At 35.6% G+C, this 40,524-nt stretch carries 41 protein-coding genes and 1 tRNA gene (1 of these 42 running past the window's edge); 17 read left to right on the top strand and 25 right to left on the bottom strand.

Annotated elements, in window-relative coordinates; all coding sequences use genetic code 11:
• Positions 1–118: 118 nt before the first annotated feature.
• Positions 119–442, bottom strand: a complete 324-nt coding sequence (locus QWY78_RS04435) for a helix-turn-helix domain-containing protein (RefSeq protein WP_290216993.1) — start codon at positions 440–442, stop codon at positions 119–121.
• Entirely contained in the window at positions 442–792 is a 351-nt protein-coding gene (locus QWY78_RS04430; protein ID WP_290216992.1) for a type II toxin-antitoxin system RelE/ParE family toxin, read from the bottom strand. The genes QWY78_RS04435 and QWY78_RS04430 overlap by 1 nt, the downstream gene beginning before the upstream one ends.
• Positions 793–1,126: 334 nt before the next feature.
• Here QWY78_RS04430 and QWY78_RS04425 point away from each other — a divergent pair, with 334 nt between their 5' ends.
• A complete protein-coding gene (locus QWY78_RS04425) occupies positions 1,127–1,315 on the top strand; it encodes a hypothetical protein (protein WP_290216989.1) in 189 nt (62 codons plus the stop codon).
• 55 nt (positions 1,316–1,370) lie between these two features.
• Here the strand turns inward: QWY78_RS04425 and QWY78_RS04420 are convergent, their stop codons facing one another.
• From QWY78_RS04420 to QWY78_RS04405, 4 genes are all read right to left on the bottom strand, one after another.
• Positions 1,371–2,441 carry a response regulator gene (locus QWY78_RS04420; protein ID WP_290216987.1) on the bottom strand — a complete coding sequence of 357 codons (1,071 nt, stop codon included), beginning with the start codon at positions 2,439–2,441 and terminating at the stop codon, positions 1,371–1,373.
• A 5-nt stretch (positions 2,442–2,446) separates the two neighbouring features.
• The gene (locus tag QWY78_RS04415; RefSeq protein WP_290216985.1) at positions 2,447–3,994 is read right to left on the bottom strand and encodes a sensor histidine kinase; all 1,548 of its coding nucleotides are present in this window, start codon (positions 3,992–3,994) and stop codon (positions 2,447–2,449) included.
• Positions 3,995–4,147: 153 nt separating this feature from the next.
• Positions 4,148–5,029, bottom strand: coding sequence for an SDR family oxidoreductase (locus QWY78_RS04410; RefSeq protein WP_290216984.1), 882 nt, complete (start codon positions 5,027–5,029; stop codon positions 4,148–4,150).
• Positions 5,030–5,183: 154 nt separating this feature from the next.
• A complete protein-coding gene (locus tag QWY78_RS04405; protein WP_290216981.1) occupies positions 5,184–6,527 on the bottom strand; it encodes a dihydroorotase in 1,344 nt (447 codons plus the stop codon).
• A gap of 150 nt (positions 6,528–6,677) precedes the next feature.
• On the opposite strand from QWY78_RS04405, the gene QWY78_RS04400 reads away from it, so the two are divergent.
• The 9 genes from QWY78_RS04400 to ribA all read left to right on the top strand — a co-directional run bounded on the left by QWY78_RS04400 (position 6,678) and on the right by ribA (position 14,038).
• Positions 6,678–8,129 (top strand): lipopolysaccharide biosynthesis protein, encoded by a 1,452-nt coding sequence (locus tag QWY78_RS04400; RefSeq protein WP_290216979.1) that lies wholly within the window; start codon positions 6,678–6,680, stop codon positions 8,127–8,129.
• A gap of 1 nt (position 8,130) precedes the next feature.
• A complete protein-coding gene (dut, locus tag QWY78_RS04395) occupies positions 8,131–8,565 on the top strand; it encodes a dUTP diphosphatase (protein WP_290216977.1) in 435 nt (144 codons plus the stop codon).
• A gap of 48 nt (positions 8,566–8,613) precedes the next feature.
• On the top strand, positions 8,614–9,642 hold the full coding sequence (locus QWY78_RS04390; RefSeq protein ID WP_290216975.1) for a sugar phosphate nucleotidyltransferase: 1,029 nt from the start codon (positions 8,614–8,616) through the stop codon (positions 9,640–9,642).
• Positions 9,643–9,738: 96 nt separating this feature from the next.
• Positions 9,739–10,533: a lipoprotein insertase outer membrane protein LolB1 gene (lolB1, locus tag QWY78_RS04385; RefSeq protein WP_290216973.1), complete on the top strand. Its 795-nt coding sequence runs from the start codon at positions 9,739–9,741 to the stop codon at positions 10,531–10,533.
• Entirely contained in the window at positions 10,530–12,113 is a 1,584-nt protein-coding gene (locus QWY78_RS04380) for a murein hydrolase activator EnvC family protein (protein WP_290216971.1), read from the top strand. The genes lolB1 and QWY78_RS04380 overlap by 4 nt, the downstream gene beginning before the upstream one ends.
• Positions 12,114–12,146: 33 nt before the next feature.
• Positions 12,147–12,353, top strand: coding sequence for a Sec-independent protein translocase subunit TatA/TatB (locus QWY78_RS04375; RefSeq protein ID WP_290216969.1), 207 nt, complete (start codon positions 12,147–12,149; stop codon positions 12,351–12,353).
• Positions 12,354–12,364: 11 nt separating this feature from the next.
• On the top strand, positions 12,365–12,979 hold the full coding sequence (locus QWY78_RS04370; RefSeq protein WP_290216967.1) for a DUF4254 domain-containing protein: 615 nt from the start codon (positions 12,365–12,367) through the stop codon (positions 12,977–12,979).
• A complete protein-coding gene (locus tag QWY78_RS04365; protein ID WP_290216965.1) occupies positions 12,972–13,424 on the top strand; it encodes a hypothetical protein in 453 nt (150 codons plus the stop codon). Before QWY78_RS04370 ends, QWY78_RS04365 begins: the two co-directional genes overlap by 8 nt.
• A gap of 11 nt (positions 13,425–13,435) precedes the next feature.
• Positions 13,436–14,038 carry a GTP cyclohydrolase II gene (gene ribA, locus QWY78_RS04360; protein ID WP_290216963.1) on the top strand — a complete coding sequence of 201 codons (603 nt, stop codon included), beginning with the start codon at positions 13,436–13,438 and terminating at the stop codon, positions 14,036–14,038.
• On the opposite strand, the gene deoD is transcribed toward ribA, so the two are convergent.
• Positions 14,035–14,745 carry a purine-nucleoside phosphorylase gene (gene deoD, locus QWY78_RS04355; RefSeq protein WP_290216962.1) on the bottom strand — a complete coding sequence of 237 codons (711 nt, stop codon included), beginning with the start codon at positions 14,743–14,745 and terminating at the stop codon, positions 14,035–14,037. The two genes, ribA and deoD, sit on opposite strands and share 4 nt — an antisense overlap.
• 146 nt (positions 14,746–14,891) lie before the next feature.
• Positions 14,892–15,410, bottom strand: a complete 519-nt coding sequence (locus QWY78_RS04350) for a hypothetical protein (RefSeq protein ID WP_290216959.1) — start codon at positions 15,408–15,410, stop codon at positions 14,892–14,894.
• A gap of 111 nt (positions 15,411–15,521) precedes the next feature.
• Between QWY78_RS04350 and QWY78_RS04345 the strand changes: the two genes are divergently transcribed.
• The 5 genes from QWY78_RS04345 (at position 15,522) to QWY78_RS04325 (ending at position 22,257) form a co-directional block, all read left to right on the top strand.
• On the top strand, positions 15,522–17,261 hold the full coding sequence (locus QWY78_RS04345; RefSeq protein ID WP_290216958.1) for a glycoside hydrolase family 3 protein: 1,740 nt from the start codon (positions 15,522–15,524) through the stop codon (positions 17,259–17,261).
• A gap of 15 nt (positions 17,262–17,276) precedes the next feature.
• Positions 17,277–17,963: a hypothetical protein gene (locus QWY78_RS04340; RefSeq protein ID WP_290216956.1), complete on the top strand. Its 687-nt coding sequence runs from the start codon at positions 17,277–17,279 to the stop codon at positions 17,961–17,963.
• Between the two features lie 53 nt (positions 17,964–18,016).
• The gene (gene bshA, locus QWY78_RS04335) at positions 18,017–19,150 is read left to right on the top strand and encodes an N-acetyl-alpha-D-glucosaminyl L-malate synthase BshA (RefSeq protein WP_290216955.1); all 1,134 of its coding nucleotides are present in this window, start codon (positions 18,017–18,019) and stop codon (positions 19,148–19,150) included.
• A 60-nt stretch (positions 19,151–19,210) separates the two neighbouring features.
• Positions 19,211–20,473, top strand: coding sequence for a DUF2851 family protein (locus QWY78_RS04330; RefSeq protein WP_290216953.1), 1,263 nt, complete (start codon positions 19,211–19,213; stop codon positions 20,471–20,473).
• 95 nt (positions 20,474–20,568) lie between these two features.
• Positions 20,569–22,257 (top strand): putative transporter, encoded by a 1,689-nt coding sequence (locus tag QWY78_RS04325; protein ID WP_290216951.1) that lies wholly within the window; start codon positions 20,569–20,571, stop codon positions 22,255–22,257.
• Positions 22,258–22,399: 142 nt separating this feature from the next.
• Here the strand turns inward: QWY78_RS04325 and yajC are convergent, their stop codons facing one another.
• Genes yajC through nusB form a run of 3 tightly spaced genes read right to left on the bottom strand, consistent with a single transcriptional unit; the run spans position 22,400 to position 24,132 of the window.
• On the bottom strand, positions 22,400–22,726 hold the full coding sequence (yajC, locus tag QWY78_RS04320) for a preprotein translocase subunit YajC (RefSeq protein ID WP_290216950.1): 327 nt from the start codon (positions 22,724–22,726) through the stop codon (positions 22,400–22,402).
• Positions 22,727–22,745: 19 nt separating this feature from the next.
• Complete coding sequence (locus QWY78_RS04315) at positions 22,746–23,225, bottom strand: DUF1573 domain-containing protein (protein ID WP_290216948.1); 480 nt, start codon at positions 23,223–23,225, stop codon at positions 22,746–22,748.
• A 1-nt stretch (position 23,226) separates the two neighbouring features.
• Complete coding sequence (nusB, locus tag QWY78_RS04310; RefSeq protein ID WP_290216946.1) at positions 23,227–24,132, bottom strand: transcription antitermination factor NusB; 906 nt, start codon at positions 24,130–24,132, stop codon at positions 23,227–23,229.
• Between the two features lie 199 nt (positions 24,133–24,331).
• Between nusB and QWY78_RS04305 the strand changes: the two genes are divergently transcribed.
• Positions 24,332–25,993 (top strand): ABC transporter ATP-binding protein, encoded by a 1,662-nt coding sequence (locus QWY78_RS04305; protein WP_290216944.1) that lies wholly within the window; start codon positions 24,332–24,334, stop codon positions 25,991–25,993.
• A 113-nt stretch (positions 25,994–26,106) separates the two neighbouring features.
• Positions 26,107–26,442 carry a DUF3276 family protein gene (locus tag QWY78_RS04300; protein ID WP_290216942.1) on the top strand — a complete coding sequence of 112 codons (336 nt, stop codon included), beginning with the start codon at positions 26,107–26,109 and terminating at the stop codon, positions 26,440–26,442.
• A gap of 129 nt (positions 26,443–26,571) precedes the next feature.
• Here the strand turns inward: QWY78_RS04300 and QWY78_RS04295 are convergent.
• The 14 genes from QWY78_RS04295 to QWY78_RS04230 form a co-directional block, all read right to left on the bottom strand.
• Positions 26,572–26,645: transfer RNA gene (locus QWY78_RS04295), tRNA-His, on the bottom strand.
• 35 nt (positions 26,646–26,680) lie between these two features.
• A complete protein-coding gene (gene bshB1 / locus QWY78_RS04290) occupies positions 26,681–27,400 on the bottom strand; it encodes a bacillithiol biosynthesis deacetylase BshB1 (protein WP_290216940.1) in 720 nt (239 codons plus the stop codon).
• 11 nt (positions 27,401–27,411) lie between these two features.
• Complete coding sequence (locus tag QWY78_RS04285) at positions 27,412–28,089, bottom strand: hypothetical protein (protein WP_290216938.1); 678 nt, start codon at positions 28,087–28,089, stop codon at positions 27,412–27,414.
• Positions 28,086–28,955, bottom strand: coding sequence for a dTDP-4-dehydrorhamnose reductase (rfbD, locus tag QWY78_RS04280; RefSeq protein ID WP_290216935.1), 870 nt, complete (start codon positions 28,953–28,955; stop codon positions 28,086–28,088). Before rfbD ends, QWY78_RS04285 begins: the two co-directional genes overlap by 4 nt.
• Positions 28,955–29,440 carry an acyl-CoA thioesterase gene (locus QWY78_RS04275; protein ID WP_290216933.1) on the bottom strand — a complete coding sequence of 162 codons (486 nt, stop codon included), beginning with the start codon at positions 29,438–29,440 and terminating at the stop codon, positions 28,955–28,957. Before QWY78_RS04275 ends, rfbD begins: the two co-directional genes overlap by 1 nt.
• 62 nt (positions 29,441–29,502) lie before the next feature.
• Positions 29,503–30,000: an OmpH/Skp family outer membrane protein gene (locus tag QWY78_RS04270; RefSeq protein ID WP_290216931.1), complete on the bottom strand. Its 498-nt coding sequence runs from the start codon at positions 29,998–30,000 to the stop codon at positions 29,503–29,505.
• A 13-nt stretch (positions 30,001–30,013) separates the two neighbouring features.
• Positions 30,014–30,676, bottom strand: coding sequence for an OmpH/Skp family outer membrane protein (locus QWY78_RS04265; RefSeq protein ID WP_290216930.1), 663 nt, complete (start codon positions 30,674–30,676; stop codon positions 30,014–30,016).
• A gap of 11 nt (positions 30,677–30,687) precedes the next feature.
• The gene (locus QWY78_RS04260) at positions 30,688–33,225 is read right to left on the bottom strand and encodes a BamA/OMP85 family outer membrane protein (RefSeq protein ID WP_290216928.1); all 2,538 of its coding nucleotides are present in this window, start codon (positions 33,223–33,225) and stop codon (positions 30,688–30,690) included.
• Between the two features lie 28 nt (positions 33,226–33,253).
• Entirely contained in the window at positions 33,254–34,006 is a 753-nt protein-coding gene (uppS, locus tag QWY78_RS04255; protein WP_290216926.1) for an undecaprenyl pyrophosphate synthase, read from the bottom strand.
• Positions 34,007–34,010: 4 nt separating this feature from the next.
• A complete protein-coding gene (porG, locus tag QWY78_RS04250; RefSeq protein WP_290216924.1) occupies positions 34,011–34,928 on the bottom strand; it encodes a type IX secretion system protein PorG in 918 nt (305 codons plus the stop codon).
• A gap of 149 nt (positions 34,929–35,077) precedes the next feature.
• The gene (locus QWY78_RS04245; protein WP_290216921.1) at positions 35,078–37,567 is read right to left on the bottom strand and encodes an exopolysaccharide transport family protein; all 2,490 of its coding nucleotides are present in this window, start codon (positions 37,565–37,567) and stop codon (positions 35,078–35,080) included.
• Between the two features lies 1 nt (position 37,568).
• On the bottom strand, positions 37,569–38,417 hold the full coding sequence (locus tag QWY78_RS04240) for a polysaccharide biosynthesis/export family protein (protein WP_290216919.1): 849 nt from the start codon (positions 38,415–38,417) through the stop codon (positions 37,569–37,571).
• A gap of 35 nt (positions 38,418–38,452) precedes the next feature.
• Positions 38,453–39,574 (bottom strand): glycosyltransferase family 4 protein, encoded by a 1,122-nt coding sequence (locus QWY78_RS04235; protein ID WP_290216917.1) that lies wholly within the window; start codon positions 39,572–39,574, stop codon positions 38,453–38,455.
• Positions 39,575–39,579: 5 nt separating this feature from the next.
• A protein-coding gene (locus tag QWY78_RS04230) for an EpsG family protein (protein ID WP_290216915.1) crosses the window boundary here: on the bottom strand, positions 39,580–40,524 show its 3' portion. Its footprint extends 186 nt past the window's final position; only the last 945 of its 1,131 coding nucleotides appear in the window; its start codon lies off the right edge, out of view — the gene reads right to left on this strand; it ends in the stop codon at positions 39,580–39,582.

The raw sequence follows: 40,524 nt of genomic DNA, 5'->3' as shown, positions 1-40,524 counted from the left end.
TTAAAAATAGTAAAAAAGTTATTTCCGAAAAATTTTTTTGAGCTTTAAGGGCTCAAAATTTTTCAGAATAACTTTTCAACTTACACAGTTAGTGGGACACTACCTATTTTAGATTTTTTTAATATGCTATTTTTCGGTTATTTAATTCTACATTAAAATTCACCTTCGCACCCAAAGCATCAAAAACTTTCAAAATAGTTTCAAATCTTGCATTTTTAACGCTGTTTTCTATTTTTGAGATTTGGGCTTTTTGCACACCAACAAGTTCTCCTAATTGTTCTTGAGTCAAATTACGTTCTTGTCTTGCTTGCTTAATGGCTTGTCCCAATAAGTCTGTTCTTAATTCATTTTCAAAAGCATCTCGTCTTTCAGTTCCTTCTTTCCCAATGTGTTTATCGATCATTGTGTCCAGAGAAACCGTTTTAAATTTATTTGTTGCCATTATTTTCTATTTTTTGATTTATTTTCTAAAAATTGCTTTCTTATTTCTTCTGCCTTTTTTATTTCTTTTGATGGTGTTTTCTGGGTTTTTTTCAGAATTCCGTGTGTTGCAACAACCAACGTTTCTTTGTCTTCAGTTTTGTCCCAAAATGAAAAAAGTCGGTATGCTTTACGATTATATAAAGTCCTAAACTCCCAAATGAAGTCATTTAGTTTTTTAAAAAGTTCATTGTCATTTACAAATTGCGCTTTTTTGAGGTTGTAATATATTTTCTCTCTCGTTTTATCGTCAAGATTGTCCAAAAAATCAACTGCGTCTGGCAATATTTCAATGTCAAAGTTTCGCTTCATTCACAATTTTTATCAAAGATATAGATTTCCCGATTGGGAAACAAATAGATTTTGTTATTTCTTTTAAAGTTCTCAATTTTTAGAATTATTTTAAAAATTTTATTAAGAAAAACTATCAACCAATGACCTGCGTCATTTTAAACATCAGAACTTCTACCTAACTTTGACAATAGAAAAATTAACCTAAATAAATATCATATTATGAAATCGCCATTAAAAAGTTTACAAACAATTGAAAAATCATCGATTCCGATGGAAATACAATTATTAAGAGATAAACACTGATGAAGTTAGGCGATTGCATATGACTTTTGAAAATAATAAATAAATAGATATGAAAAATTGTAATGAAAAATGTACAAAAAAATGTACAGTATCACTTCTTGCAGGATTAACCGTTGCTGCAGTTATCGGAATCTTTTTTGCAACTTGTAAAAAATGCAAAAACGGAAAAGGTAAAAAATGCAAAACGAAAAATTCTGGAAAAAAATCTAAAAATTCTGATCTTGCAGCCACGTTGTAAATAGGAATTTCTTAAAATAAAAGACAAAAGCATTAGAGAATTTTGTGAGGTAAAATTACCCAAAAAGCACAATATTTTCTAATGCTTCTTTTTCTTCAATCATAATTCTTCTGGTACTATCAAAACTGATCAATCCTTCTTCTTTAAACTGCGTCAACATTCGGATCGCGGTTTCTGTAGCGGTTCCAATCAATCCTGCAAAATCTTCTCTCGTGATGCTGATTCCATCATTTTCTGCATTGTTCAAAATCCCTTTGTGATGAATGTCCATCAATGCTTTCGCAGTGCGTTGTCTCACCGTAGAATAGGCAACATTCATCATTTGATCTTGCATTTCTACCAAATCATTAGAAATTAAACTCACAAATTTATTCGCAACTTCTCGGTTGGAATTAATGAGCGTGATGAATGCCATTTTCGGGATTTCATACAACGTTGCATCTTCAATTACCGCCGCAGATTCTATATAAGTTCCGTTGTCGGAAAGCAAAGATAATTGACCAACAAATTGTCCAGCGTGCCATAATCCGGTGACAAATTCTTTTCCTTTTTCGGTAGATTTAAAGGTTTTTACCACGCCACTTTCTATGAAATACAAAGAATTTGCGGTATTTCCTTCGCTGAAAACGAAATCTTTTTTGTTGTATTCTAGCAATGCATAATCTTTGGACAAATGCTCCAAATCCAGATATTGAGCGGCTTCTTCCATAAAACGCGAAACGCCGTCCATCGTTTGTGAAAATTCGTGTTTCAGGAAATCGTATTTTGTTAAGCGACTTTCTATGGCATCCAACAATTCTTTTTCGGTAAATGGCTTGGTCAAATAATCGTCTGCTCCCAAATTCATCCCTTTCCGGAAATCTACTTTTTCGGTTTTTGCGGTTAGAAAAATGAAAGGAATTATGGAGGTTTCTGTGCTTTTATTCAGTTCTTCCAAAACTTGATAACCGTCTAATTCTGGCATCATAATATCGCAAATGATGAAATCTGGAAGCATTTTTCTAGCCATTTCTACACCAATTTTCCCATTTTCTGCGGTGCATAATTCGTAACCCGCCAATTCTAAAATGTCTGCGGTATTTTCTCGCACATCTTGATTGTCTTCTATTATTAAAATTTTTTTCATGATTTTTAATCCATTGGAAGTTCTACCCAAAAAGTGGTGCCTTCGTTTTCTATACTTTCAAAAGTTACGGTTCCACCCATCAAATCGGTGTATTGTTTTACGATATTCAAACCTAATCCTGTTCCTTCAATATTCGCAGCGTTTTTGGTACGGAAAAATCGATCAAATAAATATTTTTGATCATCTACAGGAATTCCTATTCCGTAATCGCTGATTTGAAGCAATACATTTTCGTTCTTTTTCCCTATTTTAAAATCGATTATTGAAGATTCCGAAGAATATTTTGAGGCATTTGACAACAAATTATTGAGGATATGATTTAATAATTTCGCATCCATATTCACAAAAATTTCTTGAAAAGAACTATTGAAATTGATGGATTGTTCCTTTTTTAAATTGATGTTATTTTCTTTGATTAATAATTTTACATAAGCAATCAAATCAAACCGTTCTTTTATTGCCGCTACTTTTCCTTCATCCAATTTGCCCAAAGACAAAAAGTCATTTAAAATAATGGTAAGATTTTGCACATTTCTTTCAATTTGCGCCAAATATTTCTCTCTTTTTTCTTTTTCGTCTGCTCCATTTCTCTTGCCAATCAAAATTGCAGAAGTAAGAATGGCGCTCAATGGTGTTCTAAATTCATGCGATGCCACCGAGATAAACCTGGATTTCAAATCATTTAATTCTTGTTCCTTTTTTAAAGCATTCTGAATACTAAACTCCACTTCTTTTTGCTTTGAAATATCATTATAAACAGCTACCACACTATTTATTTGTTGTTGAGTATCGCGTAACGGAGCGGTGTTTACGGCGAAATATCGGTCTTTATATATTACTTCAAAAGAAAGATGATCGCCTGAAAGTGTTCGGTTGATTTTCTTTACAATTCTGGCTTTTCTTTCCTCGCTAAAAAAAGTTGATTTATTCAGAATAGTTCCTTCTTTTAAAACCATATTTAAGCCCAGCTGGCTGATGGCATCTCCTTCTGCAAACAAAACTTCAGTTTCTTTATTCAGAACTAAAATAAATCCGTTGGGAAAATTTCTAGCAATTTGCGAAGAAATGTTTTTACTTGTAATCGCTTCACGTTCAGCAAGTTTTGTAATTAAAATTTGATCATTGACCAATTTTTCTAAATTCAATTGAGTTTTTCGAAGCGCTTCGTTTTCTATTTTTACATCTTCCAATTCTTCAGTAGCTGCATACCTATTTTTGAAGAAGTACACATACAACTCTGTTTCCTCGAAACTAATTTTCTTCGATTTTACTTTGAGACGAATGAAGGCACCATATTTATTGATTCCGGTAAATTCTTCTTCTGGATCAAGTTTAAAGGCAATTGTATCCTTTTTAGAAAAATTTGGAAGTTCTTCCTTAATAAGGTTTTGAATTTTTTTTTCCTTTAATTCTCCTTTTTCATATTTTAATAATTCTTCAAAAGCAGCATTGAAGAAGTGGATTTCACCAATTGAATCCACCATCAAAACAGCATCAGAACATTCTGCGAAGATTTCGTTTACGAGGAGATTTTGGTTTATCGCTGGTTTCATTTATACGGAAGGAAATTAATTTATCGTTTATTTTACAACGCTAAATTTAATCAATAAAAAATTGAAAGTTTTCATGCGATGAAAATATGGTCTGGAAAGACAAAAAAGCTCAATATGTAGAAAAATATTGAGCTTTTGTATTTAAATTAAAAATTAATTAGACTTTTTCGCTTTAATCATCGACTCCAGCATATCCCACATTTCCTGCGGAATTTCTTCGAGCATATTAAATTCTCCGGCTCCTTGTAACCATTCACCACCGTCAATCGTTACTACTTCTCCATTCATATAAGCAGAATATTCTGAAACCAAATAGGCCGCAAGATTTGCCAATTCTTGATGTTCACCGACTCTTCTCAAGGGAACTTTTTTACGCATATCGAATTTTTCAGCCAAATCTCCAGGTAAAAGTCTTTCCCACGCTCCTTTTGTAGGAAATGGGCCCGGTGCAATTGCGTTGAAACGAATATTGTATTTCGCCCATTCTACCGCTAAACTTCGCGTCATTGCAAGAACGCCAGCTTTCGCGCAAGCAGACGGAACAACATAGGCAGAACCAGTCCATGCATAAGTAGTCACTATATTCAGAACCGTTCCGGGAACTTTATTATCAATCCAATATTTTCCGATGGAAAGCGTGCAATTTTTTGTTCCTTTTAAAACAATATCTAAAATAGAATCAAATGCGGAATGCGTCAATCTTTCGGTGGGTGAGATAAAATTGCCGGCAGCATTGTTTAAAAGAATATCGATTTGTCCGAATTCTTTTACCGCCGCATCTTTCATTGCCTCTACTTCTTCCCAGTTTCTTACATCACACGCAACGCACAAAACTTTTCCTCCTGTTTCCTCTTCAAGTTCTTTTGCTGTTTGCTGCAGTTTTTCCAGATTTCGCGAAGTAATGACCACTTTAGCTCCTAACTGGAGAAAATATTTGGTCATGGCTTTTCCGAGTCCACTCCCACCGCCAGTCACAACGGCTACTTTATTTTTTAATGCATCTTCTTTGAGCATCGGTTGCATGTACATGTTCATTTTTTAATCTTTTTGTAAATTTAAGTGAAATAGCTGGATGAAAGTTACGAAAAGTTATGCTTGGAATAAAAATAAGAGAAGGCGCGAGCGAAGCGAGCGCCAATAATTCTGCATATCAAATGTAGACAGGATTTAAGGTTAATAGCGATCTTCGTTACTCTTTATTACGGTCAAAAAGTAAACGCTCGCCACGTTTCTCAGTTGAAAAATTTCCATTTTCAAAAGCGAGAAATCCATTTACAAAAGTATGCGTGATTTTCGAATGAAATACTGTTCCTTCCAGCGGACTCCAACCACACTTGTACAAAATATTAGCCTTGGAAACCGTGTAACTCTCATTTAAATCAACCAAGACCAAATCAGCTTTATACCCTTCTTTGATGAATCCACGCTTTTCAATTTGAAAAAGAATCGCAGGATTATGACACATTTTTTCCACAATTTTTTCTAAAGAAATTTTATTATTCCTAAAGCTTTCGAGCATCACATTCAAAGAGTGTTGAACCAAGGGACCGCCAGATGGCGCTTGCAAATATTTCTGTGATTTCTCCGCTAAAGTATGTGGTGCGTGATCGGTAGCAATCACATCAATCCGGTTATCTAAAACTGCTTTCCAAAGACCATCTTTATCTTTTTGCGTTTTTACCGCAGGATTCCATTTAATGAAATTGCCTTTGAATTCATAATCGTCATTGGTAAAAGTGAGATGATGAACACAAACCTCAGCGGTGATTTTTTTATCCTTTAAAGGAATGTCGTTCCTAAATAGTTCCGTTTCTTTCGCTGTAGAAATATGGAAAATATGCAATCTCGCTCCAGTTTTTTCAGCAAGTTCAACTGCTTTTGAGGAAGAAATAAAACAAGCTTCCTCACTTCTGATTAGATGATGTAGATCCACCGGAATATCATCACCATACTTTTCTTTTGCTAATTCGGTGTTTTTTCTAATGGTCGCCTCGTCTTCACAATGTACTGCAATAAGCATTTTTGTACTGCTAAAAATCTTTTCTAAAGTTTCGGGATCGTCTACCAACATATTCCCCGTAGATGAACCTAAAAACAATTTGATCCCTGCCACATTTCTTGGATTGGTTTTCAAAACCTCTTCCAAATTATCATTTGTACCGCCCATCATAAAGGAATAATTAGCAAATGATTTCTCGGCGGCAATGCTATACTTCTCTTCCAACAATTCCTGGGTTACCGCATTCGGAACGGTGTTGGGTTGCTCCATGAAACTTGTTACTCCGCCTGCAACTGCTGCCTTGGATTCAGTTTCGATATCGCCTTTCCAGGTTAGACCCGGTTCACGAAAATGCACCTGATCGTCGATAATTCCAGGGAGAAGATGTTTCCCAGAAGCATCGATAATTTGATCTACATCTTCCTCAGAAATATTTTTTTCAATTTTAGAAATCACATCATTTTCGATGAGTAAATCACTTTCAAAAATTTGATTTTCATTAATGATGGTTGCATTTTTTATTAGTATTTTCATTTAGAAAGAGATTGAGAATTGATAGACAATAGCTTGTGGTAGCGTTTTTTTTATATAGAAACCATTTAGACAAATTTAAACAAAAATTTCACCATTTTATAATCACCTATCTCAAATCTAAATATTTATCTTTGTGAAAATTTCTACACTTTGTATAAAAAATTATTGGGGCAAACGGCTATTTACGGATTAAGTACGGTGGTCATTCGGTTATTCCCTTTTATAATAAGTCCGTTTGTTACCAACGCCTTCGGGCCAGAATCACTGGCTCCGTTTATCGACTTTTATTCGGTTGCCGGTATTATCATCGTTTTACTTTCACACGGAATGGAAACCACCTTTTTCCGCTTTGCAGAAAAGGAAGAAAACAGCGGAAAATTAATTTCAACGGCGACGTTAAGCGTTTTAGCGGCGTCTATTTTGTTCATGATTTTTAGTTTTATTTTTCGACAAGATTTAGCCATTGCGTTCAAAACTCCCAATGAAATCAACCTTCTCACGATGATGCTTTTTGTTTTAGGGCTAGATGGGCTTTCAACAATGCCTTTTGTTATTTTAAGAAAAACAGGAAGGCCGAAAAAATTTGCGATTATCAAAATCATTAATGGAATTATTAATTTTCTTTTAGTTTTATTTTTCATCGTGATTTTACCACGATTAGGAGGCCGTGGATTTTTGAGCCTTGAATACAATAAAGAGTTTGGAATCGGATACGTCTTTGTAGCAAACTTGGTTGCCAGTGCAGTAACATTTATATTGCTAGCTGAAGAAATAAAATCAGTGAGAATTTCTTCTTTCGACTGGAATCTCTGGAAAAAAATGATGGCATATTCTTGGCCAATTACGATTGCTGGGCTTGCTGGAGTCATTAATGAAACCATGGATCGACAATTTCTTAAATACCTTCTTCCTGAGGGAACAAATATGCGACAAATGGCAATTTATGGGGCAGTTTGCAAGATTGTCACCTTCCTTACTCTTTTCCGACAAGCCTATCTTTTAGGAATTGAACCCTTCTTTTTTTCGCATGCTAAAAACGAAAATTCTGGTCAATCTTATGCGAAATTGATGGACATGTTCGTCATTGTGAATTGTATTATTTTATTAGCTTTATGTGTTAATTTAAATTGGTTGGCCGAACTTTATCTCTCAAACCCAGCTTACAACGAAGGTATTCCGATTGTCCCGATTGTTTTAATCGCAGCCGTTTTTTTGGGAATTTATTTGAATATGTCGGTTTGGTATAAACTTTCTGATAAAACCATTTTCGGCGCGTATATCTCAGTTCTCGGAGCTGCCGTAACCATTGCAGTTAATATTTATTTTATTCCAACTTATGGATATTGGGCATCGACTTGGGGAACTTTTTTAAGCTATTTCTCAATGATGACCGTCTCCTATTTCTTGGGGCAATATTTTTATCCGGTTCCTTATCACATGAAGAAAATTATTGGTTATTTGAGTTTAAGCATTCTGTTTTCGGTCGTTTCCTACTACGTGCTTGATGGTAATTTACTCGTTGGAAACTCATTATTATTACTATTTTTAGCCATTGTTATTTACTTTGAAAAAGATACTTTAAGAAAAATAAGAAAAGCCTGACATGAACATTAAAATTATCAACAAATCACAACATCCGTTACCAAAATACCAAACCGAACTTTCGGCGGGAATGGACTTGTATGCAAATTTGGAAGAAAGCATCACTTTAAAATCTTTAGAAAGAAAATTAATTCCGACTGGATTATTTTTAGAGCTTTCAGAAGGTTTTGAAGCACAAATTCGACCAAGAAGTGGACTTGCTATAAAAAACGGAATTACCGTTTTAAATGCACCCGGAACCATCGATGCAGATTACCGTGGCGAAATTGGGGTAATTTTAGTAAATTTGTCCTCCGAGAATTTTGTCATTAAAAACGGCGATCGAATTGCACAAATGGTGATTGCAAAATATGAAAAAGCAGATTGGCAAAAAGTGAGTTCTCTCAATGAAACAGATCGTGGTGAAGGCGGTTTCGGAAGTACTTCTAAAAAATAAACAGAAATAATTTGGTGAATTTTCACCAAGAAAAATTGTAGAAAAACTATGAAAATTATTGTTCCCATGGCCGGTCGCGGCTCTAGATTAAGACCACATACTTTAACCGTTCCAAAACCACTAATTCCGATTGCAGGAAAGCCAATTGTACAACGCCTCGTGGAAGATATTACCAAAGTTGCAGGCGAGAAAATCGACGAGATTGCTTTTATCATCGGGGATTTCGGCTCAGAAGTAGAAGCTTCCTTAATTCAGATTGCAGAAAGTTTAGGTGCGAAAGGAACCGTTTACACCCAAGATGAACCACTTGGAACTGCACATGCGATTAAATGCGCAGAACAGTCGATGCAGGGAAATGTGGTGGTGGCTTTTGCTGATACCTTATTTAAGGCAGATTTTTTATTAGATAAAAATTCAGATGGTGTGATTTGGGTAAAAAAAGTAGAAGACCCTTCTGCATTTGGTGTGGTAAAATTAGATGATTACGGCTTCATTACCGATTTCGTAGAAAAACCAACCACATTCGTTTCAGATTTGGCCATTATTGGAATCTACTATTTCAATTCTGCCGAAAAATTGATGGATGAAATCAATTACATCATGCAGAATGATATTAAATCAGGTGGAGAATATCAATTAACGACTGCTTTAGAAAATCTTCGTCAGAAAGGCGCAAAATTCTCCCTCGGAAAAGTTGATGATTGGATGGATTGCGGAAATAAAAATGCGACCGTAGATACGAACGGAAAAGTTTTGGAATACGAACGAGAAAATGTTTCCCAATTCCCTGCATCGGCAAAAATTGAAAATTGCATGATTATACCACCGTGTTTTATTGGCGAAAATGTTGAAATATCAAATTCAAAAATCGGACCCAGAGTATCCATTGGAAACAACACAAAAATCATCAATTCTAATATCGATAATTCCTTAATCCAGGAAAATACAACCATTAACCACGGAAACTTAAGCAACTCAATGATTGGGAATTCCGCACAATATTATGGTGTTGCCCGCGAAATCTCGTTAGGTGATTTTTCTGTTTTAGATTTTCTTTCTAAAGATGCAAATCATTAAACTGCAATAGTAAAAATTCTAAATACCACACAAAACAATTGGTGGGGTTTGGCGTTAATATTGTAAACTTTTCTATAAAGTTTAAACAAGAAGCACATGAAAAATTATATTTTGGTACCGGTTTTAATGATAATGTTGATTTCTTGTAAATCAAAAACAGCGATTGAAAACCCAATCAGTACCAATACTCCGGTAGCCTCAACCGCAGTTTTTTTTAATGCCATTAACAAAGAAGCAGATTTTCAGCACCTAAAAATCAATTCAAAAATCACAGCTGAAACCGGTAAATTTATTCCACCTCTGGATGCAACAATCTATATTGAAAAAAACCAAAAAGTCTGGATCAATATGACCGCCATATTTTTAAACGTTGGACGAGGAATTGCAACCCCAGAAGGAATCAAAGGGTATGAAAAATTAAACAAAACCTATATTGAATCTGATTTTACGTACCTAAATTCACTACTAAATGTTGATTTTATCGATTTTAATGCCTTTCAAAATTTGCTCTTAGGAAAAACATTTATTCCTGTCAACAACAAAGATTTCAAACTTACTAAAAATGCACAAGGTTATGTTTTAACTTCGGTGAAAAATTTGAGTTTTCAGAGCAATGGAGACGTTTCAGAATATTCTGCAACACTTTCCTATAATGACCAAATGGATTTGGAAAATGTAGCATTAAAAAAAATAGATGCACCTGATGAACTGGAAGTTTCCTATGCAAACTGGGAAAAATTCGAAAATACGGCCCTACCAAAAAATGTTAAAATAATGATAAAAGGGTCAAAAAACAGCCAAATTATACTGGAAAACACGAAATTTGACAGTTCTAAAATGGAAGCACCTTACACTGTTCCCAATAATTATACGAAAACTGAAATTAAATGATTAAACGATTTAGCTTTTTAATAGGGATTTTTCTATTCAGCTTTTTTTCTGCGCAGAAAAAGGAACAACTACAAAAGCAGAATGCGGAACTGAAAAAACAAATTTCGGCAATCAATACAAATTTGGCAAAAACCCAACAGCAGTCTAAACTGTCTGTTGCTTACCTCAATGAAGTTGAAAAGAAAATTGTCCTTCGCGAGAAAGTTTATAATAACACTCAAAAAGAAAAGCGGTTTATAGAAGATGAAATCTATTTGCGACAATTGGAAATTAATCGTCAAAATAGAGAGCTTGCGGTTTTGCGAAAAAATTACGCAGAAGTATTAGTAAAAGCTTATAAAAATAAAGGATCACAGAATAAAGTAACCTTCATTTTATCCGCAAAAAATTTGGGCGAAGCGCTCAGAAGAATTCAATATTTAAAGGATTACTCCAATTATCAAGATAAAAAAGCGGCAGAAATTTCAACAGCTGCGAAAGTTCTTCAAGAAAATATTTCTTTAAAGCAGAAATCGGTAAAGGATAAAGAAATGATTCTCTCTAATCAACAAAAAGATCTCTTGACCATTGAAGCAGAGAAGAAAACAAAGCAAATGCTTTTAGAAGAATTTAAGAAAAATGAAGTTCAACTTACAGGAGAACTTAAACAAAAACAAGCAGAATCTAAAAAATTAGAAGGTCAGATTCGATCGATTATTGCAGAGGAAATTAGACTTGCCAAAGCAAAAGACGAGGAAAGGAAAAAAGAAGAAGCCGAGAAAATTCGCTTGGCAAAAATAGCAGCAGATAAAGAAAAGGCAAAAATTGAAGCAGAAAACAAAGCACGAATTGAAGCCTTGACTTTAGAAAAAAAGAAGGCTGATGATGAAGCCAGAAGACTAAAAGAAATATCTGACCGAAAAGCAGCGGAAGAGACTGAGAAAGCTAAACTAGCAGCAACCGCAGACGCAAAAAAGACAGAAGATTCTAAAAAAGCAGCGGAAGCTGAAAAAGCGGAAGCGCGAAGAATCGCAGCAGCAAAAGACGCAGCAATAGCAGCATCCAATGCTAAAGCAGCTGCTGATCGAGCCGCCGAAGCCAAAGCCGCCGAAGCGACAATGGTGAAGAAAAATAACGACGAAAAGAAAGCAGCAGAAACCAAAGCAATGACGAATTTTGGCGTCTCGACTGCCGTGGGCAACAATTTTGCGGCAAACCGTGGAAAAATGGGCATGCCCGCTTACGGTACAATAACCCACAGATTTGGACGACAGCCTCACCCTGTTTTCAAAAACATTGTGGAAGAAAATAACGGCGTAAAAATTGCTGTTCCTAAAGGTACGGTTGCAAAATGTATAGCGCCTGGAACAGTTTCTCGTGTAATCGCATCGGCAGATGGTTCTAAAACTGTGATTGTAAAACATGGAGATTATTTCACCATCTATGCAAATCTTTCCAGCACAATGGTTTCCGCTAATCAGCAAGTTTCAGCAGGAACCTCAATGGGTGTAATTGGAGCAGATTTCGATGGCAGTTATACTTTGGATTTTCAGATTTGGAATGGCAGTAATCCCGTCGATCCACTAGGTTGGGTGAATTAAAAAAATAATATAACTTTGTATAAAATTTAGAAGATGAATACACTTACAATACTCGCTCTATCTTGGCAACATTTATTAATCGTTGGAATCATTATTTTGGTATTCTTCGGTGGTAGAAAAATTCCGGAAATGATGAGAGGTCTAGGCTCTGGAATTAAAGAATTTAAAGATGCTGTGAAGGAAGATGACCCGAAAAGACCCGAAGAGCCTAAAAGCGATTCTAACTCTACTACTCCTTAAAAAAGACTGCGATGAATTTTACTGAAACAGCCTGGATGGTTTTTAACCAGTCAATTGATGCGTATCACATTAATGATAATGTTGAAACCCAGGTAAAGAATCCATATCCATCCGATAGTTTGGAACATCTTTTGTATGCTAAGAACTGGATTGACACCGTTCAATGGCACTTGGAAGACATTATTCGTGATGAAAACATTGACCCAATTGAAGCTTTAAGATTGAAAAGAACAATAGATGCTTCTAATCAGAAAAGAACTGATTTGGTGGAATTTATAGACAGTTGGTTTCTGCAAAAATACAAGGATGTTTCGCCCAATAAGGATGCAAAGATTAATTCGGAAACGCCTGCGTGGGCTGTAGACCGCTTATCGATTTTGGCATTGAAAGTCTATCATATGACACTTGAAGCTCACCGAGAGTCGGCAAGTGATGAACACAGAAAAAATTGTTCCGCAAAGTTAGATACTTTGTTGGAGCAGCAAAAAGATCTTTCTGAAGCAATTGATCAATTGCTTTTTGGTATAGAGAACGGTGAAATTAAGATGAAGGTATATAAACAAATGAAAATGTACAATGATGAAAGTCTTAATCCGATCCTATATCAAAATGTGAAAAATGCGTAAACTGAACTTCGGCTCCCTTCTATTCCTACTCATCTTATCTTGTTCTGTTGAGAAAATAAATCTTTCTCCCATTGCAGAATTGAGTAACAGTAGTGAAAAGGATAGCTATAGTAACAGAAAGAATTTAATCGTTTATTCCTCAGAAATTTCAAATTTAATTACCTCCTTTCCAAAATTTAGAAATGATGCCGTAAATCTGGAAGTAACCAATCTCAAATATCATCTCAAGGATTATATTGGTGCAATGGATGCTTACAATATTAATGGTCTTAATAATGCACAAAGAAATTTTGAAAAATCTTACAAAAAACTTCAGAAGCTTCGCAAGTATTTGAATGATGACGAAGATCAAGTGCTTAATAGATACTTGGTGAGAATTAAAACCAATATCACTTTTCTTGAAAGCAACATTTCAAAAGATTCCTTAGCAAAGCCCTCCAAATAGCAAATTATTACATGTTAAAAATTCAAGCAGAATCAAACGTTCCGACCAAATACGGAGAGTTTCGCATGATTGCATTTTCTGAATCCGAAAGTGATTGGATGCCTCATATGGCAATCATTGCTAAAGACACTGATTTTTCACAACCTATTAATGTGCGATTTCATTCAGAATGTATTACCGGGGAGGTATTTCATTCCCAAAAATGTGAATGTGGTCAGCAATTAGACGCAGCAATGAATTTCATCCACGAAAACGGCGGAATTATCGTTTACTTACGACAGGAAGGAAGAAATATTGGAATCATCAATAAATTAAAAGCGTACGCCTTACAAGAAAAAGGTTTTGATACTGTGGAAGCCAATCTGAAATTAGGACTTCCCGCTGATGACCGAAACTTTGATGTAGCAATCGAAATTTTAAATATTCTGAATGTTCTGTCCGTTAATCTCTTAACCAATAATCCACAGAAATTACAATTTGTAACAGAAAGTAACATTCGTCTGAACAAAAGAATTCCTTTGCAAATGGACTCTACAAAGGAAAGTGAAGGTTATTTAAAAACTAAAAAAGACTATTTCGGTCATCTGCTGGATGACGAAAACACCTTACACTAATTCATCTTAATCGCTGTTTCTAGAGCCAGCTCAATCATTGGCGCTAAAGCTGTTTCACGCTGATCCGCAGAAATTTGATCTCCTGTAGGAATCACATCTGAAACGGTAAGAATTGTAGCGGCATTTTTTCCTAAATACTGGGCATTTGCAAAAAGAGCAAAAGCTTCCATTTCTACAGCTGAGCAATTGTATTTTTTGGCAATTGCAGGAATACCAGGGGTTTTTCGATAGAAAATATCACTGGTATGAATATTCGTTGCACGTACATCTAAAGACATTTCATTTGCACAATCATTGATTAATCCGAACGCTTTTCCTTGATGTGAAAGCAAATCTTGCTCAATTTCCCAGGCAAACTTAGCGTAGGTTGATTCGCTTGCCGCATACTCCACATTCAATAAATCATACACTTTTAAATCGGTTGAATAGGCACCACAAGTTCCAATTCTAATGATAGTGTCTACCTCAAATTCGGTAAAAAGCTCGTAAGAATAAATTCCAATACTGGGAATTCCCATTCCACTGGCTCCCACAGAAACCTCTTTGCCTTCATAAAGTCCGGTAAAATACAATACATTTCTGGTTTTACTTACAAGCTTAACCTCTGTTAAAAAATTATCTGCAATGTATTTTGCCCTTAATGGGTCACCAGGTTGTAAAACAGTTTTCGCAATTTCTCCTTTTTTTGCTGCAATATGAACACTCATTATTTTATATTTTTAATTAATTATTCAATTTATAAAGTTACTAAAATATGATTGACTAAAAAACTTAAACTCTCAACTAAAACCTGATAAAAAACAGAATAACCATCGCAAAAGCAATGGTTATTGGTTTCTAAAGTGAATAAAAATTAAAAATTCTTAACCTTCGAATCATCAATGTTAAAGTATCGTATAACACTGTTATAATCACGATAATCTACGTTTGCATTTTTCCCACCTGCAGACGCTGGCACCAGTACCACCCTGAAAGTTTGATTATTTAGAAACTGCGGAGTCGTAGCAATGTCATAATTTCCATTAGCGTAAATCATAATATCATTTCTACTGTAATCAAAATCGTAATCTAATTCATCTCCGTCCATCAAATAAAGTGTTCTGGGAATTGCCTGCCATACGGTTGAACCATCGGAGGTCGCACCTGATTTTCTATAAATTAGAACAACATCTGTACTTACGAGGGGTTTTGTAAAACTTCTGCTAATAAAATATCCATCGGTTGTATTATAAGAAAAATTAACATTGTTAATATCTAAAACCTTTGAATAGGTATCATTATCTTGAACGATTACATCATCGTTTCTGCTATCGCAACTAACCGCTACAAGACTAAAGATGGCCACTAGGATTAAGGTAAAGTATTTTTTCATTTTGATTTTTTTAAAAGATTAATTAACTTTTAGAAGTCAATTAGTATGCCAACATAAAATACTTTTAAAAATTAAAAATTGTATTTTTGTTCACTCCTATTTTATTACAGAATGAAAAACACCATTTATAAAATTTCCTTTATTTTACTTTTCTGCATATTCCTTACCAGCAATGTAAAGGCACAGTATCAACCCCGTAACATTTCTTCTGCTGAGATTAATAAAGCAAATGAATGGGTAGATAAAACGTATCTGTCACTTTCGCAGGACGAAAAACTGGGACAACTTTTTATTGTGGCGCTTTATACCAATAAAGACGAAGCCCACATCAACAATGTTAGAAAAATAGTAAATGATGAAAAAATCGGTGGTTTAATTCTAATGCAGGATGATGCGGAACGAGAAATAAACTTGGTAAATGAGTTTCAGCAAAAATCCAAAATTCCTTTAATGATCGGAATGGATGCAGAATGGGGAGTGTTCCAAAGAATTGCGGCAGCACACAAATTTCCGTGGGCAATGACCCTGGGGGCGATTCAGGATAAAACTTTAATTACCGAAATGGCCGCAAAAATTGCCGAAGACTGCAAGCGAATGGGCATTAACTGGGATTTTGCACCTGTTGTAGATGTAAATACCAATCCCAACAATCCAATTATCGGCAACCGAAGTTTTGGATCCGAAGTTCTCAATGTGGTTAATTCTGCCATGGCCTATTCTAAAGGATTGCAAGACCATAATATCTTGGCAGCAATCAAACATTTTCCCGGACACGGCGACACCGACAAAGATTCTCACCTCGATTTACCGGTAGTTTCACATTCTTTAAAAAGACTTACGGAAATAGAGCTTGCCCCATTCAAAGCATTAATGGATAAAGGAATTGGTGGCGTAATGGTAGCACATTTGTATGTTCCTGCTTTAGAGAAATCAAAAGGAATTCCCGCTTCAGTTTCGAAGGAGGTGATCACTGGAATACTAAAAGAACAATACGGCTATAAAGGTTTGATTATCACCGATGCTTTAAATATGGGTGCAGTTGCCAACAAATTCAAAGCCGGGGAACTAGATGCCATGGCATTTAAAGCGGGGAATGACATTATGCTTTTCTCCCAAGATGTTGCTACAGGAAAAAAATTGATTCAGCAAGCAATCGATCAAAAGGAAATCCCACAAGAGCGCGTTGAAGAAAGTGTCAAGAAGATTCTATTAACAAAATATTATTTAGGCTTAAACCAATATGAACCGAGAAATCCGAAAAACATTAATGAAGATTTAAACAATGCGTCGCATGCGGCAATCGTTCAGAAAATGTATGCCAACGCATTAACATTAATTAAAGATGATAAAAAGCTCCTCCCGTTAAATTGCAATCAAACGTATTATTATGTTCCATTGGAAGAAGCACCTTACCAAACCTTCTTGGAGCAATTAAATCTTAACACGACCATAATTATTAAGAAATCTTCGGAAATTTCTACCATCCCAGCCAATTCTACAGTGATTGTAGGTTTTCACAAAGATAATTCTACGGCTTATAAACCTTATAAAATCTCCGCTGAAAGTAAAAAAATAATTGCAGAACTCACTAAAAATCAAAAGGTAGTACTCAATGTTTTCGGATCTGCTTACGCTTTGCAAGATGTGGATATTTCAAAAATTTCAACGGTTTTAGTGTCTTACGAAAACAATGACGATTCGATGATTGCCACAGCAAAAGCATTCTGCGGGCAAACGAAAATCTGGGGAAAACTGCCCGTTTTAGTGAGTGATCAGTTAAAAGCAGGTATGGGCTTAGAATTAAATCCTTCCTCCCGAATCAACTTGCCCTTCAAAACAATTATAGAATAATTTTAAATTATTGCAATGACAAAAAAAATAAGCATTTTACTGATCGTAATTGTAGTATTTATGCTATTATCTGCTTTTGGCAAGGGAATACATTCAATAAAAATTGGTATCGATTGGAATGGAGATTCAAAAGAAAATGGTTTTGTAACCATCACTAAAAAAGAAAAACAATCCACCCAAGAGGGAAATAAAATTCAAAATTTCGATTTAAATTTTTATGAAAATTCTAAAAAAATAGAAAAATTTTCTATCCAAATTGAAGGATTTGAAAAAAATGCAAAGTGGAGTGCCGAAAGCCCTTTTGTGATCGACAGTCTGCATCAAAAAAAATCATTTGTATTGTTGCATAATGGATTCCCAGCTTGCGGGTATGCTCAAAATTATTTTTTATTCGTGAAAAACATCCGTAATCAAATTCAGAAGTTGGATGAATGGGACACCTATTTTGATGCTCCCTACGGAACGTATCAATCGATCAAACCTATTTCTGAACACTCGTTTTCGCGTGTTACCGTAAGTATTAATGGTTCAGACAAGGAAGTAATCAACGATGAGGAGGAATTTGCAGTCGTAACCAAAAGCGATTCTATAATTTATTATCAAGAAAAAGACAGATGGTTTAAAAAGCACATCACACCAAAAGGATCTATTTTCTGGGAACGTGAAATGAAATTAGATGATGCTTTAAAAATAAAATTATAAAATAGGAGTCTTTTTTTTGCCATAAAAAAAACATTCAAAATAAAAAAAATTAAATGAAAATCGGAATTCTCTGTTATCCCACCTATGGTGGAAGTGGTATTGTTGCTACAGAATTGGGTATGTCATTGGCTGACAAAGGCTATGAGGTACATTTCATCAGTTCAGCTTTGCCTGCGAGATTAGATATTACCAATCCTAATATTTTTTTCCATAAAGTAAACGTTCAGACATATCCACTTTTTCAATATCAACCTTATGATATTGCGCTGTCGTCTATGATTTATCGGGTGGTAAATTTGTATAAACTTGATTTACTGCATGCACATTACGCAATTCCGTACGCCTATGCTGCTTTTACAGCAAAACAAATGTTGAAAGAAGAAGGAAAAGACATTCCTTTAGTTACAACCCTACACGGCACGGATATTACCTTGGTAGGGCAACACCCCAGCTATAAACATGCGGTAGAATTCTCTATTAATCAGTCCGACACCATTACTTCAGTATCTGAAAGCCTTAAGAAAGACACCTTACAATTCTTTAAAATAACTAAAGACATTCAGGTTATTACCAATTTTATTGATAATGATGAATTTAAAACGCAGGAAAATTGCCAACGAAAGCAGTTTGCGACTGATGATGAAAAGATTTTGATTCATGTTTCTAATCTTCGACCGGTAAAACGCGTTGAAGATGTTTTGCAGATTTTTAAGAATGTAAATGCGCGGGTAAAATCCATGTTAATCATCATTGGGGAAGGTCCCGATATGGAAATTATCAACCAGTTTTTAGAAAATCATCCAGATTTAATTGGAAAGGTTCGTTTGCTTGGGAAAGTAAATGATTTGTATAAAATACTACAACTTTCTGATGTCTTTTTACTTCCATCTGAACAAGAAAGCTTCGGCTTGGCTGCCTTGGAGGCGATGGCGGCAGAAACGCCCGTAATCAGCTCCAATGCAGGAGGGATTCCCGAAGTTAACATCCAGGGAGAGACGGGATATTTGGCTGAAATTGGAAATATTGAAGCAATGAGTAATTACACGATTAAACTTTTGAGCGATGAAAATCTTTTGGCCAAAATGAAAAAAAATGCCAAAGAACAAGCGCTACGGTTTGATCTGAAAAATATTCTGCCCGTGTACGAAAAAATGTACGCAAATACACTGGAGAAATTCCAAAAATAGTCTTTTCACCTTTTTTATTCAGAATTTGCTTTGTTACTTTGTAATCAAAGAGTGCTGACCATGAATGAAAAGTTGCTTCAATATTTATGGAATTTCAAAATTTTCAACAGTTTTGATTTCAAAGATGTGGATGGCAATGACGTGGAAATTTTAGATTTCGGGCGTTGGAATTTCGATTCAGGTCCGGATTTTCTTTTTGGAAAAATAAAAACCAATGGTTTAATTATTGCCGGAAATATAGAGCTACATGTAAAATCATCAGACTGGATTTTTCATAAACATTCGGGGAATCCCGAATTTGAAAATATTATTGCACATGTGGTTTTCAGTCACGATGTTGAACTCGAAGAATTTAAAAATAAAAACGTTCTCACCCTTGAATTAAAAGATTATATCGATGAAAACGTAATCTCTAAGTATGCAACTTTACTGCAGGAAACCCAATTTATTCCCTGCGAAAAAATTTTTAATCCTAATGACCTGCCCATCAATTTTCATGAAGAAACTTTATTGAAAAAACTGGATTTAAAATCCATTGAAATAGAGGAATCTCTTAAACTTCATCAAAATAATTATGAAGCTTTGTTATTTGCACAATTGGCATACGCATTTGGACTAAAGGTGAACGCACTGATTTTTAAACAATTAGCAGAAAGTATTGATTATACTATTTTCAATAAAATCCGACAGGATCAAACGCAGTTAGAAGCACTTTTTTTTGGCATCTGTGGCTGGCTCGTAAAACCTACCGATGAACAAATGCAAATATGGAAAAGAGAATTTGAATTTATTAAACGTAAACATCAACTCCCAGAATTCTATATTTATCCAAAGTTTTCAAAATTAAGACCTCCTAATTTTCCAACGATCCGGCTGTCACAATTGGCTTCCTTGTATCATCAGAACCAAAATCTATTTTCAAAACTAATCAATGCGAAAACCATCGACGAAATTTACAAGCTTTTTCAAAAAGTAAAAGCCAGTGAATATTGGGATCAACGGTTTAATTTTGGTAAAATATCAACGGTATACGGCGAGAAAACCTTGACAACAGATTTCATTGAGCTGATATTAATTAACGCTATTTTGCCCGTAAAATATGCATATCATAAAAATACCAATGAAGATATTCCCGATGAAATCTTAACGATATACCAACATATTTCACCAGAGAAAAACACCATTATCGAGCAGTGGAAAGACCTCCACTTGAAGCCGAAAAATGCGCTCGAATCACAATCTCTTCTTTTTCATTACCGCAATTACTGCGCAAAAAAAGAATGTTTACGTTGCAGTATCGGCGTGCGATTAATGAATACTTGAGCCCTATTCTAAAAATGTGATACATTTCATTCGGAACGATTCCCGATTGATGTTTATTAACCTTAATTTTGTACGGAAATTAAAAAATAGAGAAGATGTTTGATTGGTTAAAATTACTTTTATTGCCTGGCGATGTGCCTACAGTAACGCAATCTATTGTTGCCATAATGCTAGCGATTGGCACCGGTGTTTTTTTCGGACGACTGAAACTAGGAAAAATATCATTTGGCGTTTCGGCGGTGATGTTTACCGGCTTAATTTTAGGGCATTTCGGTTACAGAATTCAACCGGGTATCTTGGATTTTATTCGAGATTTTGGTTTAATTCTTTTCGTGTATGGAATAGGATTACAAGTTGGGCCTTCTTTTTTCTCTTCATTTCGAAATGAAGGATTAAAATTTAATATTCTGGCCGTTTCTACTGTACTTTTGGGTGGGATAATTACCATTGGCCTTTTTTACTTAACCGATCTTAAAATCGAAGATTTAGTCGGAATCATGAGTGGTTCCGTTACAAACACTCCTGGTTTGGGTGCGGCAAAAAATACGATTGAAGAAATCACCAATTCATTTCCTGACAAAAAATTCGGAGATCCGACCATTGGATATGCCATCACTTATCCATTAGGTGTTTTTGGGATTATCGCAACAATTATTGTTTCTAAACTCTTGCTAAAGATTAATCCAGAGGAAGAAATGAAAAAATTTCGACTCGCAAAAATAAACCGCGAACTCCCTTTGGTTCATAAGAAAGTACGAATTACCAATCCTGAATATTTTGGGAAAACATTGCATCAGACTATAAAAGATTTCGGCAGAGAGATTGTTATTTCACGATTGAAACACAGTGGAAGCAAGGTCGTAAAATCCCCTACAATGGATATTCAATTACAGGATCGAGATGTTCTAATGCTCGTTGGGCTAGAAAAAGATGTAGATGATTTCACTGCTATTGTGGGGCGGCCATCATCCGATTTATTCATTGAGTCTGAAAAACAAATCATGAAGAAAAACATCTTCGTGACCAATGCAAAAGTTATCCACAAAAAGCTTTCAGAATTAGACCTGTACAACACCTATGATTTAAAAGTGACCCGTGTTTTCAGAGCAGGCCGAGAAATTTTGCCAAGACCATCTTTGGAATTATTTTACGGTGATAAGTTACGCGTCATCGGATCAGAGGACGCCATCGAAGAAGTAGAAAAAATAATTGGCAACTCTGAAAAAAAATTATTAGAACCCGATTTTCTATCGTTATTTGGCGGGTTATTGTTAGGGGTTATTTTAGGCTCCATCCCGATTGTAATCCCAAGTCTACCCGTTCCGATTAAGTTGGGATTTGCGGCAGGACCCTTAATTGTAGCTCTTTTAATTTCGCGTTATGGCGGGATTGCCTTTATACATTCTTATATTAATAATGGAGCAACCTATTTCATGAAAGATTTTGGTATTTGCCTTTTCTTTGCTGCAGTTGGAATTCATGCAGGTGATGGTTTTTACGACAATTTCATTCAGTATAATGGTTGGATGTGGTTATTGTATGGGTGCGCAATTACCTTTATTCCTTTAATTTTAATGGTGATTATCGGTCGGTTTATTATGAAAATCAATTTCCTTCAATTGGTCGGAATCATGAGTGGAAGTTATACCGATCCGGCTGCACTTTCCTTTAGTACAAACTATTTAGATTCGGATATTCCGATTCAAACGTACGCTCAGGTTTATCCACTGGTGACCATATTCCGAATATTCGTGGCGAGTTTGCTTATTTTAATTTTTAGTTAGGGGATTTTTAACGTACTGAAGTTTTTAAATCCGATCGACATTTAGAAAGTTTACTGAATTTATTTTCGGTAAACTTTTTTAGTATTGAACACAAAAAAACAACCTCAATGAGATTGCTTTAGGGTACATATTTAAAAAAATATTATTTCGTTTCTGGGGCGTTATCTGGAAAACGCTGTTGCGTAAATTCTCTTGAAATCGCTGCTTTTTCAAACTTCAATTTTCCAGAAAGGGTTTCGATTACTACGCCATCTTCCTGTATTTGCGCGATTCTACCGTGCATACCCGAAGTGGTCACTATTCTACTCCCTACTTTCAATTCAGATTGAAAGTTTTTCTCTTGTTTAGATTTTTTCATTTGCGGACGAATCATCAGGAAATAAAACCCAACGAACATCAATCCCATCATCACCAAAGTAGGCATCATAGTGCCTTCGCCAGCTGCTGCTTGTAAAAATATTGTTATCATTATAATTGTTTAATTTAATTTAAGGTTGAATATCTGCTGAGAAGGTCAGCACAATTGGTGCTTTCTCAATGTTTGCGAACACTTCCGCTTGCTTATGAACCAACCCATCAAAACTGGATGAATCAAATTTCAAAGTGATTTTTCCCTTCTGTCCGGGCAAAATAGGTTCTTTCGTATAATCAGGAACTGTACAACCACAGCCAGGTTTCACTTGCGAAATGATCAAAGGATTTTCGCCCGTATTGGTAATTTCGTATACATGTTCTTTATGCGCTCCTTTTTTCATCTTCCCAAAATCAAAATGTGCTTCAGATAAAGCGATGTTGGTTAGTGGTTTCGACTGGGCTTCTTTCACCATATCTTCTGCCGAAGCGATCACAGGTGCAGCATCCTGAGCAACTTCATCTTCAATGATGAGCTGGTCTGCAGTTTGGTCTTTTTTGCAGCTAACTAAAGCTAAAGCAACCACAATCGGTGCTATTTTAATAAAACTTCTCATATTAACTTCTGTTTAAATCTTTCGTGTATTTATCTAAAATCCCATTGATAAAAATGTTGGAACGATCGGTAGAAAACACTTTAGAAATCTCGATATACTCATTGATGATAACTCTTCCTGGAGTTAAAGGGAAATAATCGAGTTCTGTAATCCCCGAGATCAAAATAATTTTGTCCATCAAAGAAATTCGCGACAAATCCCAGTTTTCTAATCTCCCTTCAAGTTTTTTCTCATTTTCTTCCCAATGGTTTAGGGATTCTTTCAAGAGTTTACGAGCGAAGTCACGATCATCTTCATCTTTAATCATTTTAATTAAAGTGTGGCTCGGTTCATTTTCTTTGAAAAACCCAATGGTTTTCTGCATCATCGAGTTTGCGATATGAAAATCATCCGACCAACTGAGTTCTTTTTCCTCAAGATGTTCATGAAAGTCATCATTCTCTGCGATATATCTTAAAAATAATTTTCCGATAAATTTTTGATCTGCTTCAAACGAATGGCCTTCTTCTTGCATAAAATCCTGATACCGTTTACCGGCCGACATTCTTTGAAAAGTTTTCACCAAGAGTTCATCATACGCTTCCCACTTTAACTCTTGATGTTTAGAAGTGAATGAAAGACGCTCCTCATTCTCTTCTAATTTAATTAAAACCTGATTGTTGATGAATTTTTGATTGGGATTGATTTCCTTATCGGTTTGGATGTACTTATGCTTCCCGATTTCAATTTGTCTTTCTGCTAAATCTTTCAGCGCAACTAAAAAATTAAGTTGGTAAATGTAAAGATGATAGATTTTATCGATTTCTGAGAACATATTCTTCTCTAATATATCGAATTTAATGGGATTTTGATAATATGAATACAACGATTCTACTACCTTTTCACGAATTTGTCTTCTTCCTAACATTTCAAAGAGCTTTTATGCGTGCAAAGATAATAAAATTGTCGGAAGTTGAGAATTTTAAGACACACTTCTACAAAAGTATCACTTGGGCTGAATGGTAAAAACAATAAAACCTGCAGATTTAAAAAATTACCAATTTTCAATTTCTTACTTTTGCATAGGTTAATCTGCGCTTAAACTGTGGGCAACCGAAAGATATTTTATGAACGCACTCAAAACTCTTAATCCTTACTTCTGGAAACATAGAACCCTTTTATTTTGGGGATTTTTATTCATTATTGCCAGTAATTTTTTCAATATTTTTAAGGTTCAGTTTGTTGGAAAATCGATTGACCAAATTGCAAAAACAAATTCCTTAGGCTTCAACAAACAAGTCTTAATTTATGTAGGAATCATTGTAGGCTCTTCACTATTGACGGGCTTTTTCACCTTCATGATGCGACAAACCATCATTGTTGCATCCAGAAAAATTGAATATGAACTCAAAAATAAAATATACAATCATTACCAGGAATTGTCCTTAACCGATTTTAAGAGAACCACCATCGGGGATTTGATGAACCGACTTAGTGAGGATGTTGTCGCGGTGCGAATGTACCTTGGACCGGGTGTAATGTATGTGGTGAATTTACTTATTTTATTGATTATCACGAGTATTTACATGCTCAACACCAACGTAGAAATGACATTCTGGTCACTGCTTCCACTGCCTATTCTTTCTTTTCTAATTTATAAAGTAAGCTCGATCATTAATAAAAAATCGAAAATTATGCAGAAAAGCCAATCTGCGATTTCGACTTTTGTACAGGACAGTTTCTCCGGAATCAGGGTGGTGAAATTTTTTGCTAAAGAAAGCTATATCGAAAAAAGCTACGGAATGAAGGTGAAAGATTATCAAGACAAATCGCTGGATCTGGCAAAAACGGAGGCGTATTTTTTCACCATCATTCTTTTTGTAATCGGTTTATTAAATGTAGTAATTTTGTTAATCGGTGGTCAGAAATATATGGCTGACGAACTCTCGGTTGGCAAGATTGCTGATTTCTTTTTATACATTAATATTTTAATTTTCCCTTTTTCAATGGTGGGCTGGGTCACTTCTGTTAATCAAAGAGCCGAAGCATCAATGGCGAGAATTAATGAATTTCTGGATATGAAAACCGACATTATTAACACCAATACTAACGTGTACCCCATTAAAGGTGATATCGAATTTAGAAATGTTTCTTATGTTTATCCAAACACAGGAATCAAAGCACTTGACAATTTAAGTTTTAAAATTGAAGCTGGTAAATCTCTTGCGATAATGGGAAAAACCGGTAGTGGAAAATCTACGATTGCCCTTTTACTCTGCCGTTTAATCGAACCAAGTGAAGGCGAAATCCTCGTAGATGGTAAGAATTTGAAAGATCATAATCTGGAAAATTACCGCAACTTCATCGGGTATATTCCACAGGAAAGTTTCCTTTTTTCTGATACGATTGAAAACAACATTGGTTTTGCTATCGATAAACCTTCTCATAAACTTGTTGAAGAATATGCAAAAAAAGCCGATGTTCATAAAAACATCATCGATTTTAAAGACCAATACAAAACGATGGTTGGCGAACGTGGCGTTATGCTTTCTGGGGGACAAAAACAGAGAATCTGCATTGCGCGGGCTTTAATTAAAGAACCAACGATCTTAATTTTCGACGACTCCTTATCAGCTTTAGATACAGAAACAGAGGAAAACATTCTTCAAAATATTGAAAATGAAATTCAGAATTGCACTTCAATCATTATTACGCACCGTGAAAGCAGTGCAAAACGCGCAGATAAACTCCTAAATCTGACCCCGCTAGAAAGTGATAATCTGAACTAATTCACCTGATCCTTAGCAATTAACTGTATTTTTTTGTAAATAATTAAAAATAAATTCTTCATTTAAAAGAAATCTTTTATATTTGTTACACAACATTTCAAAAATAGCTACAAATGAGTGATTACAAGGAACGCCATGAAAACGAAATTTTCACCAAGGTGTTGAAGGCAGGAAGAAGAACGTACTTCTTTGATGTGAGAGAGACCAAAGCGGGAGATTATTATTTAACCATTACCGAAAGTAAAAAGAACTTTGGTGAGAACGGAGAAGCAAGTTTTGAGAAACATAAAATCTATCTGTATAAAGAAGATTTTAAGAGCTTCGAAGAAATGTTTAAAGAGTCTACAGATTTCATTATCGGTCAAAAAGGTGAAGATGTAATTTCTGAAAGACATGACAAAGACTACAAATCAAAATCGTTTACGATCGAATCAGACGATGAAATTTAACCTGATCACCATAAAAACAAAAGCATTCAAAAATAATGAATGCTTTTTTTTGCCTACAAACTAGGCCACATTCTACACCAAAAAAAAGAAAATAAAAAAACGCATTGATAATCAATGCGTTTTAACTTGGGTGGATGATGGGTCTCGAACCCACGACCTTCGGTACCACAAACCGACGTTCTAACCAACTGAACTACAACCACCGTTTCAGAGTGCAAATATAAGATTTTTCGATATACTACAAAATTATTCCATCAAAATTTTTGAAAGCAAGCAACTTTTCTGTTGTAAATCCTTCTGCGTAGTCTACGCCAGACAATCGACCCAGATCCTGCGCTCTGTAGGTAAGGCTTTCTAGAAAATCCTTTGACGCAATTGGAGTCATCGGTTCCTGGGAATCTGGATCATAAAATTGTGTTTTATACGCAAGGCAAGCTTCAATTTTCTTGAACATAAACTCGGAAATATCTACCACGAAGTCTGGTGTGATGTGTTTCCATTGAATATAGTTGAAAATTTGTTTAGGTCGCCAAGGTTTTTGAGAGAGGTTTTCGAGTGAGGTTTCTATTTTAACAAGACCAGAAAGAAAACAAGCATCCGAAACTAATTTCGCTGCTTTTGCATGATCGGGATGGCGGTCATCAATCGAATTAGCAAAAACGATTTCCGGTTGATATTTCCGAATCATTTTCACGATTTGAATTTGCGATTCTTCGGAATTCAAAAGAAACCCGTCTTTCATTTTTAAATTAACGCGATCAGAAATCCCCAAAATTTTTGAAGCAGTGGCAGCCTCCTCTGCTCTGGTAACATTGGACCCCCGCGTGCCTAGTTCACCTTGTGTTAAATCAACAATAGCAATGGTCTTTCCTTCTGAAATAAGTTTTGCTAAAGTTCCGCCGCATCCTAATTCTACATCATCAGGATGCGCTCCAATTGCTAAAATATCTACTTTCATATTCCCGAAATTTATTTAAAATAGTGATAAATCGTAGTTAAAAACTGGGCGTAAGACTGCTCCAGTCTTATGATGTCACCAGATTTGAAATTGATTCCCGGCTTATTATCATCATTAGAATTTACCGCTAAGCCAGAAAGTTGAAAATACTGAACCGGTTGGTTTTGCTGGGCAGCAATTTTTATGGTTGAACCCAGTAGTTTTCGCGTTGAGATCGTATAAATTTCGCCTGCATCTAGATTAATTTTTGTGTAGGACCTTGGCTCAAAATCTTTTTTATCTCTATTAATGGAGATGGTTTGCTTTTTATAAGGCGACGAAATAAAGTACACCGTGTTTTCTTCTTTAGGAAAATCTGAAAGTTGCACATAAAACAAACTCAGCTTATAATGACTCGGCTCAAATTTGGTTAGACTCCCATCAACCTCTTCAAAAGGCTTCCAAGAAAAAGCGTTGGCACCGATTTCTTTGGCTTTTTTGTAAATCATTCCGAATACTTTGGCATCTTGCTCAGAAAAACCCTGAACTTCAACTTCGCCTAAATAATCAGCGGCAGTCGTTTCGGGATTAATTTTATAAAAAACTTTATCATCGTTTGTGTGTGTTTTCACCACTTTGTTCAACACTACATTTTGACCGAATAACACGGTTGACAATAATGCTAAGTTTAATAAAAGGATTTTTTTCATTCGTTGGTTTTTTCTAAAATTTCAAGGCAATCTTGCAGGGAAATTTCCCAATGGATTGGTTCGATTTGGTACACCTCTTCTATTTTATCCAAAGCCATAGTGCTTCGTTTCGGTCGTTTTGCCGGCGTTGGAAACTCTGCGGTGGTGATGGGATTCAATTTAATCTTGGAGCCTGAAAATTCAGCAATTTTCGAAGCGAAATCATACCAGGTTGTTTCCGAATAATTTGAAAAATGAAAAATGCCAAAGACTTTTGGATCCGATTCAATAATTTTCAGCACGGCCTTGGCTAAATCGTTGGCATTGGTAGGCTGACCAAATTGATCGGCAACAATTCCCAGTTCGTCTTTCACTGCAAATAATTCAAGCATGGTCTTTACAAAATTCTTATTGAATTCTGAATACAACCAAGAAGTTCTGAGGATGATCGTTCGTGGGTTATTTTCAAGTGCCAGTTCTTCTCCTTTTAATTTAGATGCTCCATAAACACCTTGTGGATTGGTAAAATTATCTTCTGAATAGGAAATATTCGTGTCGCCATCAAAAACATAATCGGTAGAAATGTGAATTAAAGTTGTATTCGAGTTTTTACAAGCTTCCGAAATGTTTGCAACTCCTACGGCATTTACAGCAAAAGCTTTATCAACTTCTTTTTCAGCTAAATCAACGGTGGTATATGCAGCAGCATTAACACAAAATTGCGGCTGAAATTCATCCAAAAAATTTTCAACCGCGCGAGAATCAGTAATGTTTAATTCCTGCGAGTCTGCAAATTTGAATTCGAATTGAGTTTCAAAATCAGCTGCTAATTTTTTAAAACAATTACCCAGTTGACCATTGCTGCCAATAACGAGAATTTTTTTCATCAATTTGCTTTTTTATTTTGTTTTCTGAAATGGGATACGCGGCTTTTAAAATCCTTTTCTTCTAAATCTACTAAAAATCTTTCAAATAATCTTTTCGTATCCACCGGATGAACCTCAGATTTACGTGTTTTCATGTTGAAGTAAATTACAGACATCCATAATACGCTGTGAATGGTTTTACCGTCTGCGCTTTTCATTAGAATCTCGACTTTAGAAAGGCGATCACCCACTTCGATCGTTTTGCTAGAAATAAGCACTTTTGCATTATAACGAACTTCTTTTAAATAAGCGATTTCATTTTGAATCGTGATCCAAGTGCAACCTGTTTTGCGTGTATATTCCTCATAAGTAAAGCCATAACCCGATTCTACGTGATCTTCTCTGGCATTGAGCATGTACTCTAAATATTTTACATTGTTGAGGTGTCCGATTGGATCGCAGTCACTGAAACGGATTCTCGACTCACTTGAAATTTCTTTTTGCATGGTACAAAATTAAAAAAACCATCCCAGATTATTGGGATGGTTTGGGATAATAAAATAATCTCTTAAAGTCCTAATTCTTTTTTCACTGCTGCAGTCGCATCTGGACCACCTTTGTAGATTAAAGCACCTGAGTCGATAATAAATTCGTACCCACTTGCTTTGGCCACTTTTTCTACTGCTTTGTTCAATTTTTCGATGATTGGTTTAACCGCTGCATCTCTCCTTTGAGCTAAATCGTTTTGAGCTGTAGCTTGAATTTGCTGTAAATTTTGTTGTTTTTTCTGAAGCTCAGCTTCTTTAGCGGTTCTTTGCGCTTCTGTCATTTTAGGACCGTCTACTTGCTGATATTGCTGTACTTCTTTTTGAAATGCGTCTGCTTGTTTACCTAATTCCTCCCCTTTAGTTTTACTAAAAGCTTCTAATTCAGTTGTCATTTTTTTCGTTTCTGGCATTACAGCTAACACTGCTTCATAATCCATACTTGCAACTTTTTGCGCTTTTGCAACTCCTACGGTTACAAACATCAATATTGCTGCAAATAATACACTTAATTTTTTCATAATTGGGGATAAATTAATTTATAGTTGTTTTGTTTATCGTTTCTTTTCTCTCTTTTACATCAGACGCTTCATTTGATCTTTCTTTCATTTTATTCATTCGATCATTTTTTTGGTCTAAAATATTTCTTTTATTTTTTTCTTCCTGCTCCATCTTTTTAACAGGCGAATTTTTCAGCAGTAAATCTAACACTTTATCTGTATAATCATATCTTTTATCAAGAAAAATTACACTGATGTTATTGCTTTTATCAAGAACTATGCCCAAAGTATTTTTCTCTGAAACCGTCTTAATTGCGCCCCATATAAGATCCTGAAAAGGTTTGGTGAGATTTGAGCGCGCGTTGTTTATTTCGCCCAATGATCCAAAACGATTATTAATCATCGCCTTGATTTTTTTGTCTAAATCATCTACTTCTTTTTGACGGACTTTCAGCTGATCGCCGATCAAAAGAACTTTTTCATTTTCAAGGGTTGCCTTCTTTTTTTCAAATTCTGTTTGCAAAGTTTGAATTTCGTTCTGCCAACTGGTAATCTGCTGATTGAGTCTGGCTTCTGCCTCGGCGTACTGAGGCAATTTACTAAGGATATAATTGGTGTCAACTACTCCTATTTTCTGCGCTGTGGCAGTGGCTGCAAAGGTGAGCAGAAATACGAATACGAATTGAAACTTTTTCATAGGTAATACTTTTATAATGATTGGTTCATCAAGAAGTGTGTTTTCCAACCGGCAGGTTCTGTTCCGATGAGGGTTTTATCAAATCCGTATGCGAAATCAAATCCTATCAGACCGAAAGCCCCCATATAAACTCTAATCCCAACCCCCGCTGAACGCTTCAGTTGGAATGGATTATACGTGCCGAATGAATTATAGGCATTCCCTCCTTCTAGGAAAGAAAGTGCATAAATCTTCGCTGTTTGATTCATCGAAATTGGATAACGCAATTCTAATGCAAATCTGTTGTAGATCGTTGCTCCACCGTAAGGAGTTACATCCTCAAGTGTTCCTCCGGTAGAAGAAGCATTTTCATATCCACGTAGTGGCACCAATTCTCGACCATCATATCTGCCACCAAAAAGACCCGTTCCACCAACGTAGAATCTTTCAAAAGGCGGTGCGCCCAGTTCACTCTTATATCCATTAAGGAAGCCCATTTCAGCGGTACTTCTTAAAACTAATTTTCCTACGACCGTATTGTAGATATCGGCTTTCATTTTAATTTTATAAAACTCTAACCATTTATATTTTTCGATCGCCGGCATATTTGCATAATCTTTATCGCTAAAGAGTGAGTACGGTGGCGTAAATTTAATCGAGGCTTCAATATTAGAACCTTGTGTTGGGAAAATTGGATCTAACCCAGCTGAGTTTCTGCTTAAGCCCACATTGAAACTAAAGTTCTTCGCCGAGCCATAATACTCGGTCGCATTCCCAAACTGGAAAGGATAGTTTTCGAAATCATAACTTTGATACTGTATTCCAGTGTAGAGAGAGAAATAATCATCTGGCCATCTTAAAAGTCTATTTAACCCCGCACTTGCTGAGAAAATATTTAATTTTTGTGTTAATCCAAATTGATCGGTATAGCGAACCAAAGACTGATTAAGTCCTACTGAAAGTGCAGTGGGTCTTGTTCCGAACAACCAAGGCTCGGTAAATGAAATCCCATAATTCTGGAAGAATTGACCGGCTTGCGCTTGGATTGATAAGGTTTGCCCATCACCTTGTGGAACAGGTTTGAAATCTTTTAATTTTAAGAAGTTTCTCAAAGAGAAGTTGTTAAAAGTTAGTCCAAGCGTTCCGATAAATGAACCGCCTCCGTAACCTGCTTGTAACTGTACTTGTGAAGAGCCTTTCTCAACCAGAGTCCAATGTACATCTACGGTATTATCTTGAGGGTTTGGCGTGATTTGTTGCCCCACTTGTTGCGGGTCAAAAAACTGCATTCCTGCTAAATCAAAATAGGTTCTTTTGATATCGCTTTTGGCAAATAAACTTCCTGGTTTGGTTCTTAAAGAACGAAGGACTACGTGGTCATGGGTTGTGGTATTACCGCTCCAGGTTACGCGGTTCCAGGTTGCTTTTTCACCTTCATTAATTCTAATCTCCAGGTTAATAGAATCTCCCTTTACTGATTTTTCAATCGGGGTAACGTTCGAGAACAAATAACCATTGTTCATGTAAATGGATTTGATGTCGGAATCATCTTCCTTTCCACCATCTTCACCAACTTTTTTGTTAAATCCAACGGCATCATAAATATCACCTGTTTTGTAGCCCAAGACCTTTTGTAAGTCATCGGTCGAAAAGGCGGTATTTCCTAAGAAATTAACATCGCCGATGTAGTATTTTTTACCTTCGGAGAGTTTGACATTAATTTCATATTGATTTTTAGGATTTCTCCAAACGGAATCGGAAACGATTTGTGCATCACGGAATCCTAGTGATCGGTAATAGTTAATCAGGTTACCCTTATCATCATTGTATTTATCTTCGATAAATTTCGAGGGTTTCAAGATTGCTTTAATTCCGAAACTTTTCTGCTTGGTATCTTTAAAAGCTTTTTTTCGAAGTTTTTTATCAGAAATATTTTCGTTGCCTTCAAACTCGATATGACTGATTTTAATTTTTCTGCCTTTATCTACGGTGATGGTCCAATCGACTAAATTAGGATCGCCTGCGTTCACTTGATCTTGGATGGTCACTTTGGCATCAGCAAAACCTTTTTTAATATACTCTTGCGGAATATTGGTTTTGAGTGTCGAAATTAAATTCTGGGTAATTTTAGTCCCAGGCTTTAGATTATTGTCTTTCGCTAGTTTTTCACTTTTCGATTTTCCGATGCCTTTGCCTTTAAACTTAACCTCTCCCAAATCTTTTAAATCTTGTAGGTTAAATCGCAGTACTACCTGATCGCCTTCGAGGCTTTCGATATAAACTTCAACTTCAGAGAAGGATTGTGTTTCCCACAATTTCTTAATTGCGTTGCTAATTTTTTGTCCTGGAATTTCTACGCTTTCGTTTTTATTAAGACCTGTAAATCTTAAAATCTGGGCAGCGGTATATTTTTTCACACCATCAACGACAATGTCTTTCAGGATATAAGTTCCTGCTTCGTCTTGAGCGTGAACAGGATTATTTTCCTGGGTGTTTTGCGATGGCGTAATCTGACCATAAAAATGGGCTGAGGCCACAAACATGATGATGGGTAAGAATTTAAACTTCATTTTTTATCTTGCTAACTATTTCTTATTTCTATATTTGTTCGTCAAGCTGCTCGCTTGTTTTACCGAATCTTCTTTCTTTGGCTTGGTAATCGTAAATGCATTTGAAGAAATCTTCTTGCCCAAAATCTGGCCATAAGATATCTAAAAACTGTAATTCTGAATAGGCAATTTGCCAAAGCAGAAAATTACTGATTCTCACTTCACCACTTGTTCTAATCAACAAATCCACTGGTGGAAAATCTTTGGTATACAAATGATCTTCAAAAAGCTCTTCTGTAATATCTTCTTCTGTTAATTCTCCATTTTTCACTTTGGTGCTGATTTGCTTTACGGCACTCAAAATTTCTTTCTGAGAACCATAACTCAGCGCCAAAACAAGGTTTCCCTTATCATTGTTCTTGGTTATTTCTACCAGTTGCATCAATTGTTCCTGAACCAAGGTTGGTAGTTTTTCAATATCGCCAATGATATGCATTCTCAAGCCTTTGCTGAAAATGTCTTCAGCTTCTAAAAGCAGTGTTTCTGATATTAAACCCATCAGCGTACTTACCTCTTCATCTGGTCTATTCCAGTTCTCTGAAGAAAAAGTATAAAGGGTGAGATAAGGGATGTGAATTTCGTTACAAGCATTCACTGCATTTCTCACAGCTTGAATGGCGTGTTTATGCCCAAAGGTCCTTTCTTTACCACGGGATTTCGCCCACCTTCCATTCCCATCCATAATGATGGCAACATGTTTTGGAAGATAATCCAAATTTAATTTTTCTTTTATCGACTGCATTTTTTTACTCACAATAACATGGTGGTCTTCCGAAGGAATAGCTTAAACCTATTGAGACTGTATTGACCCAATCTTTGGAATTGATGTTCCCTACTTGTCTATCTTTAAGCAATTCTGCTACTTTCGCTTCTGCTATTTCTTTATAAGGGCTTTCTTGCAAGAGGGATTTGTTATTGCTTCCCGCTGCTAAAATATCTTTGTTATAGGTCACTTTTACGCTTTTATCATCAACCATACTGTAGTCAATTGAATCTGAAAAGGTTGGTCTGAACATGAATTCACCAAACAAGGCCCAGTTATAATTAAATTTATATTTCAACCCTATTCCAAAAGGAATTGCCATGGTTAATTTTTTGGATGAGGTGTAGGTTGTTCTTGTTTCAAAATCATTTACATTCGTCGGTGCCAGAGCTGTTCCACCGGCATCACGTCTAAAATCATTTTCTACAGTGAGCTGTGGTGTGCTTGCCAGAATTGCGCCTACTCCACCAAAAATATAAGGACTTACTAAGCTTTTCTGCTCATCATTGACCGGAAAAAAATTGTACTCGAAAATTAAATCTGCTTCTACCACAGAATTTGTTCCCCATAGCTTTCTGTTTCTACGGTATTGTTCTTTCGCATAGGCATCAATAAACTGAATATGGTTATAGCCCAAATTTAACCTTACTGTTTGATAAGGGTTAAAATTCATTCGGTATAAAATACTACCGTAAAATGGGATTCCGTAATCAGCAATATTATCCAATACAGGTTTCTGTAAAACATAATTGGTTCTGCCGATATCCCCCACCAAATTACTCATGCCCAATTGAACTCCTATTTCGTGTCGCTGACCTTTATAGCCAACGGAAATAAAAAACAGTGCAATAAGCGTGTAGATTAATTTTTTTTGCATGAATGACTGTACATCAATTTTCATAAATAATTTTGCAAATATAAAACAATTTTACCGTAAGGAAATTCTTAATTTTTAGTTAAATAACCTCAAAAAAGCATAATTTATTGCTTTGAAAACGACGAATTATGTTTTTCAGAAATTAAACCCTTCAGCAGGAAGGTTTTTAAAATTTAATCTTTCCCCATAATTTTTCTGATTTTATTTCTAATTTTAATAAGAGTTGGTTCTTTATAATAGGCATCTTCTTCAAAATAGCCATAGCCATAGCCATAGCCATAGCCATAACCGTAGCCATATCCATAACCTTGATCTACTTGGTAATCGTTATATATTAAACCTAGGTTTTGTACTTCATGATTATGATACTTTTCGGTAATCATTTTCAGCATGTGTTTTTCTGTATATTCATGTCTTACCACATACACACTCGCATCGGCATAGGTCATCAATTCAAACGAATCAGCCACTAAGCCTACTGGTGGTGAATCGATAATGATAAAATCGTATTGGCTTTTTAATTCTTTTATAAAATTAATATTGCGCTCGCTCATTAAAAGTTCGGAAGGGTTGGGCGGGATTGGACCAGATGTTGCCACATCTAAATCCGGAATTGTTGTTTTATTAATGATTTTATCGATTTCTACTTCGCCAGTCAAATAGTTAGAAATTCCATATTGATTATTAATTTTAAAGTCTCCAAAAATCTTTGGTTTTCTAAGATCCATTCCCAGCAAAATTGTTTTTTTCCCACTGAGTCCTAGAACAGAAGCAATATTAATAGAAACATAGGTTTTTCCTTCGCCGCCGATGGAGGAGGTTACGAGAATCACTTTGGATTGGTTATCTTCTTTGTGCAAAAACCTTAGATTGGCCCGTATTCCCCGGAATGCTTCGGAAATAGATGATCTTGGCTGTTCTAAAACGGTTAAATTATTTTCGTGGCTGCTTTTTCCAATCACACCTAATAATGGAATTTTGGTGGCCTGCACCATTTCTTTAATATTTCTAATTCTGCTATCGAGCATTTGGCCAATGGTGATCAGAATTAAAGGTAAAAGCAGCAATCCGCCAATGATGGTATATTTGGTTTTTGTGATATTGGGTGCAATAGGTCCTTGGCCGAGATTTTTCGCAGGATCAATAACATTAATATCAGATTTATTGGTTGCTACTCTAATTTGCGTTTCATTTTGTTTGGCAAGTAAGGTATTGTAAGTGGCTTCGATCATATTGTAACCTCTCTCTGCGTCGATGTACCGGCGTTCTTTTTCCGGATAGGTAACCAAATCAACATTGGCTCTTGCGATTTCTCGATCAATTTTCGAGATTTCATTAAGGTAGGTGTTGTAATAATTACGTAACGAGCCTGTAGAGTTGGTTCTTGCTTCATTAATCAAACGATTGATTTCGCGCATTGGCTCAGAACTTGGCGTATAAACAAGTGCAAGTTCGCGTCTTTTGGCGTACAATGCTTTGAGTTCAGAAACAGTCGCATTAAAAACACCATCTTCTACACCTGCGCTGTTGGTGCTGATCATGCGATCTAAATTCTGTGAAGCCAGCGTGTTTTTGATACTGTTTAAAGAATTGATTCGGGTTAGAAAATCTGCTTTTTTAGCATCTAATGTTTTTATATTTTCTAAAGATTTTTCGTCACGGTCTTTAATATTATAAAGACCTTCTGAAATTTTCATATGATTGAGAATTGCTGCGCTTGAATCTAATTTTTTTCGAATATTGGAAAGATTATCCAACAAATATTTTTCGGTATTTTTATCAACAACATTTCGATCAATTAATCTTTTTTTCTGAAGTTCATCCACTGAAATATTCAGAAAATTAACGGTACCATTTAGATTATAGCCTTTTTTGCTGATAATCATGATGGTATTAATCTCTTTATCAAAATCAACATCGATGGTGCTTACCAAACTATTCACGGTATTATTAACAGTGGCAAGTGTTACAACGATATTTTCAAATTTAATTTCACTGGGATTAGCGTTTTTCACTAATTTAAACTTTAAGTTGGGTGAAACGTACCACTCATTCAAAGAAATGATTTTGTTTTCTGTTCTTTTGTAGGGTGTTACTGTTTGAAATCCTTCTTTTTCATACGAATATAAAGAGGTCGACTCGCCTTCTTTTGGCAGAACTATTTCAAAGCGGTTGCCTCCTTTTGGGATAATGGTTATAGGGTAATCTACTTGTTGTAAAGATGATTTATCAACCTCTAAAAACACGGGTGAATCGAACTTATCGAGGTAGGTTTGCTTGATGAATCCTTTTGTGGCGTAATTCACATATAGATCCAATTGCTTTACCAAATATTCATTATGTGATCTTGAGAGCAACATTTTTTTCAAGTAAACGCCATCTTGATTCCCATTGTTTCCCCAGATAAAGTTGATGGATTGGTTTGGGGTAAAATAACTTGCAGTATTATTTGAAATGCTTAAAGAAAGGCTTGAGGCGTATATTCGCTGTGCATAGTATTTACTATACATCCAAGAAATGCCATAGCCCAATGCTGCCATTAGTAAAAACCAATACCAGTTTTTTACTATTTTTCTAAGGAAATGCTCAAAATCAAAGATTGCAAAGGAACCAATCTTATCTTGTGTGGTTGTTGTGTTTGTATTTTCTTTTCCCGGAATCATCTTAGAGTCTTGTTAAAATTAGATAAATCGTAATCGCGGTAGTAACAAGTGAAACTCCGGTAGTTAGTGTTTGTATCGGATCTTTTCCAAAACCATTGAGATTCTTTGATCGGGTGGTCAGAAAAATTTCGTCTCCATTTTGCACCCAATAATAAGGCGAGTTCATCACGTCTTCGCGGGTTAAATCTATTTTAGCTATTTTGATTCCTTCTGGTAGTTTTCTATGAATCACAATATTTGTTCGGTCAACAGTTCTGTTTAGTCCGCCATTAATTGCCAAGGCTTCTGTAATGGTCAATGTATTTTTGTGCGCTTTTTTTTCTCCACTAATCTCCACTGTTTCTACGTCTCCTAAAATATAGTAAGTGATCCCATCTATATTCAGTCGCACTTCCGATTTTCCTTCAACAAAGTTTTGGTTTACCTTCTGTTGAATTTCTTTTGTCATGTCCTCAACCGTTTTTCCTTCTGCTTTGATATATCCGATTCCGAAAACATTTACATCTCCGTTTGAATCTACCTTTAATCCATTAAAATAGATGGTTGTATTCCCACCTTGACCGCCACCTTGGTTGGTAACCGTTGCGCTCCCGCCAGAATTGCCAGTCGATTGGGTTGCATTTAATGTAGAATAAAACTGTGCGGCATCACCTTGTGGGGTGGTTACAATGTTGAGCGTTAAAATATCGTTTTTAGTAATCCTGTAAATAGGAACGTTATAGGGAACCAAACCTTCTTCATTAATCACCAAACTTTCGTTAGGTTGCATGTATCGTACATCTTTAGAAGTGATGCAGGAGAAAAGAAAGAAAGGAAGAGTGAGGAATAAAGCTTTTTTTAATGTTTTCATCAGAAGTATTATGGTTTTGCAAAAATAACAAATTATTAATTGGTTTTATTTCTGGTGTATAAAATAAAACGAGGGATATAAGCGCCAATAAATCCTAAGGTTAATACCAGCAGCAGTAAATAGTTCACATTGATATGCCTATAAAAATACGCAACTGCGACTACAAGCAAATAATAGCACAGAATATACACCGAAGACCTTCTATGGGTAAGTCCTAAATCTAAAAGTGAATGATGAATGTGGTTTTTATCTGCGGCAAATATGGATTCCCCTTTAAATAAACGGATCATAACTACATTTAAGGTGTCTACAATAGGGAGAATTAAAATAGCAACAGTGACTGCTGGGGCAGTTTGCAGATAGTATCGCGGAACTTCTGGCAACTGTTTATCAATGAAAATATCAATAAAACAAATCGCAGTGAAAGCCAGTAAAAAACCTAAAATCATGGAGCCCGTATCTCCCATGAAAACTTTATTATTTCTGTAGTGGGATAAATTATAATACAAAAATCCGATCACAGAACCAATAATTACTGCGGACAAAACGACCAACGGATAATTATATTCACCTAAACGGAAATAACTGATTCCAAATAAAGCACTGCAAATTATAGAATATCCGCCAGATAAACCATCAATACCATCAATTAAATTAAAGGCGTTTATTAAAACAATAAAGGTAAACATGCTAAAAATAACACTGAACGTATAGCTGAGTTCATAAATCCCAAATACCCCGAAGAAACTTCTAATTCTAACATCAGATCCAAGAACCATAAGGGCGGTAACCATGATTTGCGCCAAGAGTTTTTTGTATGCACGCATGACCACAATATCGTCCATCACACCGATATAAAGTAAAATCACCAAAGAAGCAAATAAGAATTTATAGAGTTCAAATAATTCAAATGCAAATATTGAGGCGCATACTGCCAAAGAATAAAATATAGCAATACCACCCAGATTAGGTATTTTACGAAGGTGCGAGCTTCTGGTCCCAGGTTCATCCATCAGGTTTTTTCTTCGAGAAATTTTGACGATTGTAGGGATTGAAAAAAAAGTTAGGGCAAAAGAAAACATCATGCCTAGTACTAACTTTGCATAGAAAAGGGAAATTCCCAGGTTCTCCAGTAAATCTTTTATTAGTTCATTCATCGTATTTACCAAAGTGCGTTTGTATATCGTTCTATTGAAAAGCCACCCTTATGCCCATTTCCTTTGCCAAAATAAAAAAACATCGCTACAAAATAAGTCATAAATCCTAAATATAAAATTTGTCGGCCTCGTCCTTTAACCGCATAAACGATACTGGTCATACAAAACATGGTTACAAAAAACATATAGGCACCCGGAAGCCGTACGGCAAAAATTTCATTCGACCGAAAAAAATAAAACAGCGCGAGACCAAAAACCGCTAAATTTCTCATGTATTCATACCACCAAACCTCATCACAGGCTTCTTCGTCATATTTAATAAGGATCCCGATAAAAAATAATTTTACAATATCGTTCAACCCTGTTTCTACATTTGTCCCATAATAGCGATCATCGAGATATCCTGTGTAGGCTCCAGAAAGGTCATCTGGTGCGATGGCTCCAAAAATCCCACCTCCTAATCGATACAATTCAAACGGTGATGATAAGAGGGCGATCACCAAAACCCAAAATATTCTTTTGCTATTCATGGGTATTTTCACAAGCCAATATGCAGGTACAAAAACGATTGATGTTTTGTGAAATCCTAAGGCAATATACATGCATAGAAGAAACATCATTAAGTTACGTTCTTTGATGAATTTGAAGGAAGCCACACAAACCGCAATTCCTAAGCCTTGCCGCATCTGTCCAGAATCCTCAAAAAACATGATGGGCATAAAATAGAACATTAAGGCCAAGGTAGGAAACGCAACATTTTTATAAATGGTGGTGAACTTAAGGGTCACCGCAATAAGGGCCATGATAAAGGTCACAATATAAAAAGGCAGTCCGAAATCGAAGACCAGTTTATTGATGAGTACAAAAATCCACTCGATCTCTTCTGAATTGGGGCGAAAAAGTGCCTTGTCTAAAACATCGCCATAGGTGGTGTAAATCGCAAATCCTGA

The sequence above is a fragment of the Kaistella yonginensis genome (assembly GCF_030409525.1).
In the GTDB taxonomy this organism is placed as follows: Bacteria; Bacteroidota; Bacteroidia; order Flavobacteriales; family Weeksellaceae; genus Kaistella; species Kaistella yonginensis.
This window is presented reverse-complemented; position numbering and strand designations above follow the sequence as displayed.

What these genes read in the sequence shown, in the direction of transcription:
- QWY78_RS04435 (WP_290216993.1), bottom strand. Translation starts at nt 442, where the DNA reads ATGGCAACAAATAAATTTAAAACGGTTTCTCTGGACACAATGATCGAT.
- QWY78_RS04430 (WP_290216992.1), bottom strand. Translation starts at nt 792, where the DNA reads ATGAAGCGAAACTTTGACATTGAAATATTGCCAGACGCAGTTGATTTT.
- QWY78_RS04425 (WP_290216989.1), top strand. Translation starts at nt 1,127, where the DNA reads ATGAAAAATTGTAATGAAAAATGTACAAAAAAATGTACAGTATCACTT.
- QWY78_RS04420 (WP_290216987.1), bottom strand. Translation starts at nt 2,441, where the DNA reads ATGAAAAAAATTTTAATAATAGAAGACAATCAAGATGTGCGAGAAAAT.
- QWY78_RS04415 (WP_290216985.1), bottom strand. Translation starts at nt 3,994, where the DNA reads ATGAAACCAGCGATAAACCAAAATCTCCTCGTAAACGAAATCTTCGCA.
- QWY78_RS04410 (WP_290216984.1), bottom strand. Translation starts at nt 5,029, where the DNA reads ATGAACATGTACATGCAACCGATGCTCAAAGAAGATGCATTAAAAAAT.
- QWY78_RS04405 (WP_290216981.1), bottom strand. Translation starts at nt 6,527, where the DNA reads ATGAAAATACTAATAAAAAATGCAACCATCATTAATGAAAATCAAATT.
- dut (WP_290216977.1), top strand. Translation starts at nt 8,131, where the DNA reads ATGAACATTAAAATTATCAACAAATCACAACATCCGTTACCAAAATAC.
- QWY78_RS04390 (WP_290216975.1), top strand. Translation starts at nt 8,614, where the DNA reads ATGAAAATTATTGTTCCCATGGCCGGTCGCGGCTCTAGATTAAGACCA.
- lolB1 (WP_290216973.1), top strand. Translation starts at nt 9,739, where the DNA reads ATGAAAAATTATATTTTGGTACCGGTTTTAATGATAATGTTGATTTCT.
- QWY78_RS04380 (WP_290216971.1), top strand. Translation starts at nt 10,530, where the DNA reads ATGATTAAACGATTTAGCTTTTTAATAGGGATTTTTCTATTCAGCTTT.
- QWY78_RS04375 (WP_290216969.1), top strand. Translation starts at nt 12,147, where the DNA reads ATGAATACACTTACAATACTCGCTCTATCTTGGCAACATTTATTAATC.
- QWY78_RS04370 (WP_290216967.1), top strand. Translation starts at nt 12,365, where the DNA reads ATGAATTTTACTGAAACAGCCTGGATGGTTTTTAACCAGTCAATTGAT.
- QWY78_RS04365 (WP_290216965.1), top strand. Translation starts at nt 12,972, where the DNA reads ATGCGTAAACTGAACTTCGGCTCCCTTCTATTCCTACTCATCTTATCT.
- ribA (WP_290216963.1), top strand. Translation starts at nt 13,436, where the DNA reads ATGTTAAAAATTCAAGCAGAATCAAACGTTCCGACCAAATACGGAGAG.
- deoD (WP_290216962.1), bottom strand. Translation starts at nt 14,745, where the DNA reads ATGAGTGTTCATATTGCAGCAAAAAAAGGAGAAATTGCGAAAACTGTT.
- QWY78_RS04350 (WP_290216959.1), bottom strand. Translation starts at nt 15,410, where the DNA reads ATGAAAAAATACTTTACCTTAATCCTAGTGGCCATCTTTAGTCTTGTA.
- QWY78_RS04345 (WP_290216958.1), top strand. Translation starts at nt 15,522, where the DNA reads ATGAAAAACACCATTTATAAAATTTCCTTTATTTTACTTTTCTGCATA.
- QWY78_RS04340 (WP_290216956.1), top strand. Translation starts at nt 17,277, where the DNA reads ATGACAAAAAAAATAAGCATTTTACTGATCGTAATTGTAGTATTTATG.
- bshA (WP_290216955.1), top strand. Translation starts at nt 18,017, where the DNA reads ATGAAAATCGGAATTCTCTGTTATCCCACCTATGGTGGAAGTGGTATT.
- QWY78_RS04330 (WP_290216953.1), top strand. Translation starts at nt 19,211, where the DNA reads ATGAATGAAAAGTTGCTTCAATATTTATGGAATTTCAAAATTTTCAAC.
- QWY78_RS04325 (WP_290216951.1), top strand. Translation starts at nt 20,569, where the DNA reads ATGTTTGATTGGTTAAAATTACTTTTATTGCCTGGCGATGTGCCTACA.
- yajC (WP_290216950.1), bottom strand. Translation starts at nt 22,726, where the DNA reads ATGATAACAATATTTTTACAAGCAGCAGCTGGCGAAGGCACTATGATG.
- QWY78_RS04315 (WP_290216948.1), bottom strand. Translation starts at nt 23,225, where the DNA reads ATGAGAAGTTTTATTAAAATAGCACCGATTGTGGTTGCTTTAGCTTTA.
- nusB (WP_290216946.1), bottom strand. Translation starts at nt 24,132, where the DNA reads ATGTTAGGAAGAAGACAAATTCGTGAAAAGGTAGTAGAATCGTTGTAT.
- QWY78_RS04305 (WP_290216944.1), top strand. Translation starts at nt 24,332, where the DNA reads ATGAACGCACTCAAAACTCTTAATCCTTACTTCTGGAAACATAGAACC.
- QWY78_RS04300 (WP_290216942.1), top strand. Translation starts at nt 26,107, where the DNA reads ATGAGTGATTACAAGGAACGCCATGAAAACGAAATTTTCACCAAGGTG.
- bshB1 (WP_290216940.1), bottom strand. Translation starts at nt 27,400, where the DNA reads ATGAAAGTAGATATTTTAGCAATTGGAGCGCATCCTGATGATGTAGAA.
- QWY78_RS04285 (WP_290216938.1), bottom strand. Translation starts at nt 28,089, where the DNA reads ATGAAAAAAATCCTTTTATTAAACTTAGCATTATTGTCAACCGTGTTA.
- rfbD (WP_290216935.1), bottom strand. Translation starts at nt 28,955, where the DNA reads ATGAAAAAAATTCTCGTTATTGGCAGCAATGGTCAACTGGGTAATTGT.
- QWY78_RS04275 (WP_290216933.1), bottom strand. Translation starts at nt 29,440, where the DNA reads ATGCAAAAAGAAATTTCAAGTGAGTCGAGAATCCGTTTCAGTGACTGC.
- QWY78_RS04270 (WP_290216931.1), bottom strand. Translation starts at nt 30,000, where the DNA reads ATGAAAAAATTAAGTGTATTATTTGCAGCAATATTGATGTTTGTAACC.
- QWY78_RS04265 (WP_290216930.1), bottom strand. Translation starts at nt 30,676, where the DNA reads ATGAAAAAGTTTCAATTCGTATTCGTATTTCTGCTCACCTTTGCAGCC.
- QWY78_RS04260 (WP_290216928.1), bottom strand. Translation starts at nt 33,225, where the DNA reads ATGAAGTTTAAATTCTTACCCATCATCATGTTTGTGGCCTCAGCCCAT.
- uppS (WP_290216926.1), bottom strand. Translation starts at nt 34,006, where the DNA reads ATGCAGTCGATAAAAGAAAAATTAAATTTGGATTATCTTCCAAAACAT.
- porG (WP_290216924.1), bottom strand. Translation starts at nt 34,928, where the DNA reads ATGAAAATTGATGTACAGTCATTCATGCAAAAAAAATTAATCTACACG.
- QWY78_RS04245 (WP_290216921.1), bottom strand. Translation starts at nt 37,567, where the DNA reads ATGATTCCGGGAAAAGAAAATACAAACACAACAACCACACAAGATAAG.
- QWY78_RS04240 (WP_290216919.1), bottom strand. Translation starts at nt 38,417, where the DNA reads ATGAAAACATTAAAAAAAGCTTTATTCCTCACTCTTCCTTTCTTTCTT.
- QWY78_RS04235 (WP_290216917.1), bottom strand. Translation starts at nt 39,574, where the DNA reads ATGAATGAACTAATAAAAGATTTACTGGAGAACCTGGGAATTTCCCTT.